The organism is Methylobacterium sp. J-078, assembly GCF_022829285.1.
GTDB lineage: Bacteria > Pseudomonadota > Alphaproteobacteria > Rhizobiales > Beijerinckiaceae > Methylobacterium.
The window spans coordinates 167,020-221,976 of the sequence record NZ_JAKSYI010000120.1 but is presented as its reverse complement, the minus strand read 5'-3'; the positions used below and the strand labels follow the sequence as shown (position 1 = coordinate 221,976).

Below are 54,957 nucleotides of genomic sequence, written 5' to 3'. Positions count from 1 at the left end.
GGCCGGCAGAGGCCCACGGCCGCGTCCGGTTCGACACTGCGCGTGTCGAGCCAGGGTTCGATCTGATCGGGCGCCAGGATCGCGGGCATCCGGTCGTGCACGGCGGCCATGGTTCCGTTGGCGTCCGTCGTGACAATGGCGGCGGTGTCCACCTCCGAGCCGTCGGCCCCGAGCCAGTTCTCCCAGAGACCGGCGAGCGCCATGGGCTTGCCGTCGGCGCGGCGGATCATGAAGGGGGTCTTCGTGGCCCCCCTGCCCTTCCCCTCCCGGCGCCACTCGTAGAAGCCGTCGGCCAGGAAGACGCAGCGGCGATGGCGCAGGGCGCCGCGGAAGGTCGGCTTCTCCCGAAGGGTCTCGGCCCGCGCATTGATGACGAGGGGAAAGTCCTTCGGGTCCTTGACCCAGCTCGGCCAGAGGCCCCAGCGGACCAGCCTGAACTGCCGCCGCCCCCCCTCCACGAGCACCACCGGGACGGGCTGGGTCGGGGCCACGTTGTAGCGTGGCGGGAAGTTCGGCATCTCCGCGTAGCCGTAGAAGGTCCGAAAGATCTCGGGGGCCTGGGCGATGAAGAAGCGTCCGCACATCGACGAGAGATCCCGAAATCCGGCTCGACGGGTCGAGCGCCATCCTGCGATACGCAGTTCCCCGTATGCCGCCTTTCGAGCGGATCTCACAAGACGTCCGCCGCGCCTCGTATAGAGAGCGAGAACCGGCGCCGATCGGGAGTTCCGCGAGGCTCTCAGCCGTGGATTTCACGGGCGGCCCGATGCGCCGCGAGAGATCTCCTCAGAGCCAGCGCTTCCAGCGGAAGAACACGTATGGAAGCACGGCCGCCACGACCATCATGACGATCGCCATCGGGTATCCGAACCCCCAGTCGAGTTCCGGCATGGCCTTGAAGTTCATGCCGTAGATCGACGCGATCAGGGTCGGCGGCATGAAGACCACCGCCATGACCGAGAACAGCTTGATGATGTTGTTCTGCTCCAGGTTCACGAGGCCGAGGGTGGCGTCGAGGAGGAACTGGATCTTCGAGGACAGGAAGGTGGCGTGCTCCTCGAGCGACTGGAGGTCGCGCAGGGTGGAGCGCACGTCTTCCCGCAACTCCCGCGGGGCCTTGGCGGTGCGGTAGGTCGCCGAGAGCGAGAGCAGGATGCGCTCCATCGAGACGAGGCTCTCGCGCTGCTTCGAGATGAGGTCGCCGTGGCGCCCGAGGGCCCGCAGCGTATCCTGCAGGGCGGTGTTGCGTGCGCTCGGGTCCTCCTTCTCCTCGAAGATCTTGCCCGAGAGCCGGTCGATGCGCTCGCCCTGGAGCTGGAGCACGTCCGCCGCCCGGTCGATCACCGTCTCGATGAGGCCGGCCAGGATGGTCTCGCCCGAGGGGATGGCGGAGGGACCGTTGCCCGTTGAGCGGCCGGCGCGCTGCGTGTACATCCGGAAGGCCTGCGGCTCCTCGTAGCGCACCGTCACGAGGCGGTTGCCGCGCAGGATGAAGGTGATGCCGGCCAGGCCCGGTTCCTCGGATTCGCTGACCTTGCTCAGCACGCGGCCGGTCATGTAGCGCGCTCCGTCCTCCACGTAGAGGAGTTCGGAGGGCTCGATGTCCTTCATCTCCTCGCGGGTCGGCACCGAGATGCCCATGAACGCCTCGACCTTCAGGTCCTCCTCCCGGCTCGGCCGCACCATATCGAGCCAGACGGTGTCGTCGGGGATCGGCTCCTGCAGTTCGAGGGAACGGCGCTCGAGCAGGGTCTGCCCGGCGCCGGCGACCGGCTGGTGGATGAAGATCACGCGGGATGTCTCAGGCGAAGGCCCCGGGAGGCGGTGTGCTCGCATCCGGCACGAAGAAGTCCGGCGCAAGAGGGATGCCGGATGTGACGCGGTATTTTGAAAAGTCCGTGACACCCTGCTCGGCCAGGAAGCTGTCGTCGATGAGGAAGCGGCCAGTGACCTCCCGCGCGTTCAGGCCGAACAGCGCGTGGGCGGCGTCCGCCAGGATCTCGGGCGTGCGGCTCGCCTGCATCAGGGCCTCGCCGCCGAGGAGGTTCTTCACGGCGGCCGTGGCGATGGTGGTGCGCGGCCAGAGCGCGTTCACCGCGATGCCCTGGCGCTTCAGCTCGCCCGCCAGCCCCAACACGCAGAGCGACATGCCGTACTTGGCAATGGAATAAGCCAGATGCGGCGCGAACCACTTCTCGGACATGTCGAGGGGCGGCGACAGCATGACGATGTGCGGATTCTGCGCCTTGGCCAGATGCGGGATCGCATACTTGCTGACCATGTAGGTGCCGCGCGTGTTGATGCCGTGCATCAGGTCGAAGCGCTTCATCTCCGTCTCGGGCGTCCGGGTCAGCGAAATCGCGCTGGCGTTGTTCACCACGATGTCGATGCCGCCGAAAATCTCCGCCGTCCTGGCTATGGCCGAAGCCACGCTGTCCTCGTCGCGGACATCCACCAGGAGCGGCAGCGCCCGGCCACCCGCCGCCTCGATGGCGGCGGCGGCGGTGTGGATGGTGCCCTCCAGCTTCGGATGCGGCGTGTCGGTCTTGGCCGCGATCGCGATGTTCGCGCCGTCCCGAGCCGCCCGCAGGGCGATGGCGAGGCCGATCCCACGGGAAGCCCCGGTAATGAATAACGTTTTGCCCTGAAGCGATCCGCTCATGTCTCAGGTCTCCCCTCTTAGATTTCTTGTTCAAGATTCTCGGGCGTCGATCTGGAACCGGGCTGGCTGCGTGCCGTCCGCATCGGTGAAGCCGTAATCGGCGGCGAGATCGCCGGCATGGAGGATCTGTCCGGCCCGGCCCGCCACATCCGGGTCGGCGGCCAGGGCGGCGAGCGCCCGCCCCGCATAGAGCGGGCTCTCGGTGGCCCGGTCGGCGTGGCCGATGTCGACCGCGCGCTCGGTGCGCACGAAGCCGGGCGAGAGTCCGAGCGCGGTGACGCCGTGCGGCGCAAGTTCCTGCGCGCAGGCATAGGCGAGCCGGTTCGTGGTGGCCTTGGCCAGGTCGTAGAAGATGTCGCCGAGGTAGCCTGGCGCGGTGTCGAAGGAGACGAAGGCGAGGAGGCCGGCTCTGGTCGAGATCATCGGGGGGGCGACCGCGCGGGCGAAGAGCAGCGCCGGGTACGGACCGCTCCCGAAGAACTCCGAGAACGGCTCGGCCGAGCGGCGCCAGAACGGTGTCCCCCAGGCGGCGCCGTCGGCGTAGCGCTCGCCGTCATAGCCCTCGTTGCCGCCCCAGACGCTGGAGACGGCCACATCGATGCGGCCGAACCGGCGTAAGGTCCAGTGGACTAGCGTGTCGACCGCCCGCTCGCTGGTATGGTCGCAGAGGTAGTGATGCCCTTCGCCGCCGGCGGCATCGACGGCACGGGCCGTATCCTCAATGAATTCGGACCGGCCCTCCGTGCGCGGCCCCGTCTCGCTGGAGCGCGCCGTGACGATGACGGTGGCGCCGGCCTCGCCGAGCCCCCGGGCGATGCCCCGCCCGACCCCGCGCGAGGCCCCGGCCACGAGGCAGATCTTTCCACGCAGATCCGGAGTCTTGGATAGGACGGGTCCGGCGCTCACGCCGGCTTGGCCCGGCCGAGGAAGCGCGCGAAGGCCGCCTGGGCTTCCGGCGCCCGCAGGCGTTCCTCGAAAGCGACGGCCTCGGCCTCGAGGGCGGCTTCCATCGCGGCTTGGTCACCGCGGATCAGCGCCCGCGTCGCCTGCACCGCGCCGCGCGGGAGCCCGGCGAGGCGCGCCCCTTGCGCCTGGGCGTGTTCCAGCAGCAGCCCGGCCGGCATCACCTCATTGACGAGGCCGAGGCCGAGCGCCTCGTCCGCGTCGAAGCCCTGGCTCAGGAGCAGCATCTCGGTAGCCTTGAGGAGCCCGACCCGGCGCGGCAGCAGGTAGCTGGAGGCTGCCTCCGGCACGAGGCCGAGCTCCACGAAGGGCATGCGGAAGCGGGCCGCCGGGCTGGCATAGACGAGGTCGCAATGCAGGGTCAGGGTCGTGCCGATCCCGACCGCGATTCCGTCCACCGCGGCGATCATCGGCGTGCGGGTGCGGGCGAGTTGGCGGATGAACTGCAGGGCCGGCGCCTCGCGGAACGGCTTGCTCGCGCCCGCCACGAAGTCCGCGAGGTCGTTGCCGGCGCTGAACGCGCCCGGCACCCCGGCGAACACCACGGCACCGATGGCGTCAGCCGCATCGGCCTGCGCTAGGGCACCCCGCATGGCGTCGTACATGGCGCCGGTCAGGGCGTTCTTCTTCTCGGGTCGGTCGATGCGGATGAGGCGGACGCCGTCGGCCGTGTCCTCAATCGCGATGTGCTCGCTCATGTCGCCCTGCCCCCGATCCCGTGCGGTTTCAGCCCTGTCAGCTCGCCAGGGCGAGTTCGGCGTCGTCTGTGAAGTGTCCGCCGGCGACGATGCTCGCCTCCAGCCCCTCGCCGGCGGTGAGCAGGTTGTCGGCAAAGAAGCGCGCGAGCGCGATCCGGCCGGCATGGGCCGGGTCGGTCTCTCCCGCCTTCAGGGCCGCATGGGCGGCGAGCGCTTGGCGCCCGAGACAGGCCCCGCCCTGGACGAGGCCGAACAGGCGCAGATACGGCGTCGCGCCGGCGAGCGCCGTCTCGGGCCGGTTCGAGGCCAACGCCTTCAACTGGAAGCTCGTCGCCCGGTCCAGGCTCTCGATGCCGGCGCGCAGGCGGGCGCCGATGCGGCCGAAGGTCGGGTCGGGGTCTTTCAGGAAACCCTCGGCGGTGCGCCGCAGGCTCGCGATCTGCGCCCGCACCGTGGCGCCGCCATTCAGCGGCAGCTTGCGGGCGACGAGGTCGATGGCCTGGATGCCGTTGGTGCCCTCGTAGATGCCGAGGATGCGGGCGTCGCGCATGTGCTGGGCGGCGCCGGTCTCCTCCACGAAGCCCATGCCGCCATGGACCTGGACGCCCAGCGAGGTCACCTCGTTGGCGATGTCGGTGGAGAAGGCCTTGGCGACGGGGGTCAGCAGCGAGGCGCGGTCGTGGGCCGCCTGCCCCTCCGGGCCCTCCGCCGCGTCGAGGGAGTCCGCCGTGAGGTAGCAGATGCCACGGGCGGCCTGGGTGAAGGCCTTCATGGTCAGCAGCATGCGCTGCACGTCGGCATGGGCGACGATGGGGCTCGCCTCGGTGGCCCCCGGCGCCTTGCCCTGGCGCCGGTCGCGGGCGTAGCCGAGCGCCTGCTGGTAGGCGCGCTCGGCGATGCCGACGCCCTGCAGGCCGACATTGAGTCGGGCCGAGTTCATCATCGTGAACATGCAGGCGAGCCCGCGATTCTCCTGGCCGATGAGCCAGCCGATGGCGCCGCCGTGATCGCCGAAGGCCATCGAGCAGGTCGGCGAGCCGTGGATGCCGAGCTTGTGCTCGATCCCTGAGCAGCGCAGATCGTTGCGGCTGCCGTCCGGCAACACCTTCGGCACGAGGAACAGCGAGATGCCCCGGGTGCCGGCCGGCGCATCCTTGAGCCGGGCCAGCACGAGGTGGACGATGTTGTCGGTCAGGTCGTGCTCGCCGTAGGTGATGTAGATCTTCGCGCCGACGATCCGGTAGGAGCCGTCGCCGACGGGCTCGGCCCGGCTGCGCAGGAGTGCGAGGTCCGAGCCGGCCTGCGGTTCGGTCAGGTTCATGGTCGCGGTCCATTCGCCCGAGACGAGCTTGTCGAGGTAGCGCGTCTTCAGGTCGTCCGAGCCGTGCTGGGCCAGGGCCTCGATGCCGCCGGCCGTGAGGAGCGGGCAGAGGCCGAAGGCGATGCTCGCCGCGTTCCACATCTCGGTGCAGGCCGCGTTGAGGACGAGGGGCAGGCCCTGGCCGCCATGCTCGGGGTCGGCGCTGAGGCCGTTCCAGCCGCCGTCGATCCAGGTCCGGTAGGCCTCGCGCCAGCCTGGCGGGGTGGTGATGGCTCCGTCCTTGAGCGGCGTGCCGTGGCGGTCACCCACCTGGTTGAGGGGGGCGATGACCAATTCGGCGACTTTACCGGCCTCGGCCAGGATCGCCTCGGCATCCTCCAGCGCGAGGTCGCCGTGCCGGCCGGCGGCCAGGGCGGCGTCGAGCCCGGCCACGTGCCGCAGGGCGAACAGCATGTCGGCCACCGGTGCGCGATAGGTCATGATGCTTCCTCCCGCGCCTTGGTTGATCCGACGCGTGTCGCCCCGTGTTTGACGCAAGCCCCGGCCGGGCGCTAGGCCCGGGCGATCCCCGCCGAAGGGGTACGGCAAAGATAGTTTAGATATGAACGATCTCGGGTCAATCCCCGGTGATGCGATCCCGTCCGTGGCGACGCGATGCCTGAGCGACGATGCGCACGGGATGGAGGCGGCGGCCGTGCTGCTCCGCGCCGGGCAGGTCGTGGCCTTCCCCACCGAGACGGTCTACGGCCTCGGCGCCGATGCCACCGACCCGTCGGCGGTGGCGCGGATCTTCGCCGCCAAGGAGCGCCCGCGCTTAAACCCGCTGATCGCGCATCTGCCCGATGCGGACGCGGCCTTCGCCGAGGGCGTGTTCGACGACGCGGCGCGGAGCCTCGCCGCCGCGTTCTGGCCCGGGGCCCTCACGCTGGTGGTCCCGGCCGCGCCCGGCTGCCGGATCTGCGATCTCGCCCGGGCGGGCCTGCCGAGCGTCGCGCTGCGAGTGCCGGCGCCCGAGCGGACCCGGGCATTGCTGGCCCGCGTCTGCCGGCCGGTCGCGGCGCCTTCCGCCAATCGCTCGGGCCGCGTCAGTCCGACCAGCGCCGCGCACGTGCTCGCCGATCTCGACGGCCGGATCGCGGCCGTGATCGACGGCGGCGAGACGCCGGTCGGTGTCGAATCCACGGTAGTCGCCTGCCTCGGCGGTCCGCCACGGCTGCTGCGGCCGGGCGGGATCACGCGGGAGGCTCTAGAGGCGCGGCTCGGCGTCACCCTCGCGGGTTCGGAGGGCTCGGATGCGATCCATCCGGTCGGCCCGGGGTTGCTCGCTTCTCACTACGCGCCGCGGGCACAGGTTCGTCTCGACGCGACGTCCGTCTCGCCGGAGGAGGTCGCACTGCTGTTCGGGTCCGATCCGCTGCCGGGGGCGGATGCGGCCCGTGCGCGCCTCAACCTCAGTCCGGCCGGGGATCTGGCCGAGGCGGCGGCCCGCCTGTTCTCAGCCCTGCGCCAGCTCGATGGCATCGGCGCGGCGGTGATCGCGGTCGCGCCGATCCCGGAACGAGGCCTCGGCGAGGCGATCAACGACCGGCTGCGGCGCGCCTCCGCGCCGCGCTGACACTTTTTTCGAATTTCTTTGGAACCAGGGCCGGGGGACGGCGTTTGCCCATCACGAAGGCCAGTACTGCCCCCAATGGCCTTTTCCCTTCCAGGGCTCGGAGCAATCCGAGCCTTTTTTCTTGGGCCGTCACGTTTTCTAGGCCGCCCTGGGCCGTCACCGGGCATACGCGGTTCAGCCGATTTCCACGATCTCGCTCTCGTGTTCGTTCACCTCGACGACGTCGCCGACGACCTTTCCGGTCAGCGCGCGGGCCATCGGCGAGACGTACGAAATGGTGCCCTGCGCTGGATCAGCCTCGTCCTCACCAACGATGCGGTAGGTCCGGCGGCTGTCGTCCTCTGCCAGGATCGTCACCGTCGAACTGAACCGGACCACGTCGCCGGGCTCGGCCTCGACGAGTTGTGCGGAACTGCGCCGCGCCGTCCAGTAGGCGAGGTCGCGGTTGATGCGGGCGACGTCGGCCTGCGCCTCCGGGGTCAGGGCCGAGAACGCGGCCTGGAGGCGCGCGACCTCCGCCTCGATCTGGGCCATCCCCTCGGGGGTGACGAAGTTGGGATGGGACGAGATCGGGCGCTCGGGGAGATCCTCGAACACCGCGTCTCCATCCCGCTCACGGACAAATGCTTGGCTCATGCAAGCGAAAACGCCCGGCGCGTGCCCGGCGTTCCGCTCAAGCCACCTCGACCACCGTGCGCCCGCGGACCCGGCCCTCCAGGATCGCCTGCGCCACCGTGTCGACGCCGGCCAGCGGCACCGTCTGGGTCATCGCCGCGAGCTTGTCGTGATCGAGTTCCCGCGCGAGGCGTCCCCAGGCCGCCCGGCGCTTGGCCTGGGGCGTGGTCACGCTGTTGATGCCCAGAAGCGAGACACCGCGCAGGATGAAGGGGGCCACGGAGGTGGGCAGGTCCATGCCCTGCGCCAGACCGCAGGCCGCGACCGCGCCGTCCGCCTTCGTGCCGGCGAGGACGTTGGCGAGGGTGACGGAGCCGACCGCGTCCACCGCTGCCGCCCAGCGCTCCTTCGCGAGCGGCTTGCCCGGCTTGCCGAGTTCCGCGCGGTCGAGGATCTCGGCGGCACCGAGGCCGCGCAGGTAGTCGGCCTCCGAATCGCGCCCCGTCGAGGCGATGAGGTGCCAGCCGGCCCGGGCCAGGAGCGCGACGGCCACCGAACCGACGCCGCCGGATGCGCCCGTGACCAGGATCGGACCCTGCGCCGGGTTCACGCCGTGGTGGTCGAGGGCCATCAAACACAGCATCGCGGTGTATCCGGCGGTACCGATCGCCATGGCCTGGGCGGGGCTCAGGCCCTCCGGCAGCGGTACCAGCCAGTCACCCTTGACGCGGGCGCGCTCGGCGTAGGCGCCCAGATGGGTCTCGCCGACGCCCCAGCCGGTGAGCACCACCGCGTCGCCGGGCTTGTAGTCAGGGTGGTCCGAGGTCTCGACGGTGCCGGCGAAATCGATGCCGGGGATCATGGGGAAGCGGCGCACCACCGGCGACGTGCCGGTCATCGCCAGCCCGTCCTTGTAGTTCACCGTGGAGTGGGACACCCGGACGGTGACATCGCCCTCCATCAGGTCGGCATCGTCGAAATCCGTGAAGGCGAGGGATTGCCCCGTCTCGGTCTTCTCGACGACCCAAGCCTTGAACCGACCCATGGCACACCTCCGCTTTTCCAAGGCAAGGTGTGTCGGCAGCCGGTCGAATCAAGCGGCCCCGGGCGACCCGGGGCCGGTCCGCACGCTCAGTAGCCGTCGTAGATGCTGCCCCGGGAGAAGCCGAGGCCCACGCCGACATCGGCCGAACTGGCGCCCGTGATGCCGAAGGCATCGGGGATCGAGCCGATGGCGAGGCTCGGTCCGTAGGCGCCCGGATAGCCGCCCTGCCCGTAATTGGCCGGGACCCAGCCGGAGCGCGCGGGCTGCACCAGGACACGGCGGCGCACGCTGGCGTATTCCGCCGGGATCGTCTCCGGAATGGTCTGGGCGGGCTGCACCAGCACGCGGCGGTGGCGCACCGTGTATTGCGGGGGAACGTCGACCCAGCAGCCGACGAGCTCGCCGTAGGCGTCGCGGCGGGTCTGCCAGACGCGCCCGCCCGGCGCCACGAGCACGCGCTCGGACACGGTGTCGTAGACCGGCGGGACGGTGCGATAGACAGTCTCGGCCGGGCGCACGAGGACGCGCTCCGATACGGCACCGTAGACCGGGGGGGTGTTGACGTGGCGGTAGCACTCGGCGCCGCCGCAACCCCCCGCCTGGGCGGATGAGACGCTGAGGAGGGCGCCGGCGATGGCGGCGAGAAGCAGGCGTGGGGTGACCGGCGCGGTCATGACGGGTTCCTCGGGGCTCGAGACACTGAACGAAGCGGGATGTCGCGCGAAGACCGCGCGCACCTCGACGTATCAGAGGCCGCCAAGTTGCCCCGTGGGCAAGCTCAATCCCGAGTCAGGGTAAAATTAACCCAAGCTTAGGACTACTTAGATGTTTCACTGCTTAGGTAAAAAGCGCGGGAACGATTCAGGATTTCAGGTCTGTCCGCGCTTGAGCTGGTAGAAGATGTGCCGGCCGATGACGTCCATCTTCTTCAGACGCCGGGACCAGCCGGGTTTCACGTAATCGGCATGGTAATGCGTCGCGCCACCCACCTCGCTCAGGTAAGTCCGGCCCTCGATCACCGCGCTGGCGATGCGGGTGGCCGTCTGCCAGGAGGGACCGTCCGTCACGCGCAGGGACTTGCCCTCGCAGGCGAAGGAGAACTGGCAGCCCATGTAGCGGTGGCGGTTCTGGTAGACGACACCGCAGACGTTGCTCGGGTAGAGGCCGCTCTTGACCCGGTTCAGCACCACCTGGGCGACGGCGGCTTGGCCCTCCTCAGGTTCGCTGCGGGCTTCGAAATACACGGCCTCGGCGAGGCAGCGCTGCTCTCGGTCCATCGCGTCAGGGCCGATCAGGTCGGCGTAGCGGTGGCGCGCGGCCTCGGGCGTCGCGTCCGGCACCGGCGTGGTGGCGCTGTCCGTCGTACCCGCGCGGGGTGACAGGCCCGGGAAGGCGAGGCTCGCCGCGGCGACCTCGATCGGGGTCGCATCCGCCGGGGCCGGGGTCGTGGAAGACAGGGCCTCGGCGCGGGGGATCGCGGGCGTCGCGCCGTCCTCGACGACGATCGGGCCATCCTCGACTTCCGGGTTCGGGTACAGGCCGAGATCGGGGGCGGGTACGAAGCTGGCGTCGAGATCCGGGTTCCAGGCTGTGGAGCCGGGTGCGATCAGGCCGTCGCCCGGTTCCGCGAGGCTGGCCCGGATGACCATGCCGGAGGCTGGCGCATCGGTGCCGCCGCTCGGGAGGCGTGCAGCCGAGCGCCGGGCCGGATGGGTGCGCGTCTGGGTTCCGGAGAGGCGAGCGCCGGGCGAGGCCGTGGCGGCGACGCGCGACGCGCGGTCGGCGAGGCCCGCGGCGCCCGGGACCATGTCGGTTCCCGCCGTGGCGGTGAAGGAGACGAGGAGGCCGAGCCCGGCCGTCCAGGGCACCATCGCGGCGCTGAGCCAGCGCAGATGCGAGGCGCGTCGTAACCGTTTCGTGCCCACGCAACCGACCTGCACAAGGATGCCAAACGCGCGGATCGCCGGCCCTAAGGGAGGGGCAGCGGCCCGTGAGATCGACTATCGTGCGGTATGGTTGCGGAGCGGTTAAGGGCGCCGGGTCAGAGCGCGCCCGGCCGCCCGTGCGTGGCGCCGAGATGCCCGATCAGGGTCGCCAAGCCCGTATGCTCGCCGGCCTGACCGCTCGCGATCCGCTCCGCGTCGGCGCCGCTCTGGGTCGCGACGGCGAAGACGAACAGCGCGATCGTAGCGAGGCCGCCGAGCCCGGTGACGACCCACAGGTAGGCCTGCTGCATCGCGCGGGGCAGCGGGACCGCGACGGGATTCTCGTTGATGAAGAGAGGGGGTGGGCTGGTGTCGTTCATGCCGGCGATCCCACGCGTTGGCTGCCGCCCCTATAAGCAGGATGACCCGCGCGCTACGGTTCGGCACTAGCACTGAACGTGCCCGCGCGAAATCGGTTCGCCGTGTTTTCGACAATTTGTTGAACGGGACCTTTCGGAACGCAATCGGGGCAGCCATGGCTGCACCGGATCACGCTCGCGATGACTCTTCCGACGGCGTCGGCCCCTACTTGTCGGCTTTGCTGGTTCCCTTGGCCGCGAGGGCGGCCTGAGCCGCCGCGAGGCGGGCGATCGGCACCCGGTAAGGCGAGCAAGAGACGTAATCGAGGCCGACCTCCTGGCAGAAGGTGATCGAGGCCGGATCGCCGCCGTGCTCGCCGCAGATGCCGAGCTTGATGTCGGGGCGAACCGCGCGACCGCGCTCCACGCCGATGCGCACGAGTTCGCCGACGCCCTCCTGGTCGATGGAGATGAACGGATCCGCCGAGAGGATGCCCTTCTGCGTGTAGGCGCCCAGGAAGGTCGCGGCATCGTCGCGGGAGATGCCGAGCGCGGTCTGGGTCAGGTCGTTCGTGCCGAAGGAGAAGAACTCCGCCGTCTCGGCGATGTCGCCCGCCCGCAGGGCCGCGCGGGGCAGTTCGATCATCGTGCCCACTTGGTAATCAAGCGTGCCGCCGGTTTCGGCAGAGACTGCCTTCGCCATGGCATCGATGCGCGCCTTGACGATGTCGAATTCCATCTTGGTGAAGACGAGCGGCACCATGACCTCGGAGGTCACCGGTGCACCGGTCTCCTTGGCGGCCTGGACGGCGGCCTCGAAGATGGCGCGGGCCTGCATCTCGGCGATCTCCGGGAAGGCGATCGCGAGTCGGCAGCCACGGAAGCCGAGCATGGGGTTGAACTCGTGCAGTTCCGTCATGCGGCGGCGCAGCTTGTCCTCCGACACGCCCATGCTCTGGGCGACGTCCCGCACCTCCTCGTCCGTGTGCGGCAGGAATTCGTGCAGCGGCGGATCGAGCAGGCGGATCGTGACGGGCAGGCCCGACATGATCGTGAACAGCTCGACGAAGTCCTGGCGCTGGTAGGGCAGGATCTTGGCGAGCGCCGAGCGGCGGCCCTCGACGTCGTCGGCCAGGATCATCTCGCGCACCGCGATGATCCGGTCACCCTCGAAGAACATGTGCTCGGTGCGGCAGAGGCCGATGCCCTCGGCGCCGAAGTTGCGGGCGGCGCGTGCGTCGGTCGGCGTGTCGGCGTTGGTGCGGACCTTCATGGTGCGCACCTTGTCGGCCCAGCCCATCAGGGTGGCGAACTCGCCCGACAGGGATGGCTCCAGCATCGCCACCTCGCCCAGCAGCACCTGCCCCGTCGAGCCGTCGATGGTGATCTTGTCGCCGGCCTTGAGGGTGGTGCCGGCGACTGAGAGCGTGCCGGCCTTGTAGTCGACGCGGATCGAGCCGACGCCGGAGACGCAGGGCTTGCCCATGCCGCGGGCCACCACGGCCGCGTGGCTGGTCATGCCGCCGCGGGTGGTGAGGATGCCCTCGGAGGCGTGCATGCCGTGGATGTCCTCCGGCGAGGTCTCCACCCGCACGAGGATACACTTACGCTCGGCCTTGCGGGCGGCCTCGGCATCCTCGGAGTTGAAGACGATCTCGCCGGTGGCCGCGCCCGGCGAGGCCGGCAGGCCCGAGGCGATGACCTTGCGCTCGGCCTTGGGGTCGATGGTGGGGTGCAGGAGCTGGTCGAGGGCGGCGGGCTCGACCCGGCCGATGGCCTCCTCCTCGGTGATCAGGCCTTCCGCCGCGAGGTCGACGGCGATGCGCAGGGCCGCCTTGGCGGTGCGCTTGCCGTTGCGGGTCTGGAGCATCCAGAGCTTGCCCGACTCGATGGTGAACTCCATGTCCTGCATGTCGCGGTAATGAGTCTCGAGGAGACCGTAGATCCGCACCAGCTCGGCGTAGGAGTCCGGCATGGCCAGCTCCATCGACGGACGATCGGATTTGGCCTCGATGCGGGCCTTCTCGGTGATGTCCTGCGGGGTGCGGATGCCCGCCACCACGTCTTCCCCTTGCGCGTTGATCAGGAACTCGCCGTAGAGGGCGCGCTCGCCCGTGGAGGGGTTGCGGGTGAAAGCGACGCCGGTGGCCGAGGTGTCGCCCATGTTGCCGAACACCATGGCCTGGACGTTGACGGCCGTTCCCCAGCTCTCCGGGATGTTGTTGAGCTCGCGGTACTTCTTGGCGCGCGGGATCATCCAGGAATCGAACACCGCGCCGATGGCGCCCCAGAGCTGGTCCTCGGGCGCCTGCGGGAAGTCCGAGCCGTGCTCGGCCTTCACGATGGCCTTGTACCTGGTCACGAGCTGCTTCCAGTCCTCGGCGCCGAGTTCGGTGTCGAGGCTGACGCCCTTGCCCTCCTTGTAGTGCTCCAGGGCCTCCTCGAAGGCGTGGTGCTCCACGCCGAGGACCACGTTGGAGTACATGGTGATGAAGCGGCGGTAGGAATCGTAAGCGAAGCGCGGGTCGCCGGCGCCCTCGGCCAGGGCCTCGACGGTGACGTCGTTGAGGCCGAGGTTCAGGACGGTGTCCATCATGCCGGGCATCGAGGCGCGGGCGCCCGAGCGGACCGAGACGAGGAGCGGGTTCTTCGGGTCGCCGAAGCCCCGGCCCGTGAGCGCGCCGACCGCATCAAGGGCGGCCTGGACCTCGGCCTTCAATTCGGCCGGATACTGCTGCCCGTGATCGTAGTAGTAGGTGCAGACTTCGGTCGTGATGGTGAACCCGGGGGGAACCGGCAGGCCGAGATTCGACATCTCCGCGAGGTTCGCGCCCTTGCCGCCCAGCAGGTTGCGCATGGACGACTGGCCCTCGGCCTTGCCGTCACCGAAGGAATAGACCCACTTGCCCATTTGTATCCGTCCGCTTGCGGGAGTGAAACACGCCCCATTCCTAGCACGGCGGGTTGGACCATCTCCTGCTGCAACGCAAGATGAACGGCGCGGCCACACCGGAACCGTGTAACGCTTTCGACGGTGTGTAACCGTGTTGTGCGCTGCCTAGGACAGAGCCCGAAAGACGCCGAGGCCGATCAATCCCACAAGGATCAGGTAGATAGCCACGATGAAGTTCAACAATCGTGGCATGATCAGGATCAGTACGCCGGCCGCGAGTGCGATGATCGGTTGCAAGCTCGAAGTGGTGATCGTCATCGAATGCCTCTCTGAATATTGGGTCGACGACGCGTCGGCGCCGGATCTGTCGATCAAAGCAATCCAAATGGGTCGATATCAAGCGCGGTACTTGCCATTTCGCTTGACCAGAACCGTCGCTCCGACCGGAACACGCTCGTAGAGATCGACGATGTCTTCGTTCAGCATGCGCACGCAGCCCGAGGACATCTGCTCTCCGATGCTCCAGGGCTCGTTGGTCCCGTGGATTCGGAACAGGATGTCGCGAGAGCCCTGGTATAGGTAGAGCGCGCGGGCGCCGAGGGGATTGTCGACGCCGCCCTTGAGGGTGCGCGGCAGGTCCGGGTTGAGGGAGACCATGGTGGTGGTCGGGCGCCAATCGGGCCACGTGCCCTTGCGGCCGACCCGCGCCTGACCTTTCCACGAGAATCCGAGCTTGCCCACCCCGACGCCGTACTGCACCGCAGTGCCGTCCTCCTGCACCAGGGCGAGCTGACGGGCGTCGATGTCGACCACGATGGTGCCGGGCTTCTCGGGGCCGGTGTAGCGCACGATCTGCCGGCGGTACTTCGGGTCGAGGCGCGTCTTGTCGACCAGCGGTACGTCGAAGGGCTTGTCCGGCATCGTGCCGGTGTACCAGGCCGCCTCGTCGTCCTGCGCCACGCTGACGGGGCCGCGCGATTGGCACGCGGCCAGGGGGGCCAGCAGGATCAGCCCGAGGGCAAGGCGGCGGGACGGCATGGACGACTCCACGATTCGACGCGTCGGACGACGCCACAGCCCTGACTAACCGCCCGGGAGCCTGGACGTTGTGTCTTTCCCGCCGCAGGTTCGTGGTCCCGTAAGGCCGGGTCGGGCGCAATGCCGCCGCATTGGCGCGGCGACCGCCATTGCGTCGCGCGGAGCCGGGCCACATGATCGGCCCGTTCCGAAGCTGCAGGTCCCAGAGCCACCATGGCCGATACCGAGACGCTCCCCACGGTCGATGTCGAGGCGCCGCTCGCCGAAATCGGGCCGGCGATCCACCTCGACCATTGCGTGATCCACGTCAGCGACTGGGAGCGCGCGAACGCCTTCTACGGCGACGTGATGGGGGCCGAGATCATCCGGCGCGGCGCCGGCTTCGCCTACCGCTTCGGCGGGGTGCAGCTGAACGTCCACGGTCCTGGCATCGAGGCCGCGCCGCTCGCGAAACACCCGGTGAGGCCCGGCAACAGCGACCTCTGCTTTCGCTGGTCCGGGCCGGTCGAGACTGCCGCGGCCCATCTGGCGGCCCACGGGGTTCCGGTGGAACTCGGTCCGGTCGAGCGCAACGGCGCGGCGGGCCCCGGCCTGAGCCTCTATTTCCGCGATCCGGACGGCTCCCTGATGGAGTTCATCACCTATCCCGAGGCCTGAGCGGGATCAGCCCTGGCTCTGCGCCAATTGCTGGTTGGTCTGCTCCAGGCGAAGGGCGAGTTCGCGCATCACCGCGATTCCGATCTGCGGAAATTGTCCGAGGAGTTCGAGGAAGACCGCGCGGTCGATGCGCAGGGCGGTGAGGGTATCGAGGGCCGCCACCGTGGCCGAGCGGGGTTGGTCCGCCAGGATGCCCATCTCGCCCACCAGGGCATTCGCGCCGAGAAGAGCCAGCCGGAACGGCCCCTGCGGCCCGTCGATCGAGACTTCCGCCGAGCCCTCAAGCAGCAGGTAAGCGGCGTCGGCCGCGTCCCCGCGCGCGAATAGCTGCTGGCCAGCCTCGAAATGGACGCGCTCGCTCGTGAAAGCCAGAAGCTTGAGGCGGGACGGCTCGACACCGCGAAACAGCGGTACCTGGCGCAGCGAGGAAACCTCGGTGTCGAGGGTCATGGATGGGGCTCCTGGGACGGGCTTGGGTTGGGCGCGACGTCCCTCCCGACACCGCAAGATCGGCTTGCATCCAATGCGGGTCGACACGCCTTTGTCCAGAGCCCGATCCCGGCATCGGCGTGGGTCTGCACAGGCCCGCACGGGCGATCCTGTGATTTCAGCGCGACGAATCGGCGGCCAACGGTTAAGCTTGGATTGATGCACAATCCTGCCCGCGACTTTGCTGGTGACGGCCCGAGTCGAGGAACCATCGATATTGGCAAAGGTTGTCCTCTCAGTGAAAGCAAAGCTGAGGAGGCGCTGATGGCATCAGGAAATTCCACCTCGAAGCGAGGTTTCGCATCCATGGACCTCGAGCGGCAGCGAGAGATCGCGAGCAAGGGCGGGCGCAGTGTGCCGGCCGAGAAGCGCTCTTTCTCCCAGGATCGCGAACTTGCGTCCAACGCTGGTCGCAAGGGCGGCCAGTCGACCGGCTCCGGTCGTCCGGGCGACGAGTAATTTCTTCCGCGCGCGACCCGTCAGGGTCGCGCGCGTCGCTTCCCGACACTTCGGCAACGACAAAGCCCCGCTTTATCGAAGCGGGGCTTTGTCGTTGCGTCGGTTTGTGGAGAGTTGCGACCGTTTCAGGTCATGCAGCGGCCGGGGACCATGCGTCGCGCCTCTGGTCCAGCAAGCGAGCTGATGGCTCGCTCGCAACCCTCTTGGAGAGGCTTGCGCATCCGCGGGCCATCCTTGTCGCTCGCGGTACGACCGGCGCCCGGGATGGCCGGCACGATGCGCGTGCCTGATCCCGGGATCGAGGCGACCTCGACCGGGACTGAAGATTGAGCCGGCGTTGACGAGACGACAAATGCGGGGGCGGGCGTCCATTGATCTGCGGTCTGACGGATCGTGGGGTGGACGAGAAGCGTCAGAATCGCGGCCGGTCCACTCACGCTGAGAAAGAAGCCTGACCGAGACATCGTCGTAATCTCCAGGAGGAGCTTGACAGGTTGTCGGTCTAACGCGCGCCCGGAAAAACGGTTCCTTAACCACGATGTTCTGAATAGCGCGAAGTTAAAGGCATCGATCGAATTGTCTGCGCTTAACTTTCGCTCGCCTCGGTGATGGGCGGCGGTGTGGCGTCGGCGCATCATGTGCCCGGAAAATCGCATTCGGTTCGTGGATATCGGAACCCGCTGCGTGGCATCGCCGTTGTCATGGCAACCCGGCCGCCTGGTCCTCCCCCGCATTCCCCTTGTGCATTGGCCGGAAACTTTTAGCGGGCCGGACTTTTGTCCGGCCCGTTTTTTCGTTTCCACCGGTTTGAGACGCGGTGGCCAGCCTTCGGATGCGCGGGCAACAAAAAACCCCGGCGCGGGCCGGGGTTTTTGCCTTTGATGTCGTGTCGTTCGTGGTCGTCGCGATCAGGCCGACTTGGCCTCACGGCGGCGCGCGCTCTGCTGGAAGAACAGCGCTTGGCTGATGACCGCCGAGACGTTGGCGGGCTGGAAAGGCTTGGCGATGAGGAAGGCCGGCTCGGGACGCTCTCCGGTGAGGAAGCGTTCCGGGTAGGCCGTGATGAAGATCACCGGAACCTCGAAGGTCTTCAGGAGATCGTTCACCGCATCGAGGCCGGAGCTGCCGTCGGCGAGCTGAATGTCGGCCAGGATCAGGCCGGGGCGCGTACCCTCGGAGGCGATCTTGATGGCCTCGGTCCGGGTGCGGGCGACGCCGATCACGTTGTGGCCCAGGCCCTCCACCAGGGCCTCTAGATCCATTGCGATCAGCGGCTCGTCCTCGATGATGAGGATTTCGGTGGCCATGTCGGCGGCGAGCTCGCGGCCGGCCTCGTCCACGAGATCCCGGACCTCGCTCACGTCCACCGCGAGAATGATCGCGGCGTCCTCCTCCGAGAAGCCCTCGAGGCAGGACAGCAGGAAGGCCTGACGCGGAAGCGGCGTAATCTGACCGAGGCGCACCTCCGCCGGCAGGTCGTGCTGAACCTGCTCGCTTTGCCCGTTGACCGAGAGGGAGTTCCAGATGCGGGTGAACACACGGAAGAGGTCGGCCTTGACGTTCGAGCTGCGGCCGAGCGTCTCCGGCTCGTTCACCAGTGTTTCCAGGGTGGCCGCCACATAGGCGTCGCCAGCAACCTGGCTGCCGGTCAGCGCCCGCGCGTAACGGCGCAGGTACGGCAGATGCTGAACGACGAGTTGAGCTGTCGACATTATATCCCCTTGGCTTTGCCGTACTCTCGGGCGCCTCCGCCACAACGCGGAATGCGGGGCTCCGTTCCGCCGGCTGGGAACCGATTGTTCACACCAGCGTTGCAGGTGCAGCCATGGCCTATGTGAAGCCGCAAAACAATCGCGGCGATGTCGCTTGTCGACATCCAAGGGGACCGAAGTATGGAAGACAACGAATCGGGCGGTGGCCCCCCCTTCGAGGGGCCAGCCCCGAACGGCACGGATGCGACGGCGCGACAGGGCCTGAGCGATCACACGCAGAAGCGGATCGGCCTGCATCTGCGCGCGATGTACGACACCATCGTGCAGCAGCCTGTCCCCGACCGTTTCCGCGACCTCATCGCCAAGCTGGATACCTCGGTGCCGGGGTCGGATTCACAAGGCTGACGCACCCGATCAGCCCCTTCATCGACCTCCACCACGAGAAAGGGCCGCTCGTTTTCAGCGAGCGGCCCTTCTTCTGCGAACCTCTAAGCGTCGATCGCGACGCCGGTGCGGTTCAGAGCGTCGGCGAACGACCGCGCATCAGGCCGATCACGGCCGAGATGGCGAAGAGTACGATCGCCACGAAGAACACGAGCTTGGCAGCTTCCATCGCCGTGCCGGCGATGCCACCGAAGCCGAGAAGCGCCGCGACGAGGGCGACGACCAGGAACGTAACGGCCCATCCGAGCATGTGACTCAACCCTCTATCAAGTACGGTGCAGCATCGGCTGCGACCTCATGACAGCATAACGTCAAGTTACGGAAGGGGTTCCTGGGGTCGTCACACGATCGCCATCTTTTAGCGCCGCCGCATGGCGTGTCCGTGAAGCGAACCCGCGTCAGAAGGCTTTGCGCGCCGCTCGACGCCAGAACAGGCCCGCGAGCCCCAGGGCGAGGCCGTACTGGAGGAGCCCGTTCTCGGCGAGGTCGAAGGGCGCCAAGTGCAGATGAAGCGCGAGGCGCGTCAATCCGTTGAGGATCAGGACGCCTCCGCAGAACAGGGCGGCGGCGGCGAGGGTGGCGACGAAATCGGGCATGGCGGCGCATCCGGTTGACCCGGAGGCGCCGTCGCAACTCGCGCGCCAGCGGAGATCAGGCCGCGGGCGGGCGCGTCGCCATCATGGATGGACGGGCGGCGAACGCCTCGTACCAGGCGGCAAGCGCCGGATGGGCCGCTCGCCAGACGATCTCGGGAAAGCGCAGATCGAGGTAGCCGAGCGCGCAGCCGAGGGCGATGGTGCCGATATCCACGCGGCCGGCAAGCGTTCCGGCAGCGGCTTCGAAACTCGCAAGCCCGCTCTCGATCTTGGCCTGCTGCGCCGTGATCCAGGCGGCGGAGCGCTCGGCCTCGGGACGGGCCGTCAGCTCGTAGCGGATCAACAGGGCTGCATCGAGCATGCCGTCGGCGGTGGATTGATCGTTCAGGGCGATCCAGCGCGCGGGGCCCGCGTCCGGGAACAGGCTGCCGCCGGCCCGGGCATCGAGATACTCACAGATCACGCGGCTATCGGCGATCGCCTGCCCCGTCTCGTCGATCAGGGTCGGCACCTGCGCCAAGGGATGGCGGGCCAGGATCGTGCCGTCGCGCTTCACCGGGTGGGCGGCCGTGGGCAGGAGTTCGAGGGACTCGGCGAGGCCGTGCTCGTGGGCGACGACCATGACCTTGCGGGCGAACGGCGAGAAGTGGGAGTGAAACAGCTGCATCGGGTATGGTCCGGGTCGGGGTCGGGTCTTCGTGCGGGCGCTCAGGGTCGGCGCGAACTCGCGGGCTTGGCGCGCGGCGCGGCGGGCGCGGCCGGCGCGACAGCGGCAGGTGCGCTCGCCCGCGGCGTCTCGACGGCGAGGCGCTTGACGGGCCAGCCATCCGCCCAGCGCTCCATGTCGCTGAAACGCGGATTGCCCTTCAGGGCGCCGGCATCGCTGCCCCCGAAGGCAGCGGCGGCTGCGAGATCGAAGGTCTTCCAGTAGGCGAGATAATCGAGGCTGTCGGCGCGGGCGTTGTTGATCTGCGCCACCAGCGTCGTCTGCTCCCCCGTCAGCGCCATGTCGGGCGTCCACTTGAACGGGGCCGCCGGCTGCTTCGGATCGCGCGGCGGCTCGGGCGGCAGCTTGATCGCACCGCCATCATAGGCCGTGTCGACGGCCGCCGGCGAGGACAGCGTCGCCGTCAGGGCCGGAAAGCCGTGATCGTCCGAGAGGGCGCGCACGAAGAGCTTGCGCTCGCTCGTCACGCTGCTGGCCTCCCGCAACAGGCGCCGGGCAGCGAGGTCGGCCGCCCGGGCGTCACGGTCGCCGATCACCGTGAGCACGAGGGTTTCGGGCGCGATCCGCGAGAGGTCGTGCAGGACGACGCCCCGCGCCCGCGCGTCGCTGGCGATGCCGCCTGGCATGATCGCGAAGACCAGGCGCGGGATGGGCAATCCCTGCGCCCCGGCATCGGCCGCGATGTTGGCCGCGATGGGGGCGCCGGCCAGATGGCCGATCAACGCGACGCGCGTCCGGTCGGGCTTGGCCTCCGCGTCGCCCTGGAGATCCGAGAAAGTGGTGCCCAGGATGCGCGCGGCGATGGCGCTGGCGTCCGAAGGCCGGGTCCGGTTCAACTCCTGGAAGCGGGGGAAGATGACCAGTGCGCCGGTGCGCGCGAGATGGTCGATCCAGGCGCCGTAGGCCTGTGGGTTCGGCGCGCCCCAGGCATGCAGGAGTACCACGACCGGCCGGCCCTCGGCCGGGGCGGGTCCGGACTTGTAGAATAGGAAGCTCCCGGCACCGGCTTTGCCGAGGCCGCGCTTGATGATCGTAGCGCCGAGATCGATGATTCCGCCCGGTCCGTCCTTGGGCTGGACGGGCGGTGCGGCCGCAAACGTCGGCGATCCGGCCGCGAGCAGGGCAACGACGCCGCAGGCGGCAAGACCGAGGGGAAGGTTCAAACGCATGGAAGGCCCGATCGACCGGCCCGGGACTGCCGTGGGTTTGTCCCCGCCGGCATGTGGACCTGAATTCTCGAGGATCATACGGCAAACCCGCGCCGTTGAGTGCGGTATTCCCGCCGCACTCAGTCAGTCGTTCTCGCGTGATCAGGTGCCGGAATGGTTACGGCGCGCGTCGATCATGGCGGCCAGACGCATGAGATCGCTGGGCTGTGCCGAATCCGTGACGTCCTCATAGACACTCCGCAGACGATTGCCGAGCGTCGACAGCATACGCTGGTCCGACAAGACGGTGAGCGACGACCAGCCGTCATCCGTGTTGGCGGCATAGGCAGTACGGTCAGGTTTCATGTTCGGCTCATGGGCCATCGCGCGGCCTCTCGCTTACGGGAAACCCGTCAACGGCCATACGCCCCCATGTTTCCATTGATGTATGATAATACTTTAGGCGCCGCCCGCGGGCGAACCGATCACGTCGGGGCGCGGCCGCGCCCCGTCTGGCCGCCCGGCGGCTTCCTCGACCCAGGCCAGGATGTCGGCGGCGCGCCAGGGCTTCGGGATGAAGGTGGCCGAGACACGCAGGTCGCTCGGCTGGTCGCCGGCATCACCCGAAGTCAGGAGCACGCGCACCCGGGGCCAGGTCACGCCGATGATGCGGGCGAGTTCAAATCCACCGATCGGCCCCGGCGTACGCACGTCCGAGAAGACGACGCTGACTTCGTCGGCCCGGTCGTTCAGGATGGCGAGGGCGCGTTCGGCCGTCTCGGCCTCGATCACCCGGAAGCCCGTTTCTTCCAGCAGTTCGGCCGCCAGGAAGCGCTCGTCGGGTTCGTCCTCGACGACGAGAATCACGGGGCGTGCATCCGAAGAAGTCACTGCACTCATGGGTCCGGAACGCTCTTGAGGCCAGAACGGCGGGCCGCTGACATCGTTGCGCCACGGAGCACGGAAAGTGTCAATGTGGCCGATCGGACAGGATCGCGGATCGACCTTCGAGACCGTGCGGTTGTGCTTTCGGTGTCACGCTTTCGTGAGGGTTTTATCCCACGCCGTGGGACTTCAGGAACGATAGGGCCCGCGCCCAACCATCCTTGGCCTCGACGGGACGGTAGCTCGGCCGGTAATCGGCATGGAAGCCGTGCGGTGCTTCCGGGTAGACCACCAACTCCACGGATTTCCCGGCCGCGACGGCCTTGTCCCGCGCCGCCTCGACGGTCGCCACCGGGATGCCGGTGTCGGCGCCCCCGTAAAGGGCCAGGATCGGTGCATTGATCTCGGCGGCCACGTCGGTACCGGTGCGCGGCTGGATCTCGGTTCGCTCTCCGCCGACAGGTCCGTACCAGGCCACGCCCGCCTTGAGATCCTTGCGGTGCGCCGCGTAGAGCCAGACGCCGCGCCCGCCCCGGCACCAGCCCATGGTCCCGATCCGGGCCGGATCGCCCTGCGCGGCGGACACCGCCCAGGAGGCGGCCGCGTCGAGGTCGGCCATCCATTGCGCGTCCGGCGTCTTCGAGATGACGTCGCGGATGATGAGCTTGGCGTCCGTCATCGTAGAGAGATCGCCCTGACGGGCGTAGAGTTCGGGCGCGACGGCGCAGTAACCCGCCTTCGCGAGGCGTCGGCAGATGTCCTTGATGTACTCGTGGACGCCGAAGATCTCCTCAATGACCAGGATGACGGGAAATTGCCCCTCGCCTGCGGGCATCGCGCGGTAACCCGGCATCGGGCCGTCTCCGGCCGGAATCTTCACCTCACCGGCCTCGAGACCCTCGGCATCGGTCCGGATCACCTGCGCCTCGACCGAGGTCGTTGCCAGGGTGAGGCCCGTCATCAGGCTCGTCATGACGAAACCGCGCCGGGAAAACGGCGGCGTCAGGAGCCCGTCGAGACCTCCGAGCGGCGCGTCGACGGATGGGCAATCGGGCGTGTTCGACATGGTGTCCCCGGTCGGTCTCGGACCTGTCCGTGACAGCTAGGGCAGCGCGAGCGCGGGACCATCTCGGTCCCGCGTGTCAGAGGGTGGCGCGCTGACGGTTGGGTTCGCCCGTCCGCTGCGGCACGGGCATCACGGTCCGGCGCGACGGCGTCCGGCCCTCGGACGCGGCGGCGCGCTTGCGGGTCGTGGCCGGGGGCTTGGGCCGCACCAACTCGCCGAGGGCGACGAAATCCTCACCGCCGCCCCGGGCGCCGGGACCCGCGACGAGTCCGAAGCCGAGGGCGAAGGAGCGCGCGAGGTTCGCGTCGGGGCTGACGCCGAAAGCCTCGAGCGCCGCCAGGAAGGCCTCGCGGAAGGCGCGCGGGCCGCACCAGTTCTTCTCCGAAAGGTGCAGCGGCCACTCCCAGAGATCGCCGCGCCGCATCGCGATCATGTCCGCGGCGATGAAGTAGCCGCTGGTCCGATGTTCCAGCCCGTCGACGAGCAGGCGCCATTCGGTGTTCGCGAACGGGCGGTTCGGGGTCGTGCAGGCGTGATCCGAATGCTGGTCGATCATGATGTTCCCTCGTCGACGTCGCGGCGCACCCGTGGCACGCCGGAACGGTTCAGAACATTAAGGGAACATTGATCCGAAACAGAACAGGCGTCAAGCCTTTGTTCTCGATGTGTTCGGTCGCAGACGGCTCGGCGCCTTCAGCGCGTCTTTCCGCCGAAGAGCGGGTGCTCGACCCGGTCGCCGGGATGGATCTTCAGCCGGGCCGCCGTTCCGGCGTTGAGTTCGAGCACCGACAGCACGGGCTCGTTCGAGGGAATCACCTTCGTGGACAGCGGCTCGGTATCGGCCGCGATCTTCGCGATGCTGCCGTCCGGCCGGATGAACAGCATGTCCAGCGGCAGATAGGTGTTCTTCATCCACATCGCGACGGGGGCCGTCGCCGCGAAGTCGAACAGCATGCCGTGGTCCGGTGCCATGGTGCGGCGATACATGAGCCCGCGCGAGCGGTCGGCGTCGGTGCGCATCACCTCCACGGCGAAGTTGTGCCGTCCGCCCCGGGTGACGATGCTCAGCGGCTCGGTCGGTCCGGAGGCGGCGTCCTGCGCCGCGACCGCTCCGGGCGCCAGGGCGAGGAGCGTCATCGCGAGAAGCGCGCAGAAGCGGCCGCGCCAGTCGGTCGTGCGTCGAGAAATCACCGGACCATCCGTCAATGTGAAGCGGGCAGTGCGCCGTCGAGGAGGCGGACTTCCGCCGCCATCCTGCCCTTCGAACCGTCGCCGTAGCGGACGAGAACCATCTCGCCGGGCTTGAGTTCGGCGATGCCGTAGCGGCGAAGCGTCTCCATGTGCACGAAGATGTCCGGCGTGCCGTCCCCCCGGCTGAGAAAGCCGAACCCGCGCAGCCGGTTGAACCACTTCACCACGGCCGTCTCGAGTCCGCTTGTCGGCGTGACGGTGACGTGGGTGCGCGGCAGGGGCAGTTCGGAGGGGTGGATCGCCGTCGACTGGTCGAGGGACAGGACCCGGAAGGCCTGCCAGCCGCGCGGCCGCTCCGTGGCCTCCACGACGACCCGCGCACCTTCGCTGGCGCTCTGGTGCCCGTCGCGCCGCAGGCAGGTGATGTGAAGCAGCACGTCCGCCGAGCCGTCGTCGGGGATGATGAAGCCGAAGCCCTTCGCGACATCGAACCACTTGATTCGGCCCGCCACCTCCACGAGGTCGAGGGGGCGCTGAATGTCCGCGCCGGGGCCTTCACCGGCGCGGGTGTCGTCGGTCTCCCCCGACGAATGCCGCCCGAACGGGCCCGAACCGAAATCGTCCGACATGTAAGCAACCCACACCGAATCACGCCACGCGACCCATGAAGGAGATTAACAAAGTCATGACTCGGCGGAAGCCCGTTTGACGGTCGCGGAGGCTCATCGATGCCGCATTGTTTGGCACGGCGGTTCGGGCGCAACAGAACGAACTGTCCCATCGCGTTCGTGTGCCAAAGCGTTTTCTGACTTCGGCGCTTCGGATTCAAATTTCGTTCATCAAGGGCACCGAAAGCCGATCGGCCGGGCGGTAGCGCCTCCGTGGCAGATCGGTGCTAGGGGCATGCCGGCATGACCAGCCCCGCTTCGCCGACCACGCCGTCCCGCCCGCGCTTCGACGCCATCGATGCGGCCCGTGGCGTCGCGCTGGCGGCGATGGCGACGTATCACGCCCTCTGGGATCTGGGCGCCCTTCGCCTGACTCCCGAGAACTACGCTCTGACGCCGCTCGGCCGCGCGGCGGCGCACGGGATCGCGGGAAGCTTTCTGATCCTCGTCGGTCTCGGACTGGTGCTGATGAACGGCGTCCGCTTCGCGGCGCGGCCCTTCGCCCTGCGGCTGGCGCGGATCGCGGGCGCGGCGCTCCTCGTCACAGGCGCCACGGCGCTGTCCGACCCGACGCATTACATCTTCTTCGGCATCCTGCACTGCATCGCCGTCGCCAGCGTCCTCGCTCTGCCCTTCGTGCGCGGTCTGCCGGTCTGGAGCGCGGCCCTTGCCGGGCTCGCCATCATGGCCGCGCCGCACCTCGTTTCGGCCGACTGGCTGGACGCGCCGGTCCTGGCGTTCCTCGGCCTCGGACGCGGGACGCCCCAGACCAACGATTACGTGCCGCTGTTTCCTTGGGCGGGTCTCGTCCTCATCGGCGTTGCCCTCGCCCGGGCCGGGCTGCCGGCCTTCGCGGGCTCTCGGGCCGGCGGATGGCGGGCGCGGGGACGCCTGGCGCGAGGCCTGACCTTCGCCGGGCGGCACAGCCTCGCGGTCTACCTCATCCACCAGCCGGTGCTGATGGGATTGCTCACCGGCCTCGTGACCCTGACCGGGCCGCATCCGCAGGCCGGCGTCGCCGAGTTCCGGGCGCTCTATGTCCGCAACTGCACCGCCACCGGCGGGGAGGCCGGGGCCTGCGCCACAGCCGCGTCCTGCGTGTCCGATGCGTTCCGCCGCGACGGGCTCTGGGCCGACCGGCCGCGCAGCTTCACGGCCGAGGAGCGCCTCAAGGCCCAGGCGTTGTCGCAGGCCTGCTACGAGGCGGCCGAGGGAACGGCGCCGACGCCCTGAAGGCGGGGCGCCGTTCCGGATCTCAATCCTTGGCGCGCTCCACGTAAGAGCCATCCTCGGTCATGATCACCACGCGGGTGCCCACGGCGATGTGCGGCGGCACGGCGGTGCGCACGCCGTTGGAGAGAATGGCGGGCTTGTAGGAGGAGGAGGCGGTCTGGCCCTTCATCGCCGGCTCGGTCTCGGTCACCTCGAGCACGACGCGCTGGGGCAGCTCCAGGGTCAGGGCCACGCCGTTATGGGTGGAAACCATCACGGCCATGCCTTCCTGCAGGTACGGCGCGGCCGAGCCGACGACGTCCTTGGGGATCGCGACCTGGTCGTAGTTCTCGGGGTTCATGAAGTGGAAGCCCTCGCCGTCCTCGTAGAGGAAGGTGTGCTCGCGGTCCTCCACGAAGGCGCGCTCCACCGACTCGGTGGTGCGGTAGCGCTCGGACACCTTCACGCCGTCAGTGATGCGGCGCATGTCGAGCTGCGTCACCGGTGTGCCCTTGCCGGGGTGGATGTTCTCGACCGTCAGGATGACGTAGAGCTTGCCATCCTTGTCGACGACGTTGCCCTTGCGGAGCGTAGAGGCGATCACCTTCACGGGGTCTGGTCCTGCTGTGTTCGTTGGAAAAACGGACGCATCGCCCCGCCGCGGTTTCCTCCGCGGGAGCGACATCATGGCCCCGCCACTAACCTATCCGAGGCCCCGTTGCCAGTCGCGGCGCGCGGCGGCGCCCGAGAGAGCCGAAATTCCCGCATCATGATTCCTGCGTTCTCGGCCACACGATGAACACCCCCTCCCCCTGGTGGGCCCCGCACCGGCACGCCGACCGCCGCCCCGCCCTGATGGCGCGCAACCGCATCGTCGCGGCGTTCCGGGCGCATTTCGAGCAGGCGGATTTCGTCGAGGCGGAGGCGGCCGCGCTCCAGGTCTCGCCGGGCAACGAGGCGCATCTCTCGGCCTTCGCCACCGAGGCCCTGGGACCGGACGGGTCGCGCCGGCCGCTCTACCTCCACACCTCGCCCGAATTCGCCTGCAAGAAGCTGCTGGCGGCCGGCGAGGAACGGATCGTCAGCTTCGCCCGCGTCTTCCGCAACCGCGAGCGCGGACCCCTGCACCACCCGGAATTCACCATGCTGGAATGGTACCGGGCGGGGGCCGACTACACCGACCTCATGCGCGACTGCGCCGACCTCCTGGCTCTCGCGGCCGAGCGGGCGGGCACCCGGCGCCTGCGGCATCGCGGCCGCGAGGCGGACCCCTTCGCGGCGTTCGAGCGGATCACCCTGGCGGAAGCCTTCGCGCAGCGCGCCGGGATCGACCTCCTCGCCACCATTGACCGCGACGGCCGCACGGACCGCGACGGCCTCGCGGCGGCGGTGGCGCGGTCCGGCCTGCGCGTGGCCGAGGACGACACCTGGGGCGATCTATTCAGCCGCGTCCTCGTCGCCCGGATCGAGCCGCATCTCGGCCTCGGCCGGCCCACCATCCTGTACGAGTACCCGGTGAGCGAGGCCGCGCTCGCTCGCCCGAGCCTGCGCGACCCCCGCGTGGCGGAGCGCTTCGAGCTCTATGCCTGCGGCGTCGAGCTCGCGAACGCCTTCGGCGAACTGACCGATGCCGAGGAGCAGCGCCGCCGCTTCAAGTGCGCGATGGCCGAGAAGGCGCGCGTCTACGGCGAGACCTACCCCATCGACGAGGATTTCCTCGCCGCCCTCGCGGTGATGCCGGAGGCGAGCGGCATCGCGCTCGGCCTCGACCGCCTCGTCATGCTCGCCACCGGCGCGCCGCGCATCGAGGACGTGATCTGGACCCCCGTGGCGGGAGACCCTGTGTGAACCGGCCCGTGAACGGAATCCTGCGCGATCCGGCGGCCCTGGCTCGCGCCGGCCTCGCGGCGCCCGCCGACCTGCCCGCCCTGGAGGCGGTGGCGGCGCGCTACGCCGTCTCGGTGACGCCCGACATGGCCGAGCTGATCGACCCCGCCGATCCGGCCGATCCGATCGCCCGCCAGTTCCTGCCCCGGGCCGAGGAGCTGGAGACGCGGCCCGAGGAGACGGCCGACCCCATCGGCGACGACGCGCACAGCCCCCTGCCCGGGATCGTCCACCGCTACCCGGACCGCGTGCTCCTGAAGCCGCTCCATGTCTGCCCGGTCTATTGCCGATTCTGCTTCAGGCGCGAGATGGTCGGGCCGGACGGGCTGGGCACGCTCGGCGAGGCCGATCTCGCGCGGGCGCTGGCCTACATCGCGGCCCGGCCCGAGATCTGGGAGGTGGTGATCACCGGGGGCGACCCCTTCGCGCTCTCGGCCCGCCGCCTCGCCCACATCGCCGAGGTTCTGGCCGGCATCCCGCACGTGCGGGTCCTGCGCCTCCACACCCGCGTGCCGGTGGTCGATCCGGGCGCCGTCACGCCGGCGCGCGTCGCGGCCCTGAAGCGGTTCGGCGGCGCGGTCTTCGTGGCGCTCCACGCCAACCATCCGCGCGAGTTCACGCCGGCCGCCATGGCGGCGATCGCGCGGCTGGTGGATGCCGGCATCCCCATGGTGAGCCAGACGGTGCTGCTCGCCGGTATCAACGACGATCCCGCGACCCTGGAGAGCCTGATGCGGCGTTTCGTCGAGAACCGGATCAAGCCCTACTACCTGCATCACGGCGATCTCGCCCCCGGCACGGGGCACCTGCGCACCGGCCTCGGGCACGGCCGCGACCTCATGCGGGCCCTGCGCGGCCGGCTCTCGGGCCTCGCCCAGCCGCTCTACGTCCTCGATATCCCGGGGGGGCACGGCAAGGTGCCGGTGGGGCCGAACTACCTCACGGCCTCGGCGGCCGGCTGGCGGGTGACCGATCCGCGGGGGGCGGAGCATGCCTATCCGCCGGAGTCCGAACCTGGCTCAGTAAGTCCCGCGCGTTGACAGTTCTTCGCCGCGACGCTTTTGATGCCGGAAACGCGCGGCGCGCGACCTCACGATCCTCGGGGAAGCTGATGGGTGTGTTTCAGGATTTCGTCGGGCGCTTCAGCCAGACCATGACGTCCTATCTCGGCGACCGTCCCCTGATGGAGGCGGCGGTCTCGGCCGCCGCCAACGTCATCCTGGCCGATTACGAGATCGACGAGGAGGAGATCGAGGCGGCGCTTGCCGGCATGCGGGCCAACCCGATCCTCGAGAAGGGCTACGACACCCTGAAGCTCGAGGCCGAATTGTTCGAGGGCATCGCCCGCGCCCGGACCCGCGCCGGCCGCGCCGAGAACCTGGGCTTCGTCGCCGGCATCGCCGATCGGGACGCCACCCAGCGCCGGGCCGTCTTCCTCATCGCCGCGGACGTCGCCGACCAGGCCGGGATCAGCGCCGTCGAGCACGCGGCGCTCGCCGAGATCGCCGCCGCTCTGAAGGTCGACAAGGACGCTCTGCTCGGATCGGCGGCGGGGGCCTGAGCCTCAGCCGGAGACGCGATCCGAGACGAGCGCGGCATCCTTCTCGACCTGGCGCTCGAAGCGGCGCGGCAGCAGGTTCGAGCGGGCCATCCGGCGCAGGCCCATCACCGTCAGGACGAGCGCGACGGCGGCGAACGGGCCGCCCACGATGAGTGCTGCCAGGATCTCGGAGCCGATCAGGGCCGCCAGGCCCTTCACCAGGGCGACGAACAGCATCACCAGGGCCGCGACCACGAGGACGAGCGCGGTCCCGAAGCGGGCGACGAGGCCGAGGATGGCCTGGATGTTCCCGTCCGTCTCCCGCCGCATCAGTTCGAGTTCCTGGCCGACGAGGTCGCCGCCATGGCGCAGGCCCTCGCTGATCAGGCTGCGCAGGCTCTGCGTCTTTTGGGCCATCGGATCGGGTCCTCGTGGTAGGGGCGGCGGGCGCGGGCGTGAAGACGTCCTGGAAGCCACAACCGTGGCGGTTCGATCGCGTTCCGGCCCCCGCGCGCCGATCAGGCCGGCGGGGCCTCCCGCTCCGCGACATCCGGCGCCTCCCGGATCGCCGCCGCGATGGCGTCGAGGAGCACCGTGTCCTCCCCCGCCATCGCCTCCATGGCGGCCATGCGGCCGACCACGGTGGCGGCGATGCGCTCCTCCACGGTGTCCTCGGCCAGCGCGTAGTAGATCGTCGCCCGCTTGCCGTCGCGGTGGCAGCGCCCCTCGATCTGGGTCAGCTGGATCGCGCTGTGGCGCAGGTCGTGGACGATGAGGGCGCGGGGCCGCGTGCCGCCGGGCATCTCGCCCTCGTGCAGGGAGATCGATTCGGTGACGGTGAAGACCACGGCGTCGAGGTCTCCGCTCTGGAAGGCGAGCCGGGTCGCCTCGTTGGCCTCCCCCGCCCGGGTCCCCGTGATCGAATCCGCGCGCCAGCCCGCCGTGCGCAGGGCCTCGACCAGGGCGTCGCCCGTCTCCAGGAAGGCCACCGAGATCGCCACCTGATGGCCATCCTCGATCAGGAGATCCGCAAAGGCGGCCGTGCCCGAGACCCGCAGCAGGCTGGCCTTCTGGCGGAAGCGTAGATCCGCCGCCCAGCCGGCCGGTCGGCGGGTGCTGCCGCCGAGCAGGCCCCATTCGCGCCGGAACTCCCGCCAGGTGGCATCGTAGAGCCGACGCTCGGCGGGGCTCAGGGCCACGGGGCTGAGTTCGCGCTGCACCTCCGGCCAGCCGGCGATGTCGGCGGGGCGGCGGCGCAGGCCGATCGCCCGCTCGCCCTTGAACAGGAGGTCGGCCATCACCGCGCAGTCGCGCGGGTTCGCCTCCCAGGACCAGTTGGTCCAGCGGCCCTTGGCCCGGCCGATCCCGAGACGCTGCATCAGGGCGCGGAACTCCGCCAGGGTCGCGGCCGGCTCGCCCGCCGCGTGGCCGAGAAGGTGGCCGAGATAGGAGAGTTCGTGCGGCGCCTGTCCGGCGGTAGCGCTGAGATAGACCGTGAAGGCCGCCGATTCCGCGATCTGCCGGCAGACCAGGCTCTGCTGCGCGTACGGGTTGCGGATGCGGTGGCTCTCATCGAACACCACCAGGGGCCAGGTCCGCTTCGGGGTCCCGTGCCGGGCGAGCGCATTGTTCCGGGCGCGGGCCGAGCGGCTCTTTCCTGCTGGCGGCGGCGCCATCAGGGCCTTGGTGCGCTCATAGTTGGTGAGGGTGATCGCCTTCTCGGCGAGGCCCGACAGCGCGATGGTCCGGCGCCATTGCGGCATCGCGCCCTTGGGACAGACGATCAGGATCTCGCGCTCGGGCATCGCCGCGAGCGCGCTCCAGACCGAGAGGGTCTTGCCGAGGCCCGTGGTGTCGCCGAGCAGGAAACCGGGCCGCCCCGCTGCGCGCGCCGCCAGGATCGCGCGGCTCGCGGCCACCTGATGCGGACGCGGAACGAGAGACGGCATCACGGGCATCCGGCAATGCGGGCCTGCCCAGCGCGCAGGCGTGAATCTCTTCTCGGCGGATGCGTTTTGGCACCTGCGCGAAGTCTTTGCGCCGGCCTCACCATGTTTTGAAAACCTTGGAACTGTTCAGGTTGTGCTTCCGTTAAGGTGTCGTCCCGACGCGCGGTCGGGAGCCGTAATCGGAGAGATCGATGCCGACGATTCCGCTATTCGCCGCGCCGCGCGCGGCGATCGCGTCCGCCCTCGCATTTCTGATCCTCGGTGGCTCGGCCAGCGCCCAGAGCGCCGATGGCGGCCTCTTCGACCTGTTGTTTGCCCCTGCCCGTCCCGCGCCGCAAGTGGCGCCAGCGCCCAGCGCCGACACCGGCGCGTACGGACAGGTTCGTCGCTCGATCCGCCGGGCGGCGGCGTCCCGCCCGCGCCCCAAGATCCGCTACGCCGCCCTGCCGAAGGCCGAGCCCCTTCAGATCAAGATCACCGACCGCCAGACCCCCCTCGACATGAAGGCGGGTCCGGCCGCCGCGTTCATGAAGGACGAGACCCTGCGCCCCGGCGACATCGTGGTGATGAAGGACGGCCCGAAGGTCTTCGTCGGCAAGCCCGACGACCGCCACACGGCGCGGGACTTCGAGAGCATCGGCCGGTCCGATTTTATCGACCGCCGCACCCGCGTCCAGCTCGCCGCCATGATGCTGCCCATCGGGGCGATGCCCGCCGATCAGGCCCGCAAGATGATGGCGCGCGCCGCCAAGACGATGCCGGCGAGCGTGGACCAGCCCGTGCGCATCGAGACGACCGCGATGCGGGTGATCAATCCCTGGTCCACGTCGCCCTGAGCATGACCCCCTGAAGCGGCACGCCGCGCGAAGACCTGGCCTCAGGCCGCCCGCACGGTGACGAGGAAGCCGTCCACCTCCTGCCGCAGGCTGGCCGCCTGACGCGCGAGGTCGCTCGCGGCCGTCAGAACCTGCGCCGAGCCGGCGCGGGCGGATTCCGCCGCCTCGCGCACACCGGCGACGTGACCCGAGACGGCCCGCGTCCCCTCCGAGGTGAGCGTGGTGTTCCGCGCAATCTCCTGGGTTGCCGCTCCCTGCTGCTCGACAGCCGCCGAGATGTCGCCCGAGAGGCGGCTGAGGCGCTGAATGACCTCGGTGATGCCCGCGATCGTCGTCACCGACGCGTCGGTGGAGTGGGTGATCTCCGCGACCTTCGCGGCGATGTCCTCGGTGGCCCGCGCGGTCTGGGTCGCGAGGCTCTTCACCTCCGCGGCGACCACCGCGAAGCCGCGACCAGCCTCGCCCGCGCGCGCCGCCTCGATGGTGGCGTTCAGCGCCAGCAGGTTTGTCTGCGCGGCAATGCTGGAGATCAGTCCCACGATCTCGCCGATGCTGGCCGCCGCATGGGCGAGACGGTCGACATCGCCCTTCATCCGCACGGCGTCGCGCTCGGCCTCGTCAGCGACCGCCGCCGAGGTCTCGACGCGGGCACCGATCTCGCGCACGGATGCGCTCAGTTCCTCGGTTGCCGCCGCCACCGTGTCGGCCGTCGCGGCCGTGTCCTGCGAGGCGGACGCCACCGCGTGGCTGAGGGACGAAGTGTCGCTGGCCGCCTGCGTGAGGGCGTAGGCGGCGGCCTCGAGCTGGCTTGAGGCCGCCGAGACGGCCTCGACGATGCCGCCGGCCCGGGCCTCGAAGCGATCGGCCATGTCGTGCATCGCCGCCGTCCGTGCGGCGGTGGCCTGGGCGGTCAGCTGATCGGCCTCACCGGTGATGCGCTGGCGCTCGGCCACGCTGTCGCGGAACGCGATGGCCGCCCCCGCGATGGCACGGACCTCCCGCGCGCCGCCCTGCGGGATCGGGCCGGCCGCCTCGCCCCGCCCGATGGCGGTGAGGGCCTCCGCAATGCGCGCGAGGGGCCGCGCGATGGCGGTTCCGAAGACGAAGGCCACGGCGCAGGAGAGGGCCAGGGTCGCGAGGCCGAGCGTGATCCAGAGCGCCGCGCTCCGCTCCGCTGCCGCGCGCGCGCTGCCCGCCGCCGCGTCGAGATCGGCCGTGAGGCGATCCTCGATGCCCTTCAGCCCGTCGATGCGCTGGGTGGCGAGGCCGAACCAGGCCGGGGCGTCCGTGACGGCGAGGGGCGTTCCCGGTGGCGTGTCGAGGACGATCCGGCGCAGCCGGTCGACCTCGCGGGCCGGTGCGCCGGCCTTGGTGGCGTCGAGGAGGGCGGCCTGGGCCGGATCGGCGCCGAGGCGGAACAGGCCCTCGTAGGTGGTCTGCCCGGCGAGCAGGCTTGCCAGGCGCTCGTGGCCGGGCAGGTCGATGCGGCCCGCGCCGATGATGGCCGAGGCTGCGGCCCGTTCCTGGCCGGCGAGTTCCTTCAGGGACAGGAAGGCGGAATAGGCCGAGACCCGGGCCGCGAGGTCCGCGCTGGACGCGACCTGGGACATCTCCCGCACGAGGTCGAGGGCCTGGCCGATCACGCCCGAATACAGGGCCATGTTCTGCGCAGGAGTCCGGGCGAGGTCGTCGACGGCCTTGCGGTGGGCGGCGATGCCGGCGAGCCCGTCCGCCAGGGCGGCCTGCCGGCGCGCCATGCCCGCGCCGAACGCCTCCGCGTCGGCCGCGATGTCCAGCGCGCGGCGGCTGGCATCCGTGCGCAGGCGTTGAGCGTCGAGTTCGGCCCGGAACTGGGTGCCCTTCGAGCCGAGGAACAGGCTGGACGCCCCGCGCTCGCGTTGGGCCTCGTGGACGAAGGCGCTGACCCGCCCGGCGAACCCGACGAGGTGCTGGACCTGCCCCATGCGGGCCCGCTCCCCGATCCGCTCGGCGATGGTGAGACCGGCCACCACCGCGAAGGCAAAGCAGGGCGCGAGCGCGACCAGCAGGATACGGACGCGAAGGGAAGAGAAAAATCCGGCAGACATGAATGAGAGCCTGAAAACGCGAGGGCCCGATCGTTGTCCGTGTCGGGCCGTAAAGTTTTTCTTGCCGGTGTAACCTTTGATGTTTTTTGCAGCAGTCTGCTCGTTTGGAGGCAGACTTTCCGGCGCGGCGACGCATGCGCGAAGTCCTTCGCGTTGTGCGCGATCACCTTGCGGATAACCGTCGCATCTCCTGCGTCGGCTCCAAGTCGAAGGCTTGGTCTTGCCCCTCTCCGCATCGCCTCGGCCGAGGGCCGCCCCGGAGATGCCGGGGCGACGGTTCCGCCGCCCTCGCGCGTCGCCTGTACCCGCGGTCCGCGCGGAGTTGAGCCTGTACGCATTTTGTTCTAGCTGATGGGGATATGCGTGGCGCGTGCCTTGCCGCTTGGGGGCGCGCGCCCGACATGGCGCTCGGGAGGAGACGGGAGAGCCCTGCCCCGCCCGGGCCCGCGACCTTCCGAAGAGACACCATGGCCAAAGCCAAAGCCGCCGCCAAAAAATCCCAAGCCGAGGCCGAGCGGGTCGAGGCGAAGATCGAGGCCCTGTTCGAGGGCGCACGCGATCAGCGGGTCATCTCGGTGCGCGGCGCCCGCGAGCACAACCTCAAGAACATCGACCTGACGATCCCGCGCGACCGGCTGGTGGTGTTCACGGGCCTCTCGGGCTCGGGCAAGTCGTCGCTGGCCTTCGACACCATCTACGCGGAAGGGCAGCGCCGCTACGTCGAATCGCTCTCGGCCTATGCGCGCCAGTTCCTCGAGATGATGTCGAAGCCCGACGTCGACCAGATCGACGGGCTCTCGCCGGCGATCTCCATCGAGCAGAAGACCACTTCGAAGAATCCGCGTTCCACGGTCGGCACCGTCACGGAGATTTACGACTACATGCGCCTGCTCTGGGCGCGGGTCGGCATCCCCTATTCCCCGGCCACCGGCCTGCCCATCGAGAGCCAGACGGTCAGCCAGATGGTGGACCGGGTGCTGGCCCTGCCGGAGAAGAGCCGCCTCTACCTGCTGGCGCCGGTGATCCGTGGCCGCAAGGGCGAGTACCGCAAAGAGATCGCCGAGTTCCAGAAGAAGGGCTTCCAGCGCCTGCGCGTCGACGGTGAGTACTATCCGATCGACGATGTGCCGAAGCTCGACAAGAAGCTGAAGCACGACATCGACGTGGTGGTGGACCGGATCGTGGTGCGGGCCGACATCGCCGCGCGGCTCGCCGATTCCTTCGAGACCGCCCTGGAACTCGCCGACGGGATCGCGGTGATCGAGTTCGCCGATACGCCCGAGGGCGAGGCCCCGCGCGAGCCCGTCACCTTCTCGTCGCGCTTCGCCTGCCCCGTCTCCGGCTTCACCATCGCGGAGATCGAGCCGCGGCTGTTCTCGTTCAACAATCCCTTCGGCGCCTGCCCGACCTGCGGCGGCATCGGCCACGAGATGCGGATCGACCCCGAACTCGTCATTTCGGACGCCAAGCTCAGCTTGAAGCGTGGCGCCGTCGGCCCCTGGGCGAAGTCGACCTCGCCCTATTACGGCCAGACCCTCGACGCGCTGGCCCGGCACTACGGCTTCAAGACCACGGTGGCCTGGGGCGACCTGCCCGCGAAGGCCCGCGAGGTGGTCCTGTACGGCACCGGACCGGAATCGGTGCGCTTCGCCTACGACGACGGCATGCGGGCCTACGAAGTCAACAAGCCCTTCGAGGGCGTGATCCCGAACCTGGAGCGCCGCTACAAGGAGACCGAGAGCGACAGCTCCCGCGAGGAGATCGCGCGCTTCATGAGCGAGACGCCGTGCGCTACCTGTGGCGGCAAGCGTCTCAAGCTCGAAGCCCTCTCGGTGAAGGTCGCCATGCAGGATGTGGGCGAGATCACCGCCCTCTCGGTGCGCGATGCCCATGTGTGGTTCTCGGATCTGCCGGGCAAGCTGACGGAGAAGCAGAACGAGATCGCCCTGCGCATCCTCAAGGAGATCCGCGACCGGCTCAGCTTCCTCATCGATGTCGGCCTCGAGTACCTGACGTTGGCGCGCGGCTCCGGCTCGCTCTCGGGCGGCGAAAGCCAGCGCATCCGCCTCGCCTCGCAGATCGGCTCCGGCCTCACCGGCGTGCTCTATGTCCTCGACGAGCCGTCCATCGGCCTGCACCAGCGGGACAACGAGCGCCTGCTCGGCACGCTTAAGCGCCTGCGCGACCTCGGCAACTCGGTCATCGTCGTCGAGCACGACGAGGACGCGATCCTGCAGGCCGACTACGTCGTCGATGTCGGCCCGGGTGCGGGCATCCATGGCGGTCGCATCATCGCGCAGGGCACCCCCGAGGAAGTCCTGAAGAACCCCGCCTCCCTCACCGCCAAGTACCTCACCGGCGAGATGAGCGTGCGGGTGCCCACCGGGCGGCGCAAGGGCAAGGCCGGCAAGCTCAGCCTGATCGGCGCCCGCGGCAACAACCTGAAGAACGTCTCGGTCGACATCCCGCTCGGCACCTTCACCTGCATCTCCGGCGTCTCCGGCGGCGGCAAGTCGACCCTGATCATCGACACGCTCTACAAGGCGGTGGCCAAATCCCTCAACGGCGCCCTGGAGCATCCGGCGCCCTTCGAGCGACTCGACGGGCTGGAACACCTCGACAAGGTCATCGACATCGACCAATCGCCCATCGGCCGCACCCCGCGCTCCAACCCGGCGACCTATACGGGCGCCTTCACGCCGATCCGCGACTGGTTCGCGGGCCTGCCGGAGGCCAAGGCCCGCGGCTACCAGGCCGGGCGGTTCTCGTTCAACGTCAAGGGCGGGCGCTGCGAGGCCTGTTCGGGCGACGGCGTCATCAAGATCGAGATGCACTTCCTGCCGGACGTCTACGTCACCTGCGACGTCTGCAAGGGCCGCCGCTACGACCGCGAGACCCTGGAGGTGAAGTACCGCGACCGGTCCATCGCCGACGTGCTCGACATGACCGTCGAGGAGGCCGCCGACCTGTTCAAGGCAGTGCCCACCATCCGGGAGAAGATGGAGACCCTGGCCCGGGTCGGCCTCGGCTACGTCAAGGTCGGACAGCAGGCCACCACCCTCTCGGGCGGCGAGGCCCAGCGGGTGAAGCTTTCGAAGGAACTGTCGAAGCGGGCTACCGGCCGCACGCTCTACATCCTCGACGAGCCGACCACCGGCCTGCACTTCCACGACGTCGCCAAGCTCATGGAGGTGCTCCACGAACTCGTGGACCAGGGCAACACCGTCGTGGTGATCGAGCACAACCTCGAGGTCATCAAGACCGCCGACTGGGTCATCGACATGGGCCCCGAGGGCGGCGATGGCGGCGGCGTGGTAGTGGCGCAGGGAACGCCCGAGCAGATCGCCAAGTCCCGCGCGAGCCATACGGGACGCTTCCTGCGCGATGTCCTCGCCCGGCGGCCAGCCCCCGCCCCCGCCAAGGGACGCGCGGCCGCCGAATAGGCGGTCCCTTCCACCCGACGGGTGTGCGATTCGCGCGGCGAACCGCGCCTGAACCGTTCCGCGTCACGCCTGAACCGGCCTCGCAGCGCCGAAACTGGCGTTGGCGCTTTGCGCGGATGCGCGATCGCAGCCCCGCGCTTGCCGGATGTTCCCGGCCTGGCCGGCTCGTGCCAACAGCTTGAGCATTCAGCGGTATTCTGCCGGCATGCCGACCGAAGGACGCCTCGAGAACGCGAAAAGCCTGCTGAAATAGTTAACACAATCTTACGCTGCAGCGCGGCGGAATTGCGGCTTTTGCGCAACGGTTCGATCCGAACTGCCCCGTTTCCAAGCATTCTGCTGTTCTTCCGCCGCGTCCTGTAGAATAGTTCTCGACGTTGAGACTTGAGAACGCGCCGCAAGGGGGGCCACCGGATCGACTGCAAACAAGCCGCACCAAAGCGGCGTATCGGCAGAATGATTCGGTTGGCTGCGTGGCGGACCTGAAATCCTTGGGAAGGAAGAAGATAATGACGAAGAACTGGCTCGCCGCAGGCGCGCTCGCGCTGACCGTTGGCATGACCGCCACGGCTTCCTACGCGCAGACCACGACCGTTCCGGGTGAGCAGGTCGGTCTCGCCACCGGCGCTCCGCTGCCCGAGGGCATCTACGCGCTGAACACGTTCGTCTACCGCAGCAACGAGAACGTCGCTCCGGGTTCGGTCGACGTCGCCGTCAACATCCCGGTGCTGGTCTGGTCGACCCCGCTGGTTCCGCTCGGCGGCCGCATCGAGCTGCTCGTCGCTCCCCCGACCGTCTTCGCCTTCGGCAAGAACGGCGGCCCGAACGGTTCGCGCGATCTGTCGATCAACGTCGGCACCTTCGTGGGCGGCATCTGGGCCTTCGATCTCGGCAACAACTTCGGCGTCAGCTTGCTCGGCGGTGTCTACCTCAACGAGCTCAACGGCGGCCGCGGCGTTCTCGTGAACAACGCCGGCACCACCTTCGCCACCCCGGTGCTGGGCCAGCTCGCTTCGAACACCTACCGCATGGGCGTCGCAGCCAGCTACACCGGCGACGGCTGGAACCTGACGGCCAACCTGACCGCCAACATCTACGACTCGCCGGCCAGCTTCGGCGGCGGCGTCCCCGGCGTCAGCGTCGCGTTCCCGACCACTCGCGGTCCGTTCCTCATCTCCGACTCGCTCAACCTCGACCTGACCGCGACCAAGAAGTTCGGCAAGTTCGAGATCGGCGCCATCGGTTACGGCACCTACAACTTCGACGTCAGCCAGTTCAGCCTCGCTGCCGGCAACCGCGGCAACTTCTCGGTCGGTGGTCTCATCGGCTACGACTTCGGACCCGTCACCGCCCAGGCCTGGGTCGCCACGACCGTCGTGAACGCCGTGCGCCGCGCCGACACGGTCGAAGGCTGGTTCCGCCTGATCGTGCCGCTGTACTCGCCGACCCCGGTCGCCGCTGCTCCGGCCCCGATTGTCCGCAAGTACTGAGATCGGCTGGCCGGGGCTCGCGCCCCGGTCATCCCGTGACGTCTTCTCTGACAGCCGCCGGATCCTCGGGGTCCGGCGGTTTTCGCGTTTTAGCATCCACACATCGGCGTGATCTCGGTCCGGGGCCGAGATGGGCTGAAACTTTCGGTGCGATCGCCTCGTAGAGCGCCTCAGTCACCCCGCACGAGGGAACGACGAAGAGGAACATGCTCATGATGAAGATCACGCACCGCGCCCTGGCCTCGGCCGCCCTCGCTTTCACGCTCGGCGCCGCCCTGCCGGCCGCAGCCCTTGCCAAGAACCCGATGGTCGGCGGCGCGCCGATGTACGCCTCGAAGACCATCGTGGAGAACGCGGTCAACTCGAAGGATCACACCACGCTGGTCGCCGCCGTGAAGGCCGCCGGCCTCGTCGACACCCTGTCGAGCCCCGGCCCCTTCACGGTGTTCGCACCCACCAACGCCGCCTTCGCCAAGCTGCCGGCCGGCACCGTCGAGACCCTGGTGAAGCCCGAGAACAAGGCCACGCTGACCAAGATCCTAACCTACCACGTGGTCCCCGGCACCTACACCGCCAAGGACCTGATGAAGCTCGCCAAGGACGGCGGCGGCGAAGCGCAGCTGAAGACGGTCGAGGGAGAGCCGCTCGTCATTCAGACCAAGGGCAAGAAGGTCTACGTGACCGACGCCAAGGGCAGCACCGCCACCGTCACCACCGCCAACGTGATGCAGTCGAACGGCGTCATCCACGTCATCAACGGCGTCCTCCAGCCCTGATCCCACCGGACCGACCTGTCGCCTGACGGGAAGCGCCCGCGATCCTTTCGGATCGCGGGCGCAACGCGTTCAGGGCCGAAGGGGACGCAGGTTCGTCAGCCGACCCGGTTGAGCCGGCGCGCACCCGCGAAGCGGTTGAGGAAGCGCGGCTCCTTCTCGGGGGCGATGCGGATGGCGAGATGCATGGTCCCGCCCTCCTCCTCGCGCCGGTCGAGCACCTCCGCGTTCTCGTAGAGCCAGTGCAGGGCCGCCCCGTCCTCGGGCGGCAGGATGACCGCGAAGGTGGAGCGCTGCCGGGCGATCCGCGCCTCGATCCGGGCGGTGAGGACGCCGAGGCCTTCCCCCGTGACCGCCGAGACGAGGACCGGGGCGTCGCTGTCCCGGTCGCTGCGCCCATGCCCGCTGAGGTTCAGCAGGCGGGTGCTCTCATCCTCGTCGAGGAGGTCGGCCTTGTTCCAGACCTCGATGATGCGCGCCGCCGAGGTCTCGATCCCGAGTTCGCGCAGCACCGACCCGACATCCTCGGCCTGGGCGGCGCTGTCCACGTGGGCAACGTCGCGCACGTGGAGCAGGATGTCGGCGTGGATCACGTCCTCCAGGGTGGCCCGGAAGGCCGCGATCAGGGAGGTCGGCAGTTCGGAGATGAAGCCCACCGTGTCCGAAAGGATCACGGTCTCGCCGTGCGGCAGCTTGGTGGCGCGGGCTGTCGGATCCAGGGTGGCGAACAGCATGTCCTGCGCCATCACTTGGGCCTTGGTGAGGGTGTTGAACAGCGTCGACTTGCCGGCGTTCGTGTAGCCGACCAGGGCCACGATCGGGTACGGCACCCGCGCCCGGCTCTGGCGGTGCAGGCCGCGCGTGCGCGTGACGCTATCGAGCTCGCGCTCGATCTTGGTCATGCGCTCCTGGATCATGCGCCGGTCGGCCTCGATCTGGGTCTCGCCGGGGCCGCCGAGGAAGCCGAAGCCGCCGCGCTGGCGCTCCAAGTGGGTCCAGGACCGCACGAGGCGGCTCTTCTGGTAGGCGAGATGCGCGTGCTCGACCTGGAGGGTGCCCTCGCGGGTCGAGGCCCGACGCCCGAAGATCTCGAGGATTAGGCCGGTGCGGTCGATGACCTTGCAGCCGAAGGCCTTCTCGAGGTTGCGCTGCTGCACGGGCGAGAGCGCGCAGTCCATCACCACGAGGCCGATCTCGCGGGCACGGATCACCCCGGCCAGTTCCTCCACCCGGCCCTTGCCCAGGTAGGTGGACGGGCGGATGCGCTGCACCGGCGCGACGATGGCCTCGACCACGTCGAGTTCGATGGCGGCGGCGAGGCCGGCGGCCTCGTCGAGCCGCGCCTCGGTGGAGCGCAGGGCTTCGGGGCTGCCGCTCGGGTTGCCCCGGGCCGCCACCGCGGCGCGCCCGAGATAGGGGCCGACGACGAGGGTGTGGGTTGCCGCCGCGATGTCGCCTTCGGGGGCGGCCATCGCCTGGAGCCGGGCTTCGCCGGCCGTCATCGGTTCAGTCATGTAGGTTTTCGTTCGACCCTGTCCTGCGTGTCTTCAGGACAATGGGCGCTTGCCGGCCCGAGACAAGGGCGCGGCAAACCTTATCGGGCCGGAGGCGTACGCTTTCGAGCGGTCTCAAGCCTTGTCGGGCGTGGTCTCGTCGGGCTCGAAGAGCTGGACCGGGTGGCCCGGCATGATCGTCGAGATCGCGTGCTTGTAGACGAGCTGCGAGTGTCCATCCCGGCGCAGCAGCACGCAGAAGTTGTCGAACCAGGTCACCACCCCCTGCAGCTTGACGCCGTTCACGAGGAAGATGGTCAACGGGATCTTGTTCTTGCGAACATGGTTCAGGAACGTGTCCTGGAGGTTCTGCGCGCGCTCGCCCGCCATTTTCTTCTTATCCTTGCTTCACGCTGCCGCCCGTCGCACCGGACGGGTTCTCTTCTATTGGTGTCATGACCGGGAGCGAAACGCCAGGATCTCGCGCGGGGTCCCCGGCATTACACGTGTATTGCGGGCGCGATGCAAGTGCATCGTCGCGCGATCCTCAGGGGCCGATGCCCAGGGACTTGAGTTTCCGGTGGAGCGCGGAGCGTTCCATGCCGATGAATTCCGCGGTGCGCGAGATGTTGCCGGAGAAGCGCGCGATCTGCGCCACGAGGTACTCGCGCTCGAAAATCTCGCGGGCCTCGCGCAGAGCCAGGCTCATCAGCTTCTCGCCACCCGATCCGTTCGGCGTGGTCGGCACCAGGGCGCCGATCTCCGTGGGCAGCATCTCGGAGGTCACCTCCTGATCCGGGTCGGTGTGGGTCAGGATCATCAGGCGCTCGACGTTGTTGCGCAACTGGCGGACGTTGCCGGGCCAGTCGTGCGACTGCAGCACCGCCATGGCGTCCTCGGCGATGCGCCGGCGCGGCAGGCCGGTGGCCCCCGAGATCTGCTCCATGAAGAAGGTGATGAGTTCCGGCACGTCCTCGCGCCGCTCGGAGAGGGCAGGCACGCGGATCGGCACCACGGAGAGCCGGTGGAACAGGTCCTCGCGGAACCGGCCCGCGGCGATCTCCTCGGCCAGATCCCGCGACGACGACGAGATGATGCGCACGTCCACGTGCACCCGCGCGGTGCCGCCCACCCGCTGGAAGTTCTGGTCGACGAGGACGCGCAGGATGCGGTTCTGCGTCTCGCGCGGCATGTCGGCCACCTCGTCGATGTAGAGCGAGCCGCCATGGGCCTCCTCCAGGGCGCCGACCCGGCGCGCCCGGCCCTCCCCGGCCTCGACGCCGAACAGCTCCGCCTCCATCGTGTCCGGCGTGATCGTGGCCGCGTTGATGACCACGAACGGGCCGCTGGCCCGGGTCGACATCGCGTGCAGGGTCCGCGCCGAGAGCTCCTTGCCCGAGCCCGGCGCGCCGAGGATCATCACGCGCGCGTTGGTTGGCGCCACGCGCTCGACGGTCTGGCGCAGCTGATTGACCACCACGGAGGCGCCGACGAGGCGGCTCGCCTGCCCGGAGCGGGCCTTGAGGTCGCGCACCTCGCGCTTGAGGCGCGAGGCCTCCAGCGCCCGCTCGGCCACCAGGATCAGGCGGTCGGCCTTGAACGGCTTCTCGATGAAGTCGTAGGCGCCGGCCTTGATCGCCGCTACCGCCGTCTCGATGTTGCCGTGGCCCGAGATCATCACCACGGGCAGGTCGGGATGCCCGGCCTTGATCTGGTCGAGCACCTGCAGGCCGTCGAGGCGAGAGCCCTGCAGCCAGATGTCGAGGAAGACGAGGTGGGGCCGGCGCGACTCGATGGCCGCCAGCGCCTCGTCGGAGCCCCCGGCGGTCCGGGTGCGATGGCCCTCGTCGTCGAGGATGCCGGCCACGAGGTCGCGGATGTCGGCCTCGTCGTCGACGATCAGGATATCGGCGCTCATGACTGGATCTCCGCGATGGGGGGGGCCGTGCGCGCGGCGCCCTTCTCGTCCTGCACGGAGGGTCTACCCTCCGGCGTCGTTGGGGTGGCTGTATCACGGCTCGGGTCGCCGGGGGCCTCGCGGGGCACCCGCATCCGCACCCGCCCGCCCCGGCCTTCCGGATTGTCGTTCAATTCGATCCCGCCGCCATGCTCTTCGAGGACCTTGCTGACGATGGCCAGCCCCAGCCCCGTCCCGCCCTCGCGGGTTGTCATGTAGGGCTCCAGCAGCCGCTGGCGCCCCTCCGCGGGAAATCCCTTTCCGTTATCCGTCACCTCGATGACGGCGAAGCCCTCCTCGAGGACGAGGCGTACGTCGACGCGGCCCTTGCCGCCGGGGGCGGCCGCGAGATCGGCCTCCGGCACGGCCTGCACCGCCTCGACGGCGTTCTTCAGGATGTTGGTGATCGCCTGCGAGAGCAGGCGGATGTCGAAGGCCGCCACCACCCGCTCACCGCTCGCTTCCGCGAAGGAGAATTCCAGGTCGGGATGCGCCACCCGCATCATGAACAGGTTCTGGCGGGTGATCTCGCTGAGGTCGTTCTGCGCGATGGCGGGCTTGGGCATCCGCGCGAACGACGAGAACTCGTCCACCATGCGCTTGATCTCGTCGACCTGACGCACGATCGTGGCCGTACACTGGTCGAACACCTCCTTGTCGGTGGTGATGACCTTGCCGTACTTGCGCCGGATGCGCTCGGCCGAGAGCTGGATCGGGGTCAGCGGGTTCTTGATCTCGTGGGCGATCCGGCGCGCCACGTCCGCCCAGGCCGAGGTGCGCTGGGCCGAGACGAGGTCGGTTATGTCGTCGAGGGTGACGACGAAGCCGCGGGCACCCCCTTGCGCCTGTTCGCTCGTCACCCGCACCGTCACCGTGCGCTCCCGCCCGTCGCGGGTGAGCTGGATCTGCTGCTGCATGGCGCGCAGGCGCGTCTCCGCCCCGTCCGGAAACAGCGCCTCCAGCTCCGGCACCACCTGCGTCAGGGGCTTGCCGACGATCGCTTCCGCCGTGAGGCCCAGGGTGCGCTCCACCGACGGGTTGGCGATGGTGACGAGGCCGGCGGCATCGACGCCCATCACCCCCGGCGAGACGCCCGACAGGACGGCCTCGGTGAAGCGGCGCCTGCGGTCGATGAGGTCGCTGGCCGCCGTCAGCCCGTCGTGCTGGCGGCGCAGCTCCTGCGTCATCTTGTTGAAGCTCTCGGAGAGGTGCGCGAGGTCGCCGTCACTCTTCCGGGCCGGGACCTGGGCGTAGAAGTTGCCCGAGGCGACCTGGTCGGCCGCGTTGATGAGGCGCCGGATCGGCGCGACGAAGCGGTTGGCGAAGTTGAGGCCGAACCACACCGCCGACAGGAGCGCGATGAGGGCGATCAGCACGAAGACCGAGGCGAAGCTGATCTGGATCGAGCGCTTCAGGGAATCGTAGGTGAGGTACTCGGCGGCCGCCGCGCGGGACACGCCGGGGAACTCCACCGCGAGCTGGCTCACCTCCCGCTGCACCAGTAGCACCGCGCCGTCATAGGCCGGCATGCGCAGGAGCGCGGCGAAGATCCGCCCCTCGCTCGGCACGAGGCAAATCGGGTCGCTCGATTTGGCCGCGTCCTCGAAGGCCGCGGCCGAGGGAAGGCGCCGCTCCTTGAGGAGGTCGATCTTGGCCCGGGCCACCACCTCGGTCGGCCCGCGCATGATCTCGGCCACCGGCAGGCCCAAAGCCGTGGCCCGCGTGGTCAGGAAGCTCTCGAACCAGGTCCGGTTGACGTCGAAGTTCGGTCGCGCCCGGGTGAGGTCGTCCGTGAGGATGCGAATCTCCCGCGCCAGGCTCTGGCACTGGTTCTCCTGATAGGCGTCGGCGACCTCGACGGATTTCAGCACCACGTCGCGCACCCGGTCCGTGAAGCCCAGCGACAGGCCCCGGTCGATGGTCACCGCCGCCACCACCGCCAGGAGCACGGTCGGCAGGATGGCGATGAGGCTGAATAGGCCGACGATGCGGGTGTGCAGCCGTGCCACCGCGGCGTTGGTGCGCCGGGCGTAGAGGAAGACCCGCGCCTCCCAGGCGATGATCACCACGAGGCCGAGGACGAGGAAGACGTTGATCCCGAGCAGCGTCAGCCCGACGGTCGGCGTCGGGGTCACCCGGATCACGCCGGCCAGGATCAGGAAGGTGGCGATGGCCGAGACCAGGGCGGTGACGACCACCAGGGCCCCGACGAGGCCCGGTCCGCGCGGCGGCGGGCGCACGATCGCGGTCAAGCGGTCGGGGCCGTCGCCTGTCTCGGGGGCCGCGTCGGCGGGGCCTGAACCCTCCGCGGAGGGGCCCGAAGTGCTGGAAGATCGAAGCCACGGCATGGCTGATGCGTCGCCACAACAGTGTGGCGAAATTAATACGAATCGGCCAAGCGGCTGCGTAGGAACCACTTAGAATTCCGGTCTACCGGCGGGGGAGTCCGGCCTCCCGACAGGGGATTCGAGCCTCCCGGCGGGGCGCCGGAGCCACCGACACGGCGGCGATCAACAGGATGCGTGCGACTCGGGTCGATCGACGGCCCGTGAAAATACATTATCCTCCGATCTCTCCTCACACCGAGTTCATCATGTCAGACACGCCCGTCTTCGCCTCGGCCGCCGTCGCGGCGCCCCATCGCCTCGCGGCCCAGTCCGGGCAGCACGTCCTGGCACAGGGGGGCAATGCCATCGAGGCGATGACCGCCATGGCCGCCACCATTGCGGTGGTCTACCCGCACATGAACGGCATCGGCGGCGACGGCTTCTGGCTGGTGCGCGAGCGCGGCGGGCGGGTGCGGGGCATCGAGGCCTGCGGTCCAGCCGGCCGGAACGCCACGATCCAGCGCTACCGGGCGCAGGGCTACGAGGTGCTGCCGTCGCGCGGACCCGACGCGGCGCTCACCGTGGCGGGGGCCATCGGCGGCTGGCGCCTCGCCCTCGACCTCGCCAAGGCCCTCGGCGGCCGCCTGCCCCTGGACACCCTGCTCGCCGACGCGATCCGCCACGCCCGCGACGGTGTAGCGGTCTCGCCCTCGGAGGCGCGCTACGTCCCGAAGGAACTCGACACGCTGCACGACCAGCCGCACTTCGCCGAGACCTTCCTCGACGGCGGCAAGCCCTTCGCGGCCGGCGCGATCCGCAAGCTGCCGGCGCTGGCCGCCACCCTGGAGCAACTGGCCTATGCGGGCCTCGACGACTTCTACAAGGGCGATCTCGGCCGCGAGATCGCCGCCGACCTCGACCGGCTCGGAACACCGGTGACCCGGGCCGATCTCGAAGCCTACGCGCCCCGCGAGCGCGCGCCGCTGTCGATCCGCCGCCGCGATGCCACGCTCTACAACTTCCCGCCGCCGACCCAAGGCATCGCCGCGCTCCTGATCCTCGGCATCTTCGACCGCCTGCGGATCGCCCGGCCCGAGACCACCGCCCATTACCACGGGCTCATCGAGGCGACGAAGCGCGCCTTCGCGATCCGGGACCGGATCGTCACCGACTACGACCGGCTGGCGGTCGACCCCGCGAGCTTCCTGACGCCGGAGCGCCTGGACCGCGAGGCGGCGCAGATCGACATGCGCCGGGCCGCCAGCCTGCCCCTGCGCAACCCCGGCGAGGGCGACACGGTCTGGATGGGCGCCATCGACCGCGACGGCCTCGCGGTGTCCTACATCCAGTCGATCTACTGGGAATACGGCTCCGGAATCGTCCTGCCGAAGACCGGCATCCACTGGCAGAACCGCGGCACTTCGTTCTCCCTCGACGCAGGGGCGGTGAATCCGCTGGAGCCCGGGCGCCGGCCTTTCCACACCCTGATCCCGGCGCTCGCCTGCTTCGACGACGGCCGGGTGATGTCCTACGGCAGCATGGGCGGCGACGGGCAGCCGCAGTTCCAGTCGCAGATCTTCGCCCGCTACGCCGATTACGGGATGAGCCCGGCCGCCGCCGTCGACGCCCCGCGCCTCCTCTACGGTCGGACCTGGGGCGCCGAATCCCTCACCGTGAAGGTGGAGGACCGCTTCGACCCCGCCTGCATCGCCGAACTGCGCAAGCTCGGCCACGAGATCGAGGAACTCGGTGGCGCCTACATCGACTCCCTCGGCCATGCCGGCATGCTGGTGCGTCACCCAAGCAACGGCTCGGTCGCGGCGGTGCACGACCCGAGATCCGACGGCGGTTCGGAGGGGCTGTAACGTCCGCTCGTCTTCACGGTCGGGTTGCACCGGAAAGCCAAACGGAACAATGACTTGGCATCATCCTTGCGATGCATGCTCATCGCAAGGAGCGAATAATGGATACGACTCTCTCACGCCAGCGCTGGCTGCAGCTCGGTCTCGGCCTGATCGCCATGATGGCGATCTCCAGTCCGCAATACGTCTGGACCCTCTTCACCAAGCCGCTCATCGCCACGACCGGCGCGACGCTCCCGCAGATCCAGTGGACCTTCACGATCCTGATCGTCCTGCAGACCTTCTTCTCGCCGGTGCAGGGCTACCTGATCGACCGGTTCAGCCCCAAGCTGATGATCGCGCTGGGCGCCGCTCTCTCGGGCCTCGGCTGGGTGCTGGCGGCCCGGGTCGACACGCTCATCGGCGTCTACGCCACCTACGGCCTGTTCTGCGGCCTCGGCACCGGCATCGTCTATGTCGGCATCGTGGGCCTGATGGTGAAGTGGTTTCCCGACCGGCGCGGCTTCGCCGTGGGCGTGGTCGCCGCCGGCTACGGCATGGGCGCCATGCTGAGCACCTTCCCCATCAGCGACATGCTCGCGGCCTCCGGCTACCGCCACACGCTGACGGTGTTCGGCATCGTGCTCGGCGCGATCGGTGCCTTGGCGGCCCTCGGCCTGCGCGCGCCCCGCGCCGGCGAGGTGCTGCCGGCACCGGCCGTCAACCTCTCGACCTGCGTGCACGACACGGCCCCGAAGGCGATGCTGCGGACTCCGCTGTTCTGGCTGATGTTCGTCATGATGACCATGATGTCGACGGGCGGTCTGATGGTGGTGGCCAACTTCGCCTCCTTCGCCCGCGATTTCGGGGTCGCCGACGCGATCATCTTCGGCTTCGTCGCCCTGCCCTTCGCTCTGACCTTCGACCGGATCACCAACGGCCTGACCCGTCCGTTCTTCGGCTGGGTCTCGGACAAGATCGGGCGCGAGAACACCATGGGCATCGCCTTCGCGGCGGAGGCGGTCGCCATCGCCCTGCTCCTCGTCTTCCGCGAGAACGCCTACGCCTTCGCGCTCCTCTCCGGCGTGGTGTTCTTTGCCTGGGGCGAGATCTTCTCGCTGTTCCCGTCGATCCTCACCGACACCTTCGGCACGAAGCACGCCACCACGAATTACGGCTTCCTCTACATGGCCCAGGGCATCGGCTCGCTGTTCGGCGGCCCGATCGCGGCCTGGATCTACGCCGTGCAGGGCTCCTGGCTGCCGGTCTTCGCGATCATCATCACCCTCGACGTGCTGACCGCGATCCTCGCCTACTTCGTGCTCAAACCCATGCGCCGGCGCTGGCTCGACGGCAGCACGGCCCCGGTCCGCGTGGGCAAGCCCGCCCTGGCCTGACCCTTCGCCGCAGAGCATGCACCGAAGCGCGGACGGGGAGACCCGTCCGCGCTTTGCGTGTGTTCTTCTCGCGCGAGGCGTTCGCGATGCCAAGGTTTATTCCTGCGCCGCGCCATGGTTTGCCGTGTCTTGGTTCGGCCCGGGTCAGTCATGCGGGGCGGTAGACGCACAGTCGTCCGCGATCTGATGCAGGTTCTCGAGGACGGCCGAACAATCAGGCGCTGTCGACATTTGCGATTCTCGCGATGGACTAGCGCAGATATTCCGAACACCATCGAGTGCGACGAGAAATACACCGACCGACGAACGATAATGCCGTCGATTTATTCTTAGATATCTGTGTAAGAACATCCATCAAATAGCATGATCTATATTTCCATAATGTCATTAATAATCATTTAGTAAAATACGAACATTTTAGCCTGATCATAATATCGGGCACGGACGATGAAGATTAGCATTAGAACTGCGCTTGCAGGATCGTTCGCGACACTTCTCGTGTTGTCGCTGGCGCAAGGTACGGTCGGCTTGATGAAGCTCGACACAATCTCCCACAAGACCGGAGAATTGCTCGATACGACAATTCCCTCAATGAACGAGGCCAACGCCATCAACGTCCTCGTCACCCGTGGGCGGCTCTGGCAGTTCCGCTACGCGGCCGCGACGACGGAGAGCGTGCGGGCCGAAACGCTTGCCAAGGTTGAGGAATTCATCCGCGACCGGAATGCCAAGATCGAAGCATTCAAGGCGTTCATCAAGACGGATGACGAGAAGAAGCTCTACGCCGACCTCGTGACGAAGAACGAGCTTCTCAAGCCAACCTGGAAATCCCTGCGGGACATGCCGTTCGGGGACCGAGATGCGTCCATCCTTCATCTCAACGGCGAGATGTACGGTCCTTACCGGGCCGTCGCGGATGCGACCCGCGCGCTCGTCGAACTCAAGCTCTCCCAGGGGAGGAGTGCGGGTTCGGAAATCCGCGACCAGCAATCCTCCGCCGTCCGCACGATGCTGCTGACCCTCTGCATCGCCATTCTCCTCGCCCTCGGTGCGATGGCGTACTCGTTCTTCGGTGTCTCGCGTCCCATCACCCGCATGACCGAGCGGATGCGTCGTCTGGCGGACGGAGAGGCCCAGGCCGAGGTTCCCTACGCTCAGCGTCTCGACGAGATCGGCTCCATGTCCGCCGCCGTACGGGTCTTCCGAGACAACCTCCTGCGGTCGCGCGCCCTGGAGGAAGAGACCGTGCTGGCGCGCGCCTCCGCCGAGGAGCAGCGCAAGGCCGGGATGCGTCAGATGGCCGATGCCTTCGAGCAGGCGGTCGGCGGCATCGTCGGCGCAGTGTCCTCCTCGGCGACGGAACTGCAGGCGACCGCGCAAACGATGACGGGCACGGCGGCCGAAACCGCGAACCAGTCGGTGAGCGTCGCCGCCGCCGCCGAACAAGCCTCGACGAATGTCCACACCGTGGCCGCCGCGGCCGAGGAACTCGGAACCTCGGTCCAAGAGATCGGGCGTCAGGTGTCCGGCTCCTCCGACCTCGCCCGCCTGGCCGTTGGGGAGGCGGACCAGACCATGAATCTGGTCCAGGCCTTGAGCCAGGCCTCGGCGCGCATCGGCGATATGGTCGGGTTGATCGCGAACATCGCCAGCCAGACCAACCTGCTCGCGCTCAACGCCACCATCGAAGCGGCACGGGCTGGCGATGCGGGCCGGGGCTTCGCTGTGGTGGCCACCGAGGTCAAGGAACTGGCCGCGCAGACGGCGCGGGCAACCGACGAGATCGGCACGCAGATAGGCCAGATCCAGGGGGTGACCGGGCAGGCGGTGGCGGCCATCGGATCGATCACCACGCGCATCCGCGAGATCAACGGGGTGGCCACATCGATCGCCGCTGCGGTGGAGGAACAGGGTGCGGCGACCCAGGAGATCGTGCGCAACGTCGCTCAGGCGTCCGCGGGCACCAGCGAGGTCACCCACAACATCGCGGCCGTGGCGCAGGCCTCGGAGGAGACGGGGGCCGCCGCCAGCCAAGTCCTGTCCGCGGCCTCCGAACTCTCGCGGCAGTCCGAGCACCTCGGGGCCGAGGTGACGCGCTTTCTCGCAACCGTTCGAGCGGCCTGACCTCGACCCGGCAGCCCCTGGGGACGGGACCGACTCGACGCGGCATACCAGATCCGGCCGATCCCTTCCGGCGATCCCTGGGGGATCGCCGGAAGGGATGGCGGATCTGGGCTTGGATCAAGCGCCACGCGGGCTTGCCGACACGTCATCCGCTTTGGTCGAGCGGATGACGTGTCAGTCCGAATTTCGCTTGTCTCACCCCCGCGCGGGGAAGCGGACGGCGGCGCGTTCCTCCGTCCCGGGCGCCCGATCGTCACCGCATCCCGGACGGTCGCTCCGGATCGGTCGCGGCGGCCCGCCCTCCGGCGTCACCCAGTCCTGCGCATTCCTGAGGCGGATGCCGCTGGCATGCAGGGTGGAGGTCCAGACCGGGGCCAGGGGCGTGAGGCGCGGCAGGATGCGCAGTTCCAGGCCCGCCGCCGCCATCGCGGCGGGCAGATTCCGGATCGTGTCGCGGCGCTCCGGGACGATCGCGTGGCGCGAGACCCCGGCGCCCGGATCGCCGGCGGGCTCGAAGGTCCCGGGCGGCATCCGATAGCGGTGGATCGTCCCGCCCGCGATCCGCTCCGCCCAGGCCGCCTCGACATACGCGACGGCGCGGCCCGTGACGTCGCCGAACCAGGCCTGCCGGTCCTCCGGCGTCGTCTCGGCGGTGGGCCAGATCACGATCCGGGGACAGTCGCGCGGAAAGAGGTAGAGCAGGCTGTGGGGTGCATCGATGGCCCAGACCAGAGGGCCATTCAGCCAGGCGCGCGCCGCACCGCGGTCGATGCCGACCCGAACGGGGCGCGGGACGAAGACCCGGATGTCAGGATCCTCGCTGAAGTGGAACAGCGCAGGGCGCCTCGCCCCCGGTCCGGCCGGCGCGCGCGGGGTCACCGCGCGTTGCGGAACACCTGCAGGTCGAGGTCGCGGACCTTCTTGCGCAGGGTGTTGCGGTTGACCCCCAGCAATTCGGCCGCGCGGATCTGGTTGCCGCGGGTGGCGGCCAGCGCTGCCCCGATCAGCGGCCCCTCGATCTCGCGTAAGATGCGGTGGTATAGGCCGGGCGGGGGCAGCGTATCGCGATAACCGCCGAAATACTCGGCGAGGTGGCGCTCCACCGCGCCCGACAGGGTCTCGGCCTCGCCGCCCGGCTTGCGGGTGCCCGGCGTGCCGTTCGGCTGGCTCTGCGCCAGGGGAAGCGTGTCGAGCTCGGCCTCGATCACCGGTCCGGTGATCGTCTCCTGCGGGTAGAGGGCCGCGAGGCGGCGGACGAGGTTCTCCAGTTCGCGCACGTTGCCGGGCCAGCGATAGCGCTTCAGGCGCTCCATCGCGTCGCCGTCGAGCTGCTTGCGGCTCAGGCCCTCCCGCTCCACCAGGACGAAGAAGTGGCGGATGAGGTCGGGCACGTCTTCCGAGCGCTCGCGCAGCGCGGGCAGACGCAGCGGCACGACGTTGAGGCGGAAGAACAGGTCCTCGCGAAAAATGCCCTGCTGGATCGAGACGCGCAGGTCCTTGTTCGTGGCCGCGATGATGCGGACGTTGGTCTTGATCGGCACGCGGCCGCCCACCGTCGTGTACTCGCCTTGCTGGAGCACGCGCAGGAGCCGGGTCTGCGCCTCCATCGGCATGTCGCCGATCTCGTCGAGGAACAGCGTGCCGCCCTCGGCCTGCTCGAAGCGGCCGGCGGAGCGTGCCAAGGCGCCCGTGAAGGCGCCCTTCTCGTGGCCGAACAGCTCGGATTCGATGAGGTCGCGCGGGATCGCCGCCATGTTCACGGGTACGAACGGGCCGGTGCGGCGCCGCCCGTAATCGTGCAGCGCGCGGGCGACCAGCTCCTTGCCGGTTCCGGACTCGCCCGTGATCATCACCGTGAGGTCGGTGGGCATCAGCCGGGCCAGCGCCCGGTAGATCTCCTGCATGGCCGGCGAGCGCCCGACGAGGGGAATGTCCTCGTTGCCGGGGTCGGCCCCGGCCGGCGCCGTGCCGCGCGGGCGGGACAGGGCGCGCCCCACGATGGCGATCAGCTCCTTCAGGTCGAAGGGTTTGGGCAGGTACTCGTAGGCCCCCCGCTCGGAGGCGCGGATCGCCGTCATGAAGGTGTTCTGCGCGCTCATCACGATGATCGGCAGTTCGGGGCGCACGCGCTTGATACGCGGCAGCAGGTCGAAGACGTTCTCGTCGGGCATCACCACATCGGTGATGACGAGGTCGCCCGCGCCCTCCGCCACCCAGCGCCAGAGGGTGGCGCAATTGCCGGTGGAGCGGACTTCGTAGCCGGCCCGCGACAGCGCCTGGTTGAGGACGGTGCGGATGGCGGCGTCGTCGTCCGCGACGATGATGTGTCCGTTGGGCATGACGCGACTCTACAGCTCCGCGGACGATTCGCGCCCGTCTCGGGCGCTCGACATGGGGAGAAGAAGGCGGAAGGTGGTCCGGCGCGGGACCGGATCGCACTCGACGATCCCGCCGTGATCGCCGATGATCTTGGCCACCAATGCAAGTCCGAGGCCGGACCCTTGCGCCTTCGTGGTGACGAAGGGGTCGAACAGGTCGGGCAGCAGGTCCGCCGAGACGCCCGGGCCGTTGTCGCGCACCGCCACCTCGATCGGCAGGCTGACGCGCTCGCGCGAGCCCGGCACCTGCAGGCGCAGGCCGGTGCGGAAGGCCGTCGACAGGGTGATCTCGCCGTCCACCGCGTCGGCCCCGATGGCTTCCGAGGCGTTCTTCACGAGGTTGAGGATGACCTGCACGAGCTGGTCGCGGTTGCCGAGTACCGGCGGCAGCGAGGGGTCGTAGGTCTCCACGAAGCGGATGTGTCGGGCGAAGCCCGACTGCGCCGAGCGCTTCACCTGATCGAGCACGCCGTGCACGTTGACCGAGCCGCGCTCCACCGGACGCTCGTCGCCGAACAGCTCCATGCGCTCGACGATGCGCACGATCCGGTCGGATTCGTCGCAGATCAGCCGGGTCAGGAGGCGGTCCTCCTCGTTGCCGGACTGCTCGAGGAGCTGGGCCGCCCCCCGGATGCCGGCGAGCGGGTTCTTGATCTCGTGGGCCAACATGGCGCCCAGGGCCACCATGGAGCGGGCCGCGCCCCGGTGGGTGAGCTGGCGGTTCATCTTGTCGGCGATGGTGCGCTCCTGGAGCATCAGCACCACGGCGTCCTCGTCGTCGCCCAGCGGCGTCGCGAACACGTCGACGCTGCGCTCGAGACCCGAGCGCGGCTGCACCAGCTCGACCCCGTACTCGCTGACGCTGGCCCGGCGCCGGCGCACCTCCGCCACCAGGGCGATGATCGGCGAGGCGAAGGGAATGATGTCCGAGAGGCGCCGCCGCTGCATCAGCCGGGCGGAATGATCGAAGAACGTCTCGCCCGCGTGGTTGACGTGGAGAATGTGGTCGTTCGCCCCCACCGTCAGCACCGGCAGCGGCAGCGCGTT

General features: G+C 69.1%; 51 protein-coding genes and 1 pseudogene (2 of these 52 cut by a window edge). 15 read left to right on the top strand and 37 right to left on the bottom strand.

Annotation, left to right across the window (positions count from 1 at the left end):
- The 6 genes from MKK58_RS21605 to MKK58_RS21580 form a co-directional block, all read right to left on the bottom strand.
- On the bottom strand, positions 1 to 584 hold the 5' portion of the coding sequence (locus MKK58_RS21605; RefSeq protein WP_243914664.1) for an SOS response-associated peptidase. It extends 181 nt beyond the left edge of the window; 584 of the gene's 765 nt are visible here — the first part of the coding sequence; it begins with the start codon at positions 582 to 584; the stop codon falls past the left edge of the window.
- Positions 585 to 786: 202 nt separating this feature from the next.
- Positions 787 to 1,791, bottom strand: coding sequence for a magnesium transporter CorA family protein (locus tag MKK58_RS21600; RefSeq protein ID WP_243914663.1), 1,005 nt, complete (start codon positions 1,789 to 1,791; stop codon positions 787 to 789).
- Between the two features lie 10 nt (positions 1,792 to 1,801).
- Positions 1,802 to 2,662 (bottom strand): SDR family oxidoreductase, encoded by an 861-nt coding sequence (locus tag MKK58_RS21595; protein ID WP_243914662.1) that lies wholly within the window; start codon positions 2,660 to 2,662, stop codon positions 1,802 to 1,804.
- Between the two features lie 30 nt (positions 2,663 to 2,692).
- Complete coding sequence (locus MKK58_RS21590) at positions 2,693 to 3,511, bottom strand: SDR family NAD(P)-dependent oxidoreductase (RefSeq protein ID WP_243914827.1); 819 nt, start codon at positions 3,509 to 3,511, stop codon at positions 2,693 to 2,695.
- Positions 3,512 to 3,564: 53 nt separating this feature from the next.
- Positions 3,565 to 4,323, bottom strand: a complete 759-nt coding sequence (locus tag MKK58_RS21585; protein WP_243914661.1) for an enoyl-CoA hydratase-related protein — start codon at positions 4,321 to 4,323, stop codon at positions 3,565 to 3,567.
- Positions 4,324 to 4,360: 37 nt separating this feature from the next.
- Positions 4,361 to 6,124: an acyl-CoA dehydrogenase gene (locus tag MKK58_RS21580; protein ID WP_243914659.1), complete on the bottom strand. Its 1,764-nt coding sequence runs from the start codon at positions 6,122 to 6,124 to the stop codon at positions 4,361 to 4,363.
- A gap of 121 nt (positions 6,125 to 6,245) precedes the next feature.
- Here MKK58_RS21580 and MKK58_RS21575 point away from each other — a divergent pair, with 121 nt between their 5' ends.
- Positions 6,246 to 7,259 carry an L-threonylcarbamoyladenylate synthase gene (locus MKK58_RS21575; RefSeq protein WP_243914657.1) on the top strand — a complete coding sequence of 338 codons (1,014 nt, stop codon included), beginning with the start codon at positions 6,246 to 6,248 and terminating at the stop codon, positions 7,257 to 7,259.
- 174 nt (positions 7,260 to 7,433) lie between these two features.
- Here MKK58_RS21575 and greA read toward each other — a convergent pair whose 3' ends face one another.
- From greA to MKK58_RS21535, 8 genes are all read right to left on the bottom strand, one after another.
- A complete protein-coding gene (greA, locus tag MKK58_RS21570; protein ID WP_243914655.1) occupies positions 7,434 to 7,895 on the bottom strand; it encodes a transcription elongation factor GreA in 462 nt (153 codons plus the stop codon).
- 37 nt (positions 7,896 to 7,932) lie between these two features.
- Complete coding sequence (locus MKK58_RS21565) at positions 7,933 to 8,919, bottom strand: MDR family oxidoreductase (RefSeq protein ID WP_243914653.1); 987 nt, start codon at positions 8,917 to 8,919, stop codon at positions 7,933 to 7,935.
- A gap of 86 nt (positions 8,920 to 9,005) precedes the next feature.
- Positions 9,006 to 9,593: a hypothetical protein gene (locus tag MKK58_RS21560; protein WP_243914652.1), complete on the bottom strand. Its 588-nt coding sequence runs from the start codon at positions 9,591 to 9,593 to the stop codon at positions 9,006 to 9,008.
- A gap of 195 nt (positions 9,594 to 9,788) precedes the next feature.
- Positions 9,789 to 10,844: a cell wall hydrolase gene (locus MKK58_RS21555; protein WP_409565286.1), complete on the bottom strand. Its 1,056-nt coding sequence runs from the start codon at positions 10,842 to 10,844 to the stop codon at positions 9,789 to 9,791.
- 116 nt (positions 10,845 to 10,960) lie between these two features.
- Complete coding sequence (locus tag MKK58_RS21550; RefSeq protein WP_243914651.1) at positions 10,961 to 11,224, bottom strand: hypothetical protein; 264 nt, start codon at positions 11,222 to 11,224, stop codon at positions 10,961 to 10,963.
- A 205-nt stretch (positions 11,225 to 11,429) separates the two neighbouring features.
- Entirely contained in the window at positions 11,430 to 14,114 is a 2,685-nt protein-coding gene (ppdK, locus tag MKK58_RS21545) for a pyruvate, phosphate dikinase (RefSeq protein WP_243914650.1), read from the bottom strand.
- Positions 14,115 to 14,261: 147 nt separating this feature from the next.
- Positions 14,262 to 14,414 carry a DUF3096 domain-containing protein gene (locus tag MKK58_RS21540; protein WP_243914648.1) on the bottom strand — a complete coding sequence of 51 codons (153 nt, stop codon included), beginning with the start codon at positions 14,412 to 14,414 and terminating at the stop codon, positions 14,262 to 14,264.
- Positions 14,415 to 14,492: 78 nt separating this feature from the next.
- Positions 14,493 to 15,134 carry a L,D-transpeptidase gene (locus tag MKK58_RS21535; protein WP_243914645.1) on the bottom strand — a complete coding sequence of 214 codons (642 nt, stop codon included), beginning with the start codon at positions 15,132 to 15,134 and terminating at the stop codon, positions 14,493 to 14,495.
- Between the two features lie 213 nt (positions 15,135 to 15,347).
- Between MKK58_RS21535 and MKK58_RS21530 the strand changes: the two genes are divergently transcribed.
- On the top strand, positions 15,348 to 15,791 hold the full coding sequence (locus MKK58_RS21530) for a VOC family protein (protein WP_243914643.1): 444 nt from the start codon (positions 15,348 to 15,350) through the stop codon (positions 15,789 to 15,791).
- 6 nt (positions 15,792 to 15,797) lie between these two features.
- Here MKK58_RS21530 and MKK58_RS21525 read toward each other — a convergent pair whose 3' ends face one another.
- Positions 15,798 to 16,241, bottom strand: coding sequence for a cyclic nucleotide-binding domain-containing protein (locus MKK58_RS21525; protein ID WP_238275397.1), 444 nt, complete (start codon positions 16,239 to 16,241; stop codon positions 15,798 to 15,800).
- A gap of 303 nt (positions 16,242 to 16,544) precedes the next feature.
- Between MKK58_RS21525 and MKK58_RS21520 the strand changes: the two genes are divergently transcribed.
- On the top strand, positions 16,545 to 16,739 hold the full coding sequence (locus MKK58_RS21520) for a general stress protein (protein WP_313899297.1): 195 nt from the start codon (positions 16,545 to 16,547) through the stop codon (positions 16,737 to 16,739).
- A gap of 908 nt (positions 16,740 to 17,647) precedes the next feature.
- Here MKK58_RS21520 and MKK58_RS21515 read toward each other — a convergent pair.
- Positions 17,648 to 18,451: a response regulator gene (locus MKK58_RS21515; RefSeq protein ID WP_238275395.1), complete on the bottom strand. Its 804-nt coding sequence runs from the start codon at positions 18,449 to 18,451 to the stop codon at positions 17,648 to 17,650.
- A gap of 147 nt (positions 18,452 to 18,598) precedes the next feature.
- On the opposite strand from MKK58_RS21515, the gene MKK58_RS21510 reads away from it, so the two are divergent.
- Positions 18,599 to 18,856 carry a NepR family anti-sigma factor gene (locus tag MKK58_RS21510; protein WP_243914639.1) on the top strand — a complete coding sequence of 86 codons (258 nt, stop codon included), beginning with the start codon at positions 18,599 to 18,601 and terminating at the stop codon, positions 18,854 to 18,856.
- Between the two features lie 112 nt (positions 18,857 to 18,968).
- On the opposite strand, the gene MKK58_RS21505 is transcribed toward MKK58_RS21510, so the two are convergent.
- The 10 genes from MKK58_RS21505 to MKK58_RS21460 all read right to left on the bottom strand — a co-directional run bounded on the left by MKK58_RS21505 (position 18,969) and on the right by MKK58_RS21460 (position 25,137).
- Positions 18,969 to 19,145, bottom strand: coding sequence for a DUF1328 domain-containing protein (locus MKK58_RS21505; protein ID WP_003599466.1), 177 nt, complete (start codon positions 19,143 to 19,145; stop codon positions 18,969 to 18,971).
- A gap of 148 nt (positions 19,146 to 19,293) precedes the next feature.
- Positions 19,294 to 19,491: a hypothetical protein gene (locus MKK58_RS21500; protein ID WP_243914638.1), complete on the bottom strand. Its 198-nt coding sequence runs from the start codon at positions 19,489 to 19,491 to the stop codon at positions 19,294 to 19,296.
- A 55-nt stretch (positions 19,492 to 19,546) separates the two neighbouring features.
- The gene (locus MKK58_RS21495) at positions 19,547 to 20,158 is read right to left on the bottom strand and encodes a glutathione S-transferase (protein WP_243914637.1); all 612 of its coding nucleotides are present in this window, start codon (positions 20,156 to 20,158) and stop codon (positions 19,547 to 19,549) included.
- A gap of 41 nt (positions 20,159 to 20,199) precedes the next feature.
- On the bottom strand, positions 20,200 to 21,387 hold the full coding sequence (locus MKK58_RS21490; protein ID WP_243914636.1) for an alpha/beta hydrolase: 1,188 nt from the start codon (positions 21,385 to 21,387) through the stop codon (positions 20,200 to 20,202).
- 141 nt (positions 21,388 to 21,528) lie between these two features.
- Complete coding sequence (locus tag MKK58_RS21485) at positions 21,529 to 21,750, bottom strand: hypothetical protein (protein ID WP_243914635.1); 222 nt, start codon at positions 21,748 to 21,750, stop codon at positions 21,529 to 21,531.
- A gap of 75 nt (positions 21,751 to 21,825) precedes the next feature.
- A complete protein-coding gene (locus tag MKK58_RS21480; protein WP_243914634.1) occupies positions 21,826 to 22,266 on the bottom strand; it encodes a response regulator in 441 nt (146 codons plus the stop codon).
- Positions 22,267 to 22,420: 154 nt separating this feature from the next.
- Positions 22,421 to 23,317, bottom strand: coding sequence for a dienelactone hydrolase family protein (locus MKK58_RS21475; RefSeq protein WP_243914633.1), 897 nt, complete (start codon positions 23,315 to 23,317; stop codon positions 22,421 to 22,423).
- Between the two features lie 76 nt (positions 23,318 to 23,393).
- Positions 23,394 to 23,873, bottom strand: a complete 480-nt coding sequence (locus MKK58_RS21470) for a hypothetical protein (RefSeq protein WP_243914632.1) — start codon at positions 23,871 to 23,873, stop codon at positions 23,394 to 23,396.
- A 137-nt stretch (positions 23,874 to 24,010) separates the two neighbouring features.
- Positions 24,011 to 24,454 (bottom strand): DUF192 domain-containing protein, encoded by a 444-nt coding sequence (locus tag MKK58_RS21465; protein WP_243914820.1) that lies wholly within the window; start codon positions 24,452 to 24,454, stop codon positions 24,011 to 24,013.
- A 65-nt stretch (positions 24,455 to 24,519) separates the two neighbouring features.
- Positions 24,520 to 25,137 carry a cold-shock protein gene (locus MKK58_RS21460; RefSeq protein ID WP_243914630.1) on the bottom strand — a complete coding sequence of 206 codons (618 nt, stop codon included), beginning with the start codon at positions 25,135 to 25,137 and terminating at the stop codon, positions 24,520 to 24,522.
- A gap of 282 nt (positions 25,138 to 25,419) precedes the next feature.
- Between MKK58_RS21460 and MKK58_RS21455 the strand changes: the two genes are divergently transcribed.
- Positions 25,420 to 26,409, top strand: coding sequence for a DUF1624 domain-containing protein (locus MKK58_RS21455; protein WP_243914628.1), 990 nt, complete (start codon positions 25,420 to 25,422; stop codon positions 26,407 to 26,409).
- A 22-nt stretch (positions 26,410 to 26,431) separates the two neighbouring features.
- On the opposite strand, the gene efp is transcribed toward MKK58_RS21455, so the two are convergent.
- The gene (gene efp / locus MKK58_RS21450; protein WP_056474694.1) at positions 26,432 to 26,998 is read right to left on the bottom strand and encodes an elongation factor P; all 567 of its coding nucleotides are present in this window, start codon (positions 26,996 to 26,998) and stop codon (positions 26,432 to 26,434) included.
- Between the two features lie 185 nt (positions 26,999 to 27,183).
- Here efp and epmA point away from each other — a divergent pair, with 185 nt between their 5' ends.
- The 3 genes from epmA (at position 27,184) to MKK58_RS21435 (ending at position 29,836) form a co-directional block, all read left to right on the top strand.
- The gene (gene epmA / locus MKK58_RS21445; protein ID WP_243914626.1) at positions 27,184 to 28,236 is read left to right on the top strand and encodes an EF-P lysine aminoacylase EpmA; all 1,053 of its coding nucleotides are present in this window, start codon (positions 27,184 to 27,186) and stop codon (positions 28,234 to 28,236) included.
- Complete coding sequence (locus tag MKK58_RS21440) at positions 28,233 to 29,315, top strand: lysine-2,3-aminomutase-like protein (protein ID WP_409565285.1); 1,083 nt, start codon at positions 28,233 to 28,235, stop codon at positions 29,313 to 29,315. Before epmA ends, MKK58_RS21440 begins: the two co-directional genes overlap by 4 nt.
- A 71-nt stretch (positions 29,316 to 29,386) precedes the next feature.
- Positions 29,387 to 29,836 (top strand): Tellurite resistance protein TerB, encoded by a 450-nt coding sequence (locus MKK58_RS21435; RefSeq protein ID WP_243914624.1) that lies wholly within the window; start codon positions 29,387 to 29,389, stop codon positions 29,834 to 29,836.
- A gap of 3 nt (positions 29,837 to 29,839) precedes the next feature.
- Here the strand turns inward: MKK58_RS21435 and MKK58_RS21430 are convergent, their stop codons facing one another.
- Both MKK58_RS21430 and MKK58_RS21425 read right to left on the bottom strand, forming a co-directional pair.
- Positions 29,840 to 30,232 (bottom strand): phage holin family protein, encoded by a 393-nt coding sequence (locus MKK58_RS21430; RefSeq protein WP_243914623.1) that lies wholly within the window; start codon positions 30,230 to 30,232, stop codon positions 29,840 to 29,842.
- Between the two features lie 101 nt (positions 30,233 to 30,333).
- The gene (locus tag MKK58_RS21425; protein WP_243914621.1) at positions 30,334 to 31,764 is read right to left on the bottom strand and encodes an SNF2-related protein; all 1,431 of its coding nucleotides are present in this window, start codon (positions 31,762 to 31,764) and stop codon (positions 30,334 to 30,336) included.
- Positions 31,765 to 31,955: 191 nt separating this feature from the next.
- Between MKK58_RS21425 and MKK58_RS21420 the strand changes: the two genes are divergently transcribed.
- The gene (locus tag MKK58_RS21420; RefSeq protein WP_243914619.1) at positions 31,956 to 32,600 is read left to right on the top strand and encodes a hypothetical protein; all 645 of its coding nucleotides are present in this window, start codon (positions 31,956 to 31,958) and stop codon (positions 32,598 to 32,600) included.
- Between the two features lie 41 nt (positions 32,601 to 32,641).
- On the opposite strand, the gene MKK58_RS21415 is transcribed toward MKK58_RS21420, so the two are convergent.
- Positions 32,642 to 34,687, bottom strand: coding sequence for a methyl-accepting chemotaxis protein (locus MKK58_RS21415; protein WP_243914617.1), 2,046 nt, complete (start codon positions 34,685 to 34,687; stop codon positions 32,642 to 32,644).
- A gap of 467 nt (positions 34,688 to 35,154) precedes the next feature.
- Between MKK58_RS21415 and uvrA the strand changes: the two genes are divergently transcribed.
- From uvrA to MKK58_RS21400, 3 genes are all read left to right on the top strand, one after another.
- Positions 35,155 to 38,130: an excinuclease ABC subunit UvrA gene (gene uvrA / locus MKK58_RS21410; protein ID WP_243914615.1), complete on the top strand. Its 2,976-nt coding sequence runs from the start codon at positions 35,155 to 35,157 to the stop codon at positions 38,128 to 38,130.
- Between the two features lie 509 nt (positions 38,131 to 38,639).
- Positions 38,640 to 39,620 carry a transporter gene (locus MKK58_RS21405; RefSeq protein ID WP_243914608.1) on the top strand — a complete coding sequence of 327 codons (981 nt, stop codon included), beginning with the start codon at positions 38,640 to 38,642 and terminating at the stop codon, positions 39,618 to 39,620.
- 215 nt (positions 39,621 to 39,835) lie between these two features.
- On the top strand, positions 39,836 to 40,396 hold the full coding sequence (locus MKK58_RS21400; protein ID WP_243914818.1) for a fasciclin domain-containing protein: 561 nt from the start codon (positions 39,836 to 39,838) through the stop codon (positions 40,394 to 40,396).
- A gap of 95 nt (positions 40,397 to 40,491) precedes the next feature.
- Here the strand turns inward: MKK58_RS21400 and hflX are convergent, their stop codons facing one another.
- The 4 genes from hflX to MKK58_RS21380 all read right to left on the bottom strand — a co-directional run bounded on the left by hflX (position 40,492) and on the right by MKK58_RS21380 (position 46,191).
- Positions 40,492 to 41,907, bottom strand: coding sequence for a GTPase HflX (hflX, locus tag MKK58_RS21395; protein WP_243914606.1), 1,416 nt, complete (start codon positions 41,905 to 41,907; stop codon positions 40,492 to 40,494).
- Between the two features lie 114 nt (positions 41,908 to 42,021).
- Complete coding sequence (hfq, locus tag MKK58_RS21390) at positions 42,022 to 42,276, bottom strand: RNA chaperone Hfq (RefSeq protein WP_238275333.1); 255 nt, start codon at positions 42,274 to 42,276, stop codon at positions 42,022 to 42,024.
- Positions 42,277 to 42,433: 157 nt separating this feature from the next.
- A complete protein-coding gene (locus tag MKK58_RS21385) occupies positions 42,434 to 43,804 on the bottom strand; it encodes a sigma-54-dependent transcriptional regulator (protein WP_238275322.1) in 1,371 nt (456 codons plus the stop codon).
- Entirely contained in the window at positions 43,801 to 46,191 is a 2,391-nt protein-coding gene (locus tag MKK58_RS21380; RefSeq protein WP_243914605.1) for a sensor histidine kinase NtrY-like, read from the bottom strand. The genes MKK58_RS21385 and MKK58_RS21380 overlap by 4 nt, the downstream gene beginning before the upstream one ends.
- Before the next feature lie 245 nt (positions 46,192 to 46,436).
- Here MKK58_RS21380 and MKK58_RS21375 point away from each other — a divergent pair, with 245 nt between their 5' ends.
- The 3 genes from MKK58_RS21375 (at position 46,437) to MKK58_RS21365 (ending at position 51,532) form a co-directional block, all read left to right on the top strand.
- The gene (locus MKK58_RS21375; RefSeq protein WP_243914604.1) at positions 46,437 to 48,035 is read left to right on the top strand and encodes a gamma-glutamyltransferase family protein; all 1,599 of its coding nucleotides are present in this window, start codon (positions 46,437 to 46,439) and stop codon (positions 48,033 to 48,035) included.
- A 98-nt stretch (positions 48,036 to 48,133) separates the two neighbouring features.
- Positions 48,134 to 49,408 (top strand): oxalate/formate MFS antiporter, encoded by a 1,275-nt coding sequence (gene oxlT, locus MKK58_RS21370; RefSeq protein WP_243914603.1) that lies wholly within the window; start codon positions 48,134 to 48,136, stop codon positions 49,406 to 49,408.
- Positions 49,409 to 49,855: 447 nt separating this feature from the next.
- Positions 49,856 to 51,532 carry a methyl-accepting chemotaxis protein gene (locus MKK58_RS21365; RefSeq protein WP_243914602.1) on the top strand — a complete coding sequence of 559 codons (1,677 nt, stop codon included), beginning with the start codon at positions 49,856 to 49,858 and terminating at the stop codon, positions 51,530 to 51,532.
- Between the two features lie 312 nt (positions 51,533 to 51,844).
- Here the strand turns inward: MKK58_RS21365 and MKK58_RS21360 are convergent.
- The 3 genes and pseudogenes from MKK58_RS21360 to MKK58_RS21350 form a co-directional block, all read right to left on the bottom strand.
- Positions 51,845 to 52,366 (bottom strand): annotated as a pseudogene (locus MKK58_RS21360) (DUF6886 family protein); the annotation flags it as partial.
- A 41-nt stretch (positions 52,367 to 52,407) separates the two neighbouring features.
- Entirely contained in the window at positions 52,408 to 53,871 is a 1,464-nt protein-coding gene (ntrC, locus tag MKK58_RS21355) for a nitrogen regulation protein NR(I) (RefSeq protein ID WP_243914599.1), read from the bottom strand.
- 9 nt (positions 53,872 to 53,880) lie between these two features.
- Positions 53,881 to 54,957 carry the 3' portion of a two-component system sensor histidine kinase NtrB gene (locus MKK58_RS21350; protein WP_243914598.1) on the bottom strand. It continues 78 nt past the right edge of the window, so 1,077 of the gene's 1,155 nt are visible here — the last part of the coding sequence; its start codon lies off the right edge, out of view; it ends in the stop codon at positions 53,881 to 53,883.

What these genes read in the sequence shown, in the direction of transcription:
- MKK58_RS21460 (WP_243914630.1), bottom strand. Translation starts at nt 25,137, where the DNA reads ATGTCGGACGATTTCGGTTCGGGCCCGTTCGGGCGGCATTCGTCGGGG.
- MKK58_RS21580 (WP_243914659.1), bottom strand. Translation starts at nt 6,124, where the DNA reads ATGACCTATCGCGCACCGGTGGCCGACATGCTGTTCGCCCTGCGGCAC.
- hfq (WP_238275333.1), bottom strand. Translation starts at nt 42,276, where the DNA reads ATGGCGGGCGAGCGCGCGCAGAACCTCCAGGACACGTTCCTGAACCAT.
- ppdK (WP_243914650.1), bottom strand. Translation starts at nt 14,114, where the DNA reads ATGGGCAAGTGGGTCTATTCCTTCGGTGACGGCAAGGCCGAGGGCCAG.
- ntrC (WP_243914599.1), bottom strand. Translation starts at nt 53,871, where the DNA reads ATGCCCAACGGACACATCATCGTCGCGGACGACGACGCCGCCATCCGC.
- MKK58_RS21565 (WP_243914653.1), bottom strand. Translation starts at nt 8,919, where the DNA reads ATGGGTCGGTTCAAGGCTTGGGTCGTCGAGAAGACCGAGACGGGGCAA.
- MKK58_RS21405 (WP_243914608.1), top strand. Translation starts at nt 38,640, where the DNA reads ATGACGAAGAACTGGCTCGCCGCAGGCGCGCTCGCGCTGACCGTTGGC.
- hflX (WP_243914606.1), bottom strand. Translation starts at nt 41,907, where the DNA reads ATGACTGAACCGATGACGGCCGGCGAAGCCCGGCTCCAGGCGATGGCC.
- MKK58_RS21575 (WP_243914657.1), top strand. Translation starts at nt 6,246, where the DNA reads ATGAACGATCTCGGGTCAATCCCCGGTGATGCGATCCCGTCCGTGGCG.
- MKK58_RS21385 (WP_238275322.1), bottom strand. Translation starts at nt 43,804, where the DNA reads ATGAGCGCCGATATCCTGATCGTCGACGACGAGGCCGACATCCGCGAC.
- MKK58_RS21485 (WP_243914635.1), bottom strand. Translation starts at nt 21,750, where the DNA reads ATGGCCCATGAGCCGAACATGAAACCTGACCGTACTGCCTATGCCGCC.
- MKK58_RS21365 (WP_243914602.1), top strand. Translation starts at nt 49,856, where the DNA reads ATGAAGATTAGCATTAGAACTGCGCTTGCAGGATCGTTCGCGACACTT.
- MKK58_RS21425 (WP_243914621.1), bottom strand. Translation starts at nt 31,764, where the DNA reads ATGCCGTCTCTCGTTCCGCGTCCGCATCAGGTGGCCGCGAGCCGCGCG.
- MKK58_RS21455 (WP_243914628.1), top strand. Translation starts at nt 25,420, where the DNA reads ATGACCAGCCCCGCTTCGCCGACCACGCCGTCCCGCCCGCGCTTCGAC.
- MKK58_RS21515 (WP_238275395.1), bottom strand. Translation starts at nt 18,451, where the DNA reads ATGTCGACAGCTCAACTCGTCGTTCAGCATCTGCCGTACCTGCGCCGT.
- MKK58_RS21475 (WP_243914633.1), bottom strand. Translation starts at nt 23,317, where the DNA reads ATGTCGAACACGCCCGATTGCCCATCCGTCGACGCGCCGCTCGGAGGT.
- MKK58_RS21495 (WP_243914637.1), bottom strand. Translation starts at nt 20,158, where the DNA reads ATGCAGCTGTTTCACTCCCACTTCTCGCCGTTCGCCCGCAAGGTCATG.
- greA (WP_243914655.1), bottom strand. Translation starts at nt 7,895, where the DNA reads ATGAGCCAAGCATTTGTCCGTGAGCGGGATGGAGACGCGGTGTTCGAG.
- MKK58_RS21465 (WP_243914820.1), bottom strand. Translation starts at nt 24,454, where the DNA reads ATGACGCTCCTCGCCCTGGCGCCCGGAGCGGTCGCGGCGCAGGACGCC.
- MKK58_RS21480 (WP_243914634.1), bottom strand. Translation starts at nt 22,266, where the DNA reads ATGAGTGCAGTGACTTCTTCGGATGCACGCCCCGTGATTCTCGTCGTC.
- MKK58_RS21435 (WP_243914624.1), top strand. Translation starts at nt 29,387, where the DNA reads ATGGGTGTGTTTCAGGATTTCGTCGGGCGCTTCAGCCAGACCATGACG.
- MKK58_RS21550 (WP_243914651.1), bottom strand. Translation starts at nt 11,224, where the DNA reads ATGAACGACACCAGCCCACCCCCTCTCTTCATCAACGAGAATCCCGTC.
- MKK58_RS21540 (WP_243914648.1), bottom strand. Translation starts at nt 14,414, where the DNA reads ATGACGATCACCACTTCGAGCTTGCAACCGATCATCGCACTCGCGGCC.
- MKK58_RS21505 (WP_003599466.1), bottom strand. Translation starts at nt 19,145, where the DNA reads ATGCTCGGATGGGCCGTTACGTTCCTGGTCGTCGCCCTCGTCGCGGCG.
- MKK58_RS21535 (WP_243914645.1), bottom strand. Translation starts at nt 15,134, where the DNA reads ATGCCGTCCCGCCGCCTTGCCCTCGGGCTGATCCTGCTGGCCCCCCTG.
- oxlT (WP_243914603.1), top strand. Translation starts at nt 48,134, where the DNA reads ATGGATACGACTCTCTCACGCCAGCGCTGGCTGCAGCTCGGTCTCGGC.
- MKK58_RS21380 (WP_243914605.1), bottom strand. Translation starts at nt 46,191, where the DNA reads ATGCCGTGGCTTCGATCTTCCAGCACTTCGGGCCCCTCCGCGGAGGGT.
- MKK58_RS21415 (WP_243914617.1), bottom strand. Translation starts at nt 34,687, where the DNA reads ATGTCTGCCGGATTTTTCTCTTCCCTTCGCGTCCGTATCCTGCTGGTC.
- MKK58_RS21500 (WP_243914638.1), bottom strand. Translation starts at nt 19,491, where the DNA reads ATGCCCGATTTCGTCGCCACCCTCGCCGCCGCCGCCCTGTTCTGCGGA.
- MKK58_RS21430 (WP_243914623.1), bottom strand. Translation starts at nt 30,232, where the DNA reads ATGGCCCAAAAGACGCAGAGCCTGCGCAGCCTGATCAGCGAGGGCCTG.
- MKK58_RS21520 (WP_313899297.1), top strand. Translation starts at nt 16,545, where the DNA reads ATGGCATCAGGAAATTCCACCTCGAAGCGAGGTTTCGCATCCATGGAC.
- MKK58_RS21585 (WP_243914661.1), bottom strand. Translation starts at nt 4,323, where the DNA reads ATGAGCGAGCACATCGCGATTGAGGACACGGCCGACGGCGTCCGCCTC.
- MKK58_RS21470 (WP_243914632.1), bottom strand. Translation starts at nt 23,873, where the DNA reads ATGATCGACCAGCATTCGGATCACGCCTGCACGACCCCGAACCGCCCG.
- MKK58_RS21420 (WP_243914619.1), top strand. Translation starts at nt 31,956, where the DNA reads ATGCCGACGATTCCGCTATTCGCCGCGCCGCGCGCGGCGATCGCGTCC.
- MKK58_RS21595 (WP_243914662.1), bottom strand. Translation starts at nt 2,662, where the DNA reads ATGAGCGGATCGCTTCAGGGCAAAACGTTATTCATTACCGGGGCTTCC.
- MKK58_RS21530 (WP_243914643.1), top strand. Translation starts at nt 15,348, where the DNA reads ATGGCCGATACCGAGACGCTCCCCACGGTCGATGTCGAGGCGCCGCTC.
- MKK58_RS21510 (WP_243914639.1), top strand. Translation starts at nt 18,599, where the DNA reads ATGTCGCTTGTCGACATCCAAGGGGACCGAAGTATGGAAGACAACGAA.
- uvrA (WP_243914615.1), top strand. Translation starts at nt 35,155, where the DNA reads ATGGCCAAAGCCAAAGCCGCCGCCAAAAAATCCCAAGCCGAGGCCGAG.
- MKK58_RS21525 (WP_238275397.1), bottom strand. Translation starts at nt 16,241, where the DNA reads ATGACCCTCGACACCGAGGTTTCCTCGCTGCGCCAGGTACCGCTGTTT.
- MKK58_RS21560 (WP_243914652.1), bottom strand. Translation starts at nt 9,593, where the DNA reads ATGACCGCGCCGGTCACCCCACGCCTGCTTCTCGCCGCCATCGCCGGC.
- MKK58_RS21375 (WP_243914604.1), top strand. Translation starts at nt 46,437, where the DNA reads ATGTCAGACACGCCCGTCTTCGCCTCGGCCGCCGTCGCGGCGCCCCAT.
- MKK58_RS21400 (WP_243914818.1), top strand. Translation starts at nt 39,836, where the DNA reads ATGAAGATCACGCACCGCGCCCTGGCCTCGGCCGCCCTCGCTTTCACG.
- MKK58_RS21490 (WP_243914636.1), bottom strand. Translation starts at nt 21,387, where the DNA reads ATGCGTTTGAACCTTCCCCTCGGTCTTGCCGCCTGCGGCGTCGTTGCC.
- epmA (WP_243914626.1), top strand. Translation starts at nt 27,184, where the DNA reads ATGAACACCCCCTCCCCCTGGTGGGCCCCGCACCGGCACGCCGACCGC.